The organism is Lysobacter sp. Root983 (genome assembly GCF_001429345.1).
In the GTDB taxonomy this organism is placed as follows: domain Bacteria; phylum Pseudomonadota; class Gammaproteobacteria; order Xanthomonadales; family Xanthomonadaceae; genus Lysobacter.
Genome location: NZ_LMJO01000016.1, coordinates 635,832 through 691,965, shown reverse-complemented (window position 1 = coordinate 691,965; position 56,134 = coordinate 635,832). Strand labels below are relative to the sequence as shown.

Annotated in this window: 53 protein-coding genes (2 of these 53 only partly in view); 33 read left to right on the top strand and 20 right to left on the bottom strand. The window is 66.7% G+C overall.

The features are described from left to right. Both ASE43_RS15260 and ASE43_RS15255 read right to left on the bottom strand, forming a co-directional pair. On the bottom strand, positions 1-209 hold the 5' end (the start) of the coding sequence (locus ASE43_RS15260; protein ID WP_235568763.1) for an amidohydrolase family protein. The gene continues 1,081 nt to the left of window position 1, outside the view; 209 of the gene's 1,290 nt are visible here — the first part of the coding sequence; its start codon is at positions 207-209; its stop codon lies beyond the left edge, outside the window. 29 nt (positions 210-238) lie between these two features. Next, positions 239-1,693, bottom strand: a complete 1,455-nt coding sequence (locus ASE43_RS15255; protein ID WP_057161054.1) for an amidohydrolase — start codon at positions 1,691-1,693, stop codon at positions 239-241. Between the two features lie 132 nt (positions 1,694-1,825). On the opposite strand from ASE43_RS15255, the gene ASE43_RS15250 reads away from it, so the two are divergent. From ASE43_RS15250 to ASE43_RS15240, 3 genes are all read left to right on the top strand, one after another. Beyond that, a complete protein-coding gene (locus ASE43_RS15250) occupies positions 1,826-2,602 on the top strand; it encodes an AMP nucleosidase (RefSeq protein WP_056180952.1) in 777 nt (258 codons plus the stop codon). A gap of 512 nt (positions 2,603-3,114) precedes the next feature. Continuing rightward, positions 3,115-3,681, top strand: a complete 567-nt coding sequence (locus ASE43_RS15245; RefSeq protein WP_056180948.1) for a lysozyme inhibitor LprI family protein — start codon at positions 3,115-3,117, stop codon at positions 3,679-3,681. 87 nt (positions 3,682-3,768) lie between these two features. Further along, positions 3,769-4,329, top strand: coding sequence for a DUF924 family protein (locus ASE43_RS15240; protein ID WP_057161053.1), 561 nt, complete (start codon positions 3,769-3,771; stop codon positions 4,327-4,329). A 509-nt stretch (positions 4,330-4,838) separates the two neighbouring features. On the opposite strand, the gene grxD is transcribed toward ASE43_RS15240, so the two are convergent. Then, positions 4,839-5,765: a Grx4 family monothiol glutaredoxin gene (gene grxD, locus ASE43_RS15235; RefSeq protein WP_056180943.1), complete on the bottom strand. Its 927-nt coding sequence runs from the start codon at positions 5,763-5,765 to the stop codon at positions 4,839-4,841. Positions 5,766-5,860: 95 nt separating this feature from the next. Between grxD and ASE43_RS15230 the strand changes: the two genes are divergently transcribed. Further along, entirely contained in the window at positions 5,861-6,634 is a 774-nt protein-coding gene (locus ASE43_RS15230) for a polysaccharide deacetylase family protein (protein WP_057161148.1), read from the top strand. Between the two features lie 266 nt (positions 6,635-6,900). On the opposite strand, the gene ASE43_RS15225 is transcribed toward ASE43_RS15230, so the two are convergent. From ASE43_RS15225 to ASE43_RS15215, 3 genes are all read right to left on the bottom strand, one after another. Beyond that, entirely contained in the window at positions 6,901-7,575 is a 675-nt protein-coding gene (locus tag ASE43_RS15225) for a methyltransferase domain-containing protein (protein ID WP_057161147.1), read from the bottom strand. A gap of 109 nt (positions 7,576-7,684) precedes the next feature. Next, the gene (locus ASE43_RS15220; RefSeq protein ID WP_235568760.1) at positions 7,685-8,320 is read right to left on the bottom strand and encodes an SGNH/GDSL hydrolase family protein; all 636 of its coding nucleotides are present in this window, start codon (positions 8,318-8,320) and stop codon (positions 7,685-7,687) included. A gap of 8 nt (positions 8,321-8,328) precedes the next feature. Continuing rightward, a complete protein-coding gene (locus ASE43_RS15215; protein WP_056180937.1) occupies positions 8,329-9,582 on the bottom strand; it encodes an aminotransferase class I/II-fold pyridoxal phosphate-dependent enzyme in 1,254 nt (417 codons plus the stop codon). Positions 9,583-9,777: 195 nt separating this feature from the next. Here ASE43_RS15215 and rsgA point away from each other — a divergent pair, with 195 nt between their 5' ends. Together rsgA and ASE43_RS15205 are read left to right on the top strand one after the other, a co-directional pair. Next, on the top strand, positions 9,778-10,899 hold the full coding sequence (rsgA, locus tag ASE43_RS15210) for a ribosome small subunit-dependent GTPase A (RefSeq protein WP_056180933.1): 1,122 nt from the start codon (positions 9,778-9,780) through the stop codon (positions 10,897-10,899). A gap of 164 nt (positions 10,900-11,063) precedes the next feature. Beyond that, a complete protein-coding gene (locus tag ASE43_RS15205; protein WP_057161052.1) occupies positions 11,064-12,338 on the top strand; it encodes a flavohemoglobin expression-modulating QEGLA motif protein in 1,275 nt (424 codons plus the stop codon). A gap of 433 nt (positions 12,339-12,771) precedes the next feature. Here ASE43_RS15205 and ASE43_RS15200 read toward each other — a convergent pair whose 3' ends face one another. Further along, entirely contained in the window at positions 12,772-14,118 is a 1,347-nt protein-coding gene (locus ASE43_RS15200; RefSeq protein ID WP_057161051.1) for a hypothetical protein, read from the bottom strand. Between the two features lie 210 nt (positions 14,119-14,328). Between ASE43_RS15200 and ASE43_RS15195 the strand changes: the two genes are divergently transcribed. Next, positions 14,329-16,614, top strand: coding sequence for an NADP-dependent malic enzyme (locus ASE43_RS15195; RefSeq protein ID WP_057161050.1), 2,286 nt, complete (start codon positions 14,329-14,331; stop codon positions 16,612-16,614). Between the two features lie 12 nt (positions 16,615-16,626). After that, positions 16,627-17,640, top strand: coding sequence for a glycosyltransferase (locus ASE43_RS15190; RefSeq protein ID WP_082607307.1), 1,014 nt, complete (start codon positions 16,627-16,629; stop codon positions 17,638-17,640). Positions 17,641-17,854: 214 nt separating this feature from the next. Here the strand turns inward: ASE43_RS15190 and ASE43_RS15185 are convergent, their stop codons facing one another. Continuing rightward, entirely contained in the window at positions 17,855-18,721 is an 867-nt protein-coding gene (locus ASE43_RS15185; protein ID WP_057161048.1) for a LysR family transcriptional regulator, read from the bottom strand. A 94-nt stretch (positions 18,722-18,815) separates the two neighbouring features. On the opposite strand from ASE43_RS15185, the gene ASE43_RS15180 reads away from it, so the two are divergent. From ASE43_RS15180 to ASE43_RS22685, 15 genes are all read left to right on the top strand, one after another. Next, positions 18,816-19,439: a glutathione binding-like protein gene (locus ASE43_RS15180; protein WP_057161047.1), complete on the top strand. Its 624-nt coding sequence runs from the start codon at positions 18,816-18,818 to the stop codon at positions 19,437-19,439. Between the two features lie 151 nt (positions 19,440-19,590). Then, entirely contained in the window at positions 19,591-19,920 is a 330-nt protein-coding gene (locus ASE43_RS15175; protein WP_057161046.1) for a multidrug efflux SMR transporter, read from the top strand. A 268-nt stretch (positions 19,921-20,188) separates the two neighbouring features. Continuing rightward, positions 20,189-22,894: a pyruvate dehydrogenase (acetyl-transferring), homodimeric type gene (gene aceE / locus ASE43_RS15170; protein WP_057161045.1), complete on the top strand. Its 2,706-nt coding sequence runs from the start codon at positions 20,189-20,191 to the stop codon at positions 22,892-22,894. Between the two features lie 70 nt (positions 22,895-22,964). Continuing rightward, on the top strand, positions 22,965-23,600 hold the full coding sequence (locus tag ASE43_RS15165) for a hypothetical protein (RefSeq protein ID WP_057161044.1): 636 nt from the start codon (positions 22,965-22,967) through the stop codon (positions 23,598-23,600). A 50-nt stretch (positions 23,601-23,650) separates the two neighbouring features. Then, complete coding sequence (locus ASE43_RS15160; protein WP_157499966.1) at positions 23,651-24,100, top strand: hypothetical protein; 450 nt, start codon at positions 23,651-23,653, stop codon at positions 24,098-24,100. 316 nt (positions 24,101-24,416) lie between these two features. After that, positions 24,417-25,571, top strand: a complete 1,155-nt coding sequence (locus ASE43_RS21355) for a DUF3800 domain-containing protein (protein WP_082607305.1) — start codon at positions 24,417-24,419, stop codon at positions 25,569-25,571. 71 nt (positions 25,572-25,642) lie between these two features. After that, positions 25,643-26,827 (top strand): AAA family ATPase, encoded by a 1,185-nt coding sequence (locus ASE43_RS21350; RefSeq protein ID WP_082607304.1) that lies wholly within the window; start codon positions 25,643-25,645, stop codon positions 26,825-26,827. A gap of 290 nt (positions 26,828-27,117) precedes the next feature. Continuing rightward, entirely contained in the window at positions 27,118-27,447 is a 330-nt protein-coding gene (locus ASE43_RS21910) for a hypothetical protein (RefSeq protein WP_157499964.1), read from the top strand. Between the two features lie 81 nt (positions 27,448-27,528). Beyond that, positions 27,529-27,882: a helix-turn-helix transcriptional regulator gene (locus ASE43_RS15155; RefSeq protein WP_057161042.1), complete on the top strand. Its 354-nt coding sequence runs from the start codon at positions 27,529-27,531 to the stop codon at positions 27,880-27,882. Between the two features lie 469 nt (positions 27,883-28,351). Further along, positions 28,352-29,509, top strand: a complete 1,158-nt coding sequence (locus ASE43_RS15150; RefSeq protein WP_082607303.1) for a LamG domain-containing protein — start codon at positions 28,352-28,354, stop codon at positions 29,507-29,509. 32 nt (positions 29,510-29,541) lie between these two features. Continuing rightward, the gene (locus ASE43_RS15145) at positions 29,542-30,024 is read left to right on the top strand and encodes a hypothetical protein (RefSeq protein WP_157499962.1); all 483 of its coding nucleotides are present in this window, start codon (positions 29,542-29,544) and stop codon (positions 30,022-30,024) included. Between the two features lie 243 nt (positions 30,025-30,267). After that, positions 30,268-30,675: a hypothetical protein gene (locus ASE43_RS15140; protein ID WP_157499960.1), complete on the top strand. Its 408-nt coding sequence runs from the start codon at positions 30,268-30,270 to the stop codon at positions 30,673-30,675. A 43-nt stretch (positions 30,676-30,718) separates the two neighbouring features. Then, entirely contained in the window at positions 30,719-32,089 is a 1,371-nt protein-coding gene (locus tag ASE43_RS15135) for an XVIPCD domain-containing protein (protein WP_157499958.1), read from the top strand. Positions 32,090-32,177: 88 nt separating this feature from the next. Further along, positions 32,178-32,588, top strand: coding sequence for a hypothetical protein (locus ASE43_RS15130; protein ID WP_157499253.1), 411 nt, complete (start codon positions 32,178-32,180; stop codon positions 32,586-32,588). 50 nt (positions 32,589-32,638) lie between these two features. Next, positions 32,639-34,024 (top strand): XVIPCD domain-containing protein, encoded by a 1,386-nt coding sequence (locus ASE43_RS22685; RefSeq protein WP_057161037.1) that lies wholly within the window; start codon positions 32,639-32,641, stop codon positions 34,022-34,024. Between the two features lie 3 nt (positions 34,025-34,027). Here the strand turns inward: ASE43_RS22685 and ASE43_RS15120 are convergent, their stop codons facing one another. Further along, a complete protein-coding gene (locus tag ASE43_RS15120) occupies positions 34,028-34,921 on the bottom strand; it encodes an AraC family transcriptional regulator (RefSeq protein WP_057161036.1) in 894 nt (297 codons plus the stop codon). Between the two features lie 138 nt (positions 34,922-35,059). On the opposite strand from ASE43_RS15120, the gene ASE43_RS15115 reads away from it, so the two are divergent. Next, a complete protein-coding gene (locus ASE43_RS15115) occupies positions 35,060-36,037 on the top strand; it encodes an alpha/beta hydrolase (RefSeq protein ID WP_057161035.1) in 978 nt (325 codons plus the stop codon). Between the two features lie 281 nt (positions 36,038-36,318). Here ASE43_RS15115 and ASE43_RS15110 read toward each other — a convergent pair whose 3' ends face one another. The 4 genes from ASE43_RS15110 to ASE43_RS15095 all read right to left on the bottom strand — a co-directional run bounded on the left by ASE43_RS15110 (position 36,319) and on the right by ASE43_RS15095 (position 41,251). Further along, complete coding sequence (locus ASE43_RS15110; RefSeq protein ID WP_157499956.1) at positions 36,319-36,840, bottom strand: hypothetical protein; 522 nt, start codon at positions 36,838-36,840, stop codon at positions 36,319-36,321. 13 nt (positions 36,841-36,853) lie between these two features. Further along, complete coding sequence (locus ASE43_RS15105) at positions 36,854-37,486, bottom strand: hypothetical protein (RefSeq protein ID WP_057161033.1); 633 nt, start codon at positions 37,484-37,486, stop codon at positions 36,854-36,856. A 285-nt stretch (positions 37,487-37,771) separates the two neighbouring features. After that, entirely contained in the window at positions 37,772-40,240 is a 2,469-nt protein-coding gene (locus ASE43_RS15100; RefSeq protein WP_157499954.1) for a hypothetical protein, read from the bottom strand. Between the two features lie 216 nt (positions 40,241-40,456). Beyond that, positions 40,457-41,251: an alpha/beta fold hydrolase gene (locus ASE43_RS15095; protein WP_057161031.1), complete on the bottom strand. Its 795-nt coding sequence runs from the start codon at positions 41,249-41,251 to the stop codon at positions 40,457-40,459. Between the two features lie 146 nt (positions 41,252-41,397). Here ASE43_RS15095 and ASE43_RS15090 point away from each other — a divergent pair, with 146 nt between their 5' ends. The 5 genes from ASE43_RS15090 to ASE43_RS15070 all read left to right on the top strand — a co-directional run bounded on the left by ASE43_RS15090 (position 41,398) and on the right by ASE43_RS15070 (position 45,201). Further along, entirely contained in the window at positions 41,398-42,357 is a 960-nt protein-coding gene (locus ASE43_RS15090; RefSeq protein ID WP_057161030.1) for a LysR family transcriptional regulator, read from the top strand. A 202-nt stretch (positions 42,358-42,559) separates the two neighbouring features. After that, positions 42,560-42,889, top strand: a complete 330-nt coding sequence (locus ASE43_RS15085; RefSeq protein ID WP_057161029.1) for a hypothetical protein — start codon at positions 42,560-42,562, stop codon at positions 42,887-42,889. A gap of 59 nt (positions 42,890-42,948) precedes the next feature. Further along, a complete protein-coding gene (locus ASE43_RS15080) occupies positions 42,949-43,461 on the top strand; it encodes a DUF1697 domain-containing protein (RefSeq protein WP_057161028.1) in 513 nt (170 codons plus the stop codon). Positions 43,462-43,558: 97 nt separating this feature from the next. Continuing rightward, a complete protein-coding gene (locus tag ASE43_RS15075; protein WP_057161027.1) occupies positions 43,559-44,392 on the top strand; it encodes an arylamine N-acetyltransferase in 834 nt (277 codons plus the stop codon). Between the two features lie 230 nt (positions 44,393-44,622). Further along, positions 44,623-45,201, top strand: coding sequence for a dihydrofolate reductase family protein (locus tag ASE43_RS15070; protein WP_057161026.1), 579 nt, complete (start codon positions 44,623-44,625; stop codon positions 45,199-45,201). Between the two features lie 25 nt (positions 45,202-45,226). On the opposite strand, the gene ASE43_RS15065 is transcribed toward ASE43_RS15070, so the two are convergent. From ASE43_RS15065 to ASE43_RS15050, 4 genes are all read right to left on the bottom strand, one after another. Further along, a complete protein-coding gene (locus ASE43_RS15065) occupies positions 45,227-46,111 on the bottom strand; it encodes a hypothetical protein (protein ID WP_057161025.1) in 885 nt (294 codons plus the stop codon). A 188-nt stretch (positions 46,112-46,299) separates the two neighbouring features. Further along, positions 46,300-47,289 (bottom strand): zinc ribbon domain-containing protein, encoded by a 990-nt coding sequence (locus tag ASE43_RS15060; protein WP_057161024.1) that lies wholly within the window; start codon positions 47,287-47,289, stop codon positions 46,300-46,302. Between the two features lie 204 nt (positions 47,290-47,493). Then, on the bottom strand, positions 47,494-47,952 hold the full coding sequence (locus ASE43_RS15055; protein ID WP_056180851.1) for an RcnB family protein: 459 nt from the start codon (positions 47,950-47,952) through the stop codon (positions 47,494-47,496). 210 nt (positions 47,953-48,162) lie between these two features. Beyond that, a complete protein-coding gene (locus ASE43_RS15050; RefSeq protein WP_057161023.1) occupies positions 48,163-48,924 on the bottom strand; it encodes an SDR family oxidoreductase in 762 nt (253 codons plus the stop codon). A 120-nt stretch (positions 48,925-49,044) separates the two neighbouring features. Here ASE43_RS15050 and ASE43_RS15045 point away from each other — a divergent pair, with 120 nt between their 5' ends. Next, positions 49,045-49,953: a LysR family transcriptional regulator gene (locus tag ASE43_RS15045; protein WP_057161022.1), complete on the top strand. Its 909-nt coding sequence runs from the start codon at positions 49,045-49,047 to the stop codon at positions 49,951-49,953. 130 nt (positions 49,954-50,083) lie between these two features. After that, on the top strand, positions 50,084-50,500 hold the full coding sequence (locus tag ASE43_RS15040; protein WP_056180839.1) for a VOC family protein: 417 nt from the start codon (positions 50,084-50,086) through the stop codon (positions 50,498-50,500). A gap of 63 nt (positions 50,501-50,563) precedes the next feature. On the opposite strand, the gene ASE43_RS15035 is transcribed toward ASE43_RS15040, so the two are convergent. Continuing rightward, on the bottom strand, positions 50,564-52,492 hold the full coding sequence (locus tag ASE43_RS15035; protein ID WP_057161021.1) for a beta-propeller domain-containing protein: 1,929 nt from the start codon (positions 52,490-52,492) through the stop codon (positions 50,564-50,566). A gap of 187 nt (positions 52,493-52,679) precedes the next feature. Between ASE43_RS15035 and ASE43_RS15030 the strand changes: the two genes are divergently transcribed. Then, positions 52,680-53,603, top strand: a complete 924-nt coding sequence (locus ASE43_RS15030) for an alpha/beta hydrolase (protein WP_082607302.1) — start codon at positions 52,680-52,682, stop codon at positions 53,601-53,603. A 258-nt stretch (positions 53,604-53,861) separates the two neighbouring features. On the opposite strand, the gene ASE43_RS15025 is transcribed toward ASE43_RS15030, so the two are convergent. Beyond that, on the bottom strand, positions 53,862-54,419 hold the full coding sequence (locus ASE43_RS15025; RefSeq protein ID WP_057161019.1) for a DUF3016 domain-containing protein: 558 nt from the start codon (positions 54,417-54,419) through the stop codon (positions 53,862-53,864). Between the two features lie 86 nt (positions 54,420-54,505). Further along, positions 54,506-55,402, bottom strand: coding sequence for a LysR family transcriptional regulator (locus tag ASE43_RS15020; protein ID WP_057161018.1), 897 nt, complete (start codon positions 55,400-55,402; stop codon positions 54,506-54,508). Between the two features lie 112 nt (positions 55,403-55,514). Here ASE43_RS15020 and ASE43_RS15015 point away from each other — a divergent pair, with 112 nt between their 5' ends. Continuing rightward, on the top strand, positions 55,515-56,134 hold the 5' portion of the coding sequence (locus ASE43_RS15015; RefSeq protein ID WP_082576566.1) for a type 1 glutamine amidotransferase domain-containing protein. It continues 136 nt past the right edge of the window; 620 of the gene's 756 nt are visible here — the first part of the coding sequence; its start codon is at positions 55,515-55,517; its stop codon lies off the right edge, out of view.

Sequence of the window (56,134 nt, the reverse complement as noted above, 5' to 3'; positions counted from 1 at the left end):
GCCTCGATCACCTGCGCGCCGGCCGGCGCCTTCAGGCCCTTGCCGATCGCGCGCACCTGGCCGTTGCCGATCAGCACGTCGGCGCCCTGCAGGCTGCCCTGCGCGGTGGCGGTGTGGACGGTGGCGTTACGGATCAGTACGTCTTGCGCGAACGCGGCTCCGTGCAGGGCGAAGCCGCAGGCGAGGAACAGCGTGGCGCAGCGGCGCAGCAGGCCGCGACGCGGGGCGGTAGCGCGGCTCACGGCGCACCTCCGGCGGCGCGTGCGCCCTGGCCGAGCAGGAAGTCCGAGGTCGGCTGGCGGTTGCGGTCGTTGCGGTCGTAGATGCGCGCGCCGTCCACGTAGACCTGTTCGGCCTTGGCGTAGACGCTGAAGGGGTTGCCGTTCCACACCACCACGTCGGCCATCTTGCCGGTCTCCAGGGTGCCGGTCTTGTCGAGCACGCCCAGCGACTTGGCGGCGTTCTGGGTCAGCCAGCGGATCGCGCGCTCGGGCGGGATGTCGATGCCGGCCAGCTTGGCGTGCGCCATCACCTTGGCCGCTTCCTGGTTCAAGCGCTGGATGCCTTCCTGCGAATCGGAGTGCACGATCGCGCAACTGTTCTGCGGGCGGTCGACCAGGGCGATGTTCTCCTGGATGCCGTCGAAGGCTTCCATCTTGAAGCCCCACCAGTCGGCCCAGAGCGCGCCGCACACGCCTTCGGCGGCCAGGCGGTCGGCGATCTTGTAAGCCTCCACGCCATGGTGGAAGGCGCTGACCTTGAAGCCGAACTCCTTGGCCAGGTCCAGCATGGTCGCCATCTCGTCGGCGCGGTAGCAGTGGATGTGGACCAGGATGTCGCCCTTGATCGCGCCGGCCAGGGTGTCGAGCTTGAGGTCGCGCTTGCCGCCAGCGTCCTTGTCGCTGTCGGCGGCGGCGCTGCCGTTGGACGAGCTCTGCCACCAGCTGCGCTTCTTCTTGGGCTGCTCGGCCTTGGGCGTGTTCTTGCGCACGTACTCGCTGGCGTCGATGAAGGCGGCGCGGTAGCCGGCGACGTTGCCCATGCGCGTGCCCGGCGAGGTGTTGCGGCCGCCGTAGACGCGCTTGGGGTTCTCGCCGCAGGCCATCTTCAGGCCCCAGGGCGCGCCCGGGAATTTCATTGCCTGGTAGGTCGTGGCGGGCACGTTCTTGAGGGTCACGCCGCGGCCGCCGATCAGGTTGGCCGAGCCGGGCAGCACCTGCAGGGTGGTGATGCCGCCGGCCATGGCGGCGGCGAAGCCCGGGTCCTGCGGCCAGACCGAGTGCTCGGCCCAGACGTTGGGGGTGACCGGGCTGGTCATCTCGTTGCCGTCGCTGTGGGCGCTGACGCCGGGGCTGGAGTACACGCCCAGGTGCGAGTGCACGTCGATCAGGCCGGGGGTGATCCACTTGCCGGTGGCGTCGACGCGGGTGGCGTCGGTCGGCGCATCCAGGCCGGTGCCGACGGCGACCACTTTGCCGTCCCGCATCAGCACGTCGGCGTCGTCCAGGCGCTGGCCGGTGCCGGTCAATACGGTCGCATGCTGCAGCAGGACCGGGCCGGAGGCGACCGGGCGGTAGGTGCTGGGATACGGGTCCTGGGTGAAGCGCGAGCCGGCGGCGGGCGCGGGCGGGGCCGCGTGCGCGGCGCCGACCAGCAGGGCCAGGCCGCAGCCTGCCAGCAAAGGTCGAAGCATGGTGGTTTCCCCAAAGTGACGGCAAGGTCAGCCCCGAACCGTAGCGGCCGCCTCGGGCGCCGCCAACCCTGACGATAGTCATGGGCGGTGCGACAATGGGGGTACAACAACTAGAAAAAGAGGCGGGCGACCGTGAAAGACAAAGAACAAATCGTCGAAAACTGGCTGCCGCGCTACACCGGCGTGCCCCTGGACCAGTTCGGCCAGCACGTGCTGCTGACCAACTTCGGCGGCTACCTGCACACCTTCGCCCGCCTGACCGGCGCCGAAGTGGTCGGCCTGGACCGGCCGATGCCCAGCGCCACGGCGGACGGCATCACCATGATCAACTTCGGCATGGGCAGCCCGAACGCGGCGACCATGATGGATTTGCTGTCGGCGATCATGCCGCAGGCGGTGTTGTTTCTGGGCAAGTGCGGCGGCCTCAAGCGCAAGAACGAACTCGGCGACCTGGTGCTGCCGATCGCGGCGATCCGCGGCGAAGGCACGTCCAACGACTACCTGCTGCCGGAGGTGCCGGCGCTGCCCGCGTTCGCGCTGCAGCGCGCGGTCTCGACCATGATTCGCGACCTCGGCCACGACTACTGGACCGGCACGGTCTACACGACCAACCGCCGGGTCTGGGAACACGACCAAGCCTTCAAGGAGCGCCTGCGCGCGATGCGCTGCATGGCGATCGATATGGAAACCGCGACCATCTTCGCCGCCGGCTTCGCCAACCGCATTCCCTGCGGCGCGCTGCTGCTGGTGTCGGACCAGCCGATGATTCCGGAAGGCGTGAAGACCGAGGCCTCCGACGCCAAGGTCAGCGCCGAGTATGTGGACAATCACATCAACGTTGGTATCGAGGCGTTGAAGCTGATCCGTCGCCACGGCAAGTCGGTGCGGCATCTGCGATTCGACGAGTAGTCGTTAAGCCGACATCTTCGCGACGCCGTAGGGTGCGGTGAGCTGTAGGCGAACCGCACCGTTGCGAGGTAGCGGGCGCTTGCGGGGAAAGCAAATCCCCCTCAATCCCCCTTTTTCAAAGGGGGAGGGCGGAGATGTACGAATGCGGTGGCGGCTGTAGGGGGCGGTGAGCTGTAGGCGAGCCGCGCCGTTGCGACGTAACGGGCGCTTGCGGGAAAAGCAAATCCCCCTCGGTCCCCCTTTTTCAAAGGGGGAAGTAAGTGCGTTTGGGGCAGAGGCTTGCGGCTGTGCTCCCTCCTTTGACAAAGGAGGGTTGGGGAGGATTTGCTTTGGCTCGCACGCTCCGGCCATGCCTCCACGATCCGCCCGCCCGGCCCCAGGCGTTTCAGCGGCGCCACCGCCACCCCTGAAAAATTAGCGTTCAGCAACCTGATCTGCGACCGCAAGCACGCGACATCGCACCCCCTGAGACCCCTGTCGCGCACACTGGCGTCCAGCATCGGGACACCACCATGGAACAGGTCATTTACCTACTTATCGGCGCCGTACTCACCTGGTCGTTTTATTTCGTCCAGCGTCGGGTCGAGCGCCGCAACACCGTCGACGCCATCGAGCGCGGGCAGAAGCTGCTGGCGCTCAAGCAGGGGCTCGACGGCAGCAACACCAGCCTCGACGATCTGCGTCGTTTCGAAACGCGCCTGATCGGCAAGGCCGAGACCGCCGCGCGCCTGGCCGACAACTATTTCAGCAAGGCCGAGGAAGTCGCGCGCCAAAGCGACGACGACGGCGTCAGCCAGGACGACATGAACCGCCAGGCGATCGTCGAGTTCGAGCAGGTCGATGCGCGCCTGCGCGGGCTGGTCGAGCACCTGCGTCGCCAGCTCGATGGCGACGGCCGCGCCACCTTCGAGGAGGCGCATCGCGCCTGGCTGTCGTTTCGCGAGCGCTACGCGCGCTTCATTTCGCAGTCCTACTCGACCGGGCCGATCCGGCCGCTGATCCACGCGGTCACGCTGGAGAGCATCACCACGGCCTGGATCACGGAGCTGGAAACCCAGCTGGGCGACGACAGCCTGTAGGCGCGGAACGCTGCGTTGTGGGGTTTCGTGCGCGGCGTACGCGGGGGCTGCTAACGTGCGCAGCCTGACCCTAATGTGAGATCTTCCGTGACCGAACCCACCGCTCAGGACGTCGTCGATTTCTGGCGTCAAGCCGGCTACCAGCGCTGGTTCGATCGCAGCGATCATTTCGACGCGCAGTGCCGCGCGGGCTTCCTCGAAGCGCATTTCCGCGCCGCCAGCCGCCAGCACGACGATTGGATGCAGCAGGGCGAAGTCGGCGCGCTGGCGCTGCTGATCCTGCTCGACCAGATTCCGCGCAACGTGTTCCGCGGCAGCGCGCATGCCTACGCAACCGATCCGTTGGCGCGCATGTACGCGACCCAGGCGGTGGCGCGCGGCGACGACCGGCGCATCGAGGCCAGGCTGCGCGCTTTCTTCTATCTGCCGTTCGAGCATTCCGAGGCTATGGACGATCAGCGGCGCTCGGTCGAGCTGCACCGCGGACTGCCGGTGAGCGAGGACATGCTGGATCCCAGTCAATGGGCGGTGCAGCATCTTCAGATCATCGAACGCTTCGGTCGCTTCCCGCATCGCAATCAGGCCTTGGGGCGGGAGAGCACGGCGGAAGAGCGGGCCTATCTCGATAACGGCGGGTTCAAGGGCTGAGCGTCGCTGTAGCAGCGATGCCAATCGCCAGCGCTGTCTGTGGCAGCGGCGCAAGCCGCGATTTCGTCCTAGTCGGAGCGACGCGATCGCGGCTCACGCCGCTCCCACAGAGAGCAGATCGCGTCTAGCCGCGCATAGCTTTGGGGTAGGAGCGGCGTAAGCCGCGATTGCGTCACTTCGGCTGCCTGCGCGGGTCGCGGCTTGCGCCGCTCCTACAGGTAGCAGGGCGTATCTATCGAAGGGCTGATGTAGGAGCGACGCGAGTCGCGACCGCGACTCTTCGACCGTCTGCGCAGGTCGCGGCTTACGCCGCTCCTACCCCAAGGCAGGGCCTCAAGCCTTCTGTGGGAGCGGCGTAAGCCGCGATTGCGTCGCTTCGGCCGCCTACGTTGGTCGCGGCTTGCGCTGCTCCTGCAAGGCGTCGTGCGCGTTTAGCCTGATCGGGTCGAGCCGCCCAAACGGAAACGGCCGCGGAATCCGCGGCCGTTTTCGTATTCATGCCATACCGATCAGTAACGCGGAATCGTCGCGTCCACGTCGGCCCAGGCCTCGATGCCGCCTTCGACGTTGTAGATCTCGCGGAAACCGCGCTGACGGAAATGCTCCGCCGCCTGCGCGCTGCGGCCGCCGTGGTGGCACAGGAACGCCAGCGGCGCATCCTTGGGCAGGCCTTCCAGCGCTTCCACGCCGGCATCGAAACTGTCGTAGGCCACGTTGACCGAAGCCAGCGCGCGCTCGTCGGCGGGGCGTACGTCGATCAGGCGCAGCGCGCCGTCGCGCACGCGCGCCTGGGCGTCGGCGGGCGAGATTGCGCGCACGGTCGGCGGCGCGTTCGGGTTGGTGATCACCAGGCCGCGGCCGCGTTCGTCGTCGGCCCAGTCGATGCTGACGCCGTCGGCGCGACGGGCGTTTACCCAATCGGTCTGCACGCGCACGCCGTCGGTTTCCACCGCGACCGCGTTGCTGTCGATCGGCGCCAGCTGCAGGCGCACGTTGTGGCGCGCGTCCACTTCCAGCTGCACCGCGTAGCCGTCGCCGGCGTTGGCGACCGCGTCGCGCAGCATCTGCGCGGCGGCCGGGCTGATGCTCAGCTTCGGCGGGCTGCGGTCCGGCGCGGGCAGGCCGAGCACGCCGTGCAGCTCGCCGCTGCCGGCCATCTGCTCGATGATGTCGCTGCCGCCGACCAACTGGCCGTCGATGTACAGCTGCGGGATCGTCGGCCACTCGCCGTACTGCTTGATGCCTTCGCGGATTTCCGGATCGGACAGCACGTCGACGTGGGTATAGCCCTGCGGCAGCAGCGCATTGAGCGCGCCGGAGGCCTTGGCGGAGAAGCCGCATTGCGGCGCGTTCGGGGCGCCCTTCATGAACAGCACGACACGATTGGACTGGAGCAGGGTTTCGATGCGCGTACGCAGCGCGGGGTCGAGGGACATGATGGGACGCCGGACGTGAGGTTCCGGCGACATGGGGGCGGGCGGTCCGCGCCGCAAGGCCCGGGTGGCGCTCCGCTAAGATGCCGCTCATGAGCATGACCGCCCCCCACCGAATCCCGCGCCGGCCCTGGGCCGCGGTCTGGGCGTTCGCCGCGTCGCAGCTGGCGGTGATTGGGGTGTGGTGGGTCTGGGGTTGGCAGGCGGGGTTGGCGGCGATGCTACTCAGCCACGGCCTGATGTTCTGGGCCACGCTGCGCCCGCAGTCGCGCCTGTTCAGCCCGGTGCTGTCGCGGCTGGAGACGGATCGCCGCGAAGTCTGGCTGACCATCGACGACGGCCCTTCGGCCGAGACGCCGGCGATGCTGGATCTGCTGGACGCGCACGGGGCCAAGGCGACGTTCTTCCTGGTCGGACAGCGCGCGCAGGCGCGGCCGGAGCTGGTGGCCGAGATCGCGCGGCGCGGGCACGGGATCGGCAATCACAGCCATTCGCATCCGTCTGCCTGGTTCTGGGCGCTGCCGCCGCGGCGGATGGCGGCCGAGATCGCCGAGGCGCAGGCCAGTCTGAGCGCGCTGTCGGGGCAACCGCCGCGCTGGTTCCGCGCGGTGGTCGGCATGGCCAATCCCTTCGTTGCCGCGGCCTTGCGCCGTCACGATCTGGCACGCGTGGCCTGGTCGGCGCGCGGTTTCGATGCGGTGGCCGCGGACCCGCACAGCGTGCTGGCGCGGATCGAACGCGATCTGGCGCCGGGCGCGATCGTGCTGATGCACGAGGGCGCGGGGCACGGGCGCAATGTCGAGACCATGCGTTTGTTGCTGGAGCGGCTGCGCGAATTGGACTATCGCTGCACGCTGCCCGAGCCGGTCTAAGGCCTCGCGCTAGCCTTTGTAGGAGCGGCGTGAGCCGCGACCGCGCAGGTGGCCGGAGAGACGCGGTTGCGATTTGCGTCGCTCCTGCCCAAGGCGGTGCGTTTGCCCCCACTCCAAGACCATGCGCTTGATTTCTGTGGGAGCGGCGTGAGCCGCGATTTCGATGTGGCCGAAGTTGCGCGGTCGCGGTTTACGCCGCTCCCACAGGAAGCACGGAAAGCACAGGAAGCACAGGAAGCACGGGGTGGAACATAGCCGCCGCCAAGCTACTCCGGCTTCGCCGCCACGATCCGCCAGTTGTTGAACGGTGTCTTGCCGAAAAGCGGCGTGAACTCCACCGCCAGGCCGGCCTCGCGCAAGCGCGCGCGCAGCTCGTCGCCGTTGGGGTAATAGCGCGGCATCGCGTTCATCCAGCCGACCACGCGCGAGAACACGTCGGTGATGCGGGTGACGCGGGCGCGGCCGGTGCCGTCGTCCAGGCCGGTGCGGATCACCAGCCGTGCACCCGGGGTCAGCATCGCGATCATGGCGTCGATCGCGCGCGCTTGCGCGGCGGGCGGGATGAACTGCAGCACGTCCAGCATCACCACGCTGCCGCGATGCTCAGGCACTTCGCGCGCCAGGTCGACGGTGTCGAAGTGCGCCTCGTGCAGGCCCGCGCGCGCGGCGGCGCGGGTGGCGCGGCGGATCTTGCCGGCGTCGCTGTCGACGCCGCGGTAGGGCAGCTGGATGCCGTCGGCGTACAAGGTGTGGGCGAGCAAGCCGAGCCCGCAGCCCAGGTCCAGCAAGGGCGCGTGGCTGCCGCGCAGGGCCGCGCTCACACCGGGGTAGAGCGGGTCGCTGCCGAGCTTGGCGCGGCTGTAGTAGTAGTCCCAACGGTTGCCGAGCGGATGCTCGGGCAGGAAGGCGCGCGCGATCCGCAGCGCCTGTCCATTGGCCATCGCTTGTGCCGCTTCGTTCATTGCTTCCTGCTGGCTCCGCTGGCGGTGGGTCCGCGGACGCAGTGTGGCATTGCCGTCGGCCGCGATGGTAATTGCGTGTCGCGCAGGCTCAGCGACCGCCGTTCGCCAGCAGGCGTCGCGCCACCGGCAGCGCGCGTTGCGTCCAATGCGTGTACATCGCCGCCGACGGGTGCAGGCCGTCCTCGGCCAGCATCGCCGCCTGCGCGCCGAGCTCGCGCGAGACCGGGGTGATGTCGACCCAGGCCACGCCGTGACGCTCGCAGATCGCGCGCGCGGCCTCGTTGTAGGCGTCGATCTCGGCGCCGATGGTGGCGCTGCCGCGCGCGTCGCGCTGGCCGAACGCGGTCACGCCCCAGTCCGGGATCGACATCGCCAGCACGCGCTGCGGGCGATCGCCGGCGTAACGGATCGCGCGTTGCAGCAGGGCGCGGTACTCGCCGACGTAGTCGGCCACGCTGCGCGCGCGGTACTGGTTGTTGACGCCGATCAGCAGGCTGACCAGCTCCCAGCGCCCCAGCGGCTCGGCCGCGTCCAGGGCCGTGCTCAGCTCGTCGGTGGTCCAGCCGGTGGTGGCGATGATGCGCGGCCAGGCCAGGGTCGCGCCTTCGTCGCGCAAGGCGCGCGCCAGTTGCACCGGCCAACGCCCCGCTTCCTCGACCGCTTCGCCGATGGTGTAGCTGTCGCCCAGCGCGAGGTAGGGCTGCAAGGGCAGCGGCACGGCCACGGCGCGACTCAGGCCACGGCGGCGCGGCTGGCCTCGGCCGCGCGCTCGGCGTGGCGGTCGAGCACGCGCTCGATGCGGTGGAAGACTTCGCGCAAATCCTCCGGCTGCGGCAGCAGGGTCACGCGGAAGTGATTGCGGTAGGGCACGTTGAAGCTGGAGCCCGGCACCACCAGCACGTCTTCGGTTTCCAGCAGTTCCAAGGCGAACTTGTGGTCGTCGAAGCCCTGCGCGGCCGGACCGACCACGGACGGGAACGCGTACAGCGCGCCGGCCGGCGCGACCAGCTCCAGGTGCTTGCTGGCGTCCACGGCTTCGATCACCGCGCGGCGCGCTTCGTACAGGCGGCCGCCCGGCGCGCACAACGGCGCGATGGTGTCCTCGCCGTGCAATGCGGCTTCGATCGCGAACTGGCCCGGCACGTTGGCGCACAGGCGCAGCGCGCCCAGCAGGTCCATGGCGTGGTGGAAATCGCCGCTGGCGACCGGGTCGCCGGACAGCACCGCCCAGCCCACGCGCCAGCCGCAGGCGCGGTGGACCTTGGACAGGCCGCCGAAGCTCAGGCAGGGCAGGTCGCCGGCGATCGGCGCGACCGGGGTGAACTGGGCGCCGTCGTACAGGATGGAGTCGTAGATCTCGTCGCACATCAGCAGCAGCTTGTGGCGCGCGGCGATGGCGACGATCTTCTCGATCAGCGCGCGCGGATAGGCGGCGCCGGTCGGGTTGTTGGGGTTGATCAGCACGATCGCGCGGGTGCGGCTGGAGATCAGTTGCTCGATCTCGTCCGGGTCGGGCAGGAAGCCGTTCTCGGGCTGGCAGCGGTAATAGACCGGGCGGCCGTCGTTGAGGATGGTCGCGGCCGACCACAGCGGGTAGTCGGGCGAGGGCAGCAGCACTTCGTCGCCGGGATTGAGCAGCGCGCGCAGGCTGAGGTCGATCAGCTCGCTCACGCCGTTGCCGACGAACACGCGCTCGGGCGAGGCATTGGGCGTGCCGCGCTGCTTATGGAAAGCGGCGATGGCTTCGCGCGCGACCGGCAGGCCTTGCTGATGGGTGTAAGGGTCGGTGTCGGCGATGCGTTCGGCGATCGCGCGTTGCAGGTGCTCCGGGGCGCGGAAACCGAAGGCGCCGGGGTTGCCGATGTTGAGCTTGATCTGCTTGCGGCCCTGGGCCTCGAGTTCGCGTGCGCGCCGGGCGAGCTCGCCGCGGATTTCGTAACGGACTTCGGACAGGCGTTCGCGGGTCTTCAAAGGGGGCAGGGACATTGCGGGGCGGTGTTTTGAGCGGAATACCCGCCAGACTAGCCGAATCGGCGCGCCGAAACAGCCGTCACCGCGCGCCGCCCGGGGCCGCGTTTGTGCGCGGCGTTGCGGTCCGGACACGCGATCGGGCGACCCGCGGTGCGGCGGGCCGCGCCGGCCTATGTAGAATCCGGCCATGCACAGCCCGCCCACCCCGTTTTGACTCCCGAGCTCGCCGCGCTGCTGGCGATCGGTTGGCCCCTGCCAACCGGCGAGACCTTGCCGACCGAACCCAGCTGGCGCGAGGCGCTGGCGGCCCACCCCGAGGCCCGTCCGGTGCGGGTGGTCGAACAGCACCGCAGCGGTTATGTGGTCGCCGATGGGCCGGAAACCGGTTTCCCGGTCGAATCCCTGCCCGAATGGCAGCGTCCGCGCTTCCCGCCAGAGCAGCGCCCCGGCGTCGGCGACTGGGTCCTGATCGAGGGCCCCTCCGGCGGTAACCAGAAGATCGTCGCCCTGCTGCCGCGGCGCACCGCGATCAAGCGCGGCGCGGCCGGCGAGCACTACAAGCAGCAGCTGATCGCGGCCAACGTCGACACCGTCTTCATCGTCTGCGGCCTGGACGCCGACTTCAATCCGCGCCGGATCGAACGCTACCTGCTGCTGGTCGGCGGTGGCGCCGAGCCGGTGATCGTGCTGACCAAGTCCGACCTGGCCGATGCCGCCGACCCGGATACCCTGCCCGAGGCGATGGCCACCCTGGTCGAGCTGGCCGCGCAGAACATCGCCGTGCGCCCGGTCAACGCCAAGGATCCGGACTCGGTGGCCGCGCTCAATCCCTGGCTGCTGCCGGGCCGCACCGCGGTGCTGGTGGGCTCCTCCGGCGCCGGCAAGTCCACGCTGACCAACACCCTGCTAGGCGTGGAGCGCATGAAGACCGGCGAGGTGCGTGCCAGCGACGACCGCGGCAGGCACACCACCACCCACCGCGCGCTGATCCCCTTGCCCTCGGGCGCATGCCTGATCGACACCCCCGGCATGCGCGAGCTCAAGCCCACCGGCGAGGAAAACGTCGCCGAGAACTTCGCCGACATCGAAGCCCTGACCGAGCAGTGCAAGTTCCGCGACTGCTCGCACGCGCGCGAGCCTGGTTGCGCGGTGCGCGCGGCGATCGAGGCCGGCAAGCTCGACCCGCAGCGTTTCGCCAATTATCTGAAGCTGCGCGACGAGGTCGCCGGTGCCGCCAACAAGCTGGCCACTCGGCGCGTGCAGAAGTCGCAGGAGAAAGTCCTGGGCAAGGCTTTGAACAAGCGTTTGGACGATAAGTACGGGAAGCATTAGATGGCGTGCGCCGCTCGGCTGTGGAGCAAATCCCCCCAGCCCCCCTTTTCCAAAGGGGGGTATCCGACGCGGGTTGCTCGTGACGTCGTCGACCCGCTTGTCTCCCCCCTTTGGAAAAGGGGGGCTGGGGGGGATTTGCTGTTGCCCTGGCTCCGGCCGACCGCATGAGCGCGCACCCCTTCGAACTGCCGCCCGACATCCAGCACCACGCGCTGCTGGACGCGCGCATGGTGCGGGCCGCGCGCGAGGTCAAACTGCTGACCCTGGCGAGCTGGCCGGCCGGGCTGGAGACGCAGTTCCTGGCCGATTACGCGCGCGGCACCGCGACCCTGCCGCAGATCGCCTATCCCAAACTCGACTTCAGCGAAGTCCGCCGCGAGCTCGCCGCGGTCGCCGCCGAAGCCGACCCCGACCATCCGCTGGGCCAGTACCTCAGCGAGTCCGCGCACAGCTGGGGCATCGCCGCCGAGCTGCTGGAAGCCTTGGGCAGCCCGCGCGTGACCGCGCTGTCGATCCAACTGTTCGGCAAGCCCGACGAAGCCCTGCCCGGCCACGGTCCCAGCACGCGCGAGGCCGCGCGCCATTTCATCTCCATCGCCGACGAACTCGACCACGAGCTGATGTCGCCGGCCGAGACCGTGAAGATCTCGGCCACCGCCCTGCATCTGCAATTGCAGCGCGATCTGGACGACTACTTCGACGGTCGTGTGATCGAAGTGATGCTGGACCCGGACCTGATCGCCAAGGCCGCCGCCGGCGCCACCCGCATCCGCCTGCGCAGCGGCGCGGCCTTCAGCGATTACGACCGCGACCAGTTGCTGCAGCACGAAGCCTTCGTGCACTCGCTGACCGCGCTCAACGGCCGCGAGCAGCACGTGCTGCCCAGCCTGGCGTTGTCTTCGCCACGCGGCACCGCGACCCAGGAAGGCCTGGCGACCTTCGCCGAGCAGATCACCGGCAGCATCGACATCGGCCGCATGAAGCGGCTGAGCCTGCGCATCGAAGCGGTGGCGATGGCGCTGGACGGCGCCGACTTCATCCAGGTATTCCGCTATTTCCTGGATGCAGGGCAGTCGCAGGAAGACAGCTTCGCCTCGGCGCAGCGCGTGTTCCGTGGCGTGCCCACGAACGGCGGCGCGGCCTTCACCAAGGACACCGTCTACCTGCGCGGCCTGGTCGGCGTGCACACCTTCTTCCGCTGGGCGCTGCGCAGCCGCAAGCTGCATCTGTGCCGCTGGCTGTTCGCCGGCAAGATGACCCTGGCCGACGTGCAACGCTTCGAGCCGCTGTTCCAGGCCGGCGTGATCAAACCGCCGCGCTGGATGCCGCCGTGGATCCAGCGCGCCAACGGCCTGGCCGGCATGCTCGCGTTCTCGCTTTTCGCCAACCGCATCCGTCTGGACAGCATCGCCGATACGGGTGGGGCGCTGGACGTGTAGCGGCAGCTCCGCGCTTTGTGAAAGCGCCGCCGCACGGAGATTCGTCAAGCCGACGCTCGCTTTCTGTAGCAGCGGCGGTCCGCAGGGATTTCCTCCGCTCACACGCCGCGATTTCGAGGTGGCCGGAGCGACGCGATCGCGGCTCACGCCGCTCCCACAGAAGACGTCGTGCTTACGTCGCGCCTGGCCTTGGGGTAGGAGCGGCGTAAGCCGCGACCACGTAGCTTCCGCTGCCTGCGCGGGTCGCGGCTCGCGCCGCTCCTACAGGTAGTAGGCGGATCATCCGAGTAACAGGTCCAGACGAGAAGAAAGCGCTTGCTTCCTGTGGGAGCGGCGTAAGCCGCGATTTCGTCGTAGCCGGAGCGGCGCGATCACGGCTTACGCCGCTCCCACAGAAGCGTCGCCTGACGCAGCGATCGATCGCTGCGAACGCTCAGCGCAGCCGTTTAAGCGACCCGTCGCGCTGGATCTCGTAATCCGCGGCTTCGTCCGCCGCGACCAGCTTGACCCGGTCGCCTATCTCGACGCCGGCGTAGCTGGGAATGTCGTGCGAGAGCCGCTCGTAAATCCACGCTTGCCCGATATCGGCCAGCTTCAGCCGCACGCCCGCGTCCGGCACCTGCGCCACGGCGCGCGCCAGGGCCGGCGAATACACCGACTGGATGCGCCCGACCTCGTGCATGCGCCGCATCACGTTGACGCCGTGCCACACGCTCAACAGCGCCGCGACGATCAGCACCACCCGACCCCAGCGCCGCATGTGCGGCCAAGCCGCCGCGCACACCGCCGCGGTCGCGGCCGCGTAGCCGTAACCGTACTGATTGGCCGACTCGGCCAGGATCATCACCGGCCCCAGCGCCGCGGTGCCGGCCAGCAGCCAACCCAGGCACCAGCGCGCACCGACCCGCCACAGCGCGGCCGCGGTCGCCAGCCACACCAGGATCGCCAACCAGACCCGTCCATCGCCCAAGCCGCGCGAAAGTGTGCCGGCGATCGCCATTTTGGTCGCGATCGGCGGATACAGCTGATACTCCACCCAGCGTTCGGGAATGAAGGCCAGGCTCCAACCGTAGTTGGCGGCCTCGCGCGGCGAGAACAGCAGCACGCCGATGCGCAGGGCCAGATAGATCGCCACCGGCAGGCCCGCGACCACGGCCGCGATCAGCCATTCGCGGCGCCGGCCCTGAAACAGCCAGGCCAGTCCCAGCAGGGCCGGGATCACGATGCCGGCTTCCTTGGCCAGCAGCGCCAGCGAGGTGAGCACGAACACCGCGACCCAGCTTACGAAACCGGGCCGTTCGCGTTGCGCCAGCAGGGCCACCAGCAGGGCGCAGCCGACCCAGATCAGATCGGCCAGGGTGCCGACCCAGCCGTGGGTCAGGGCCGCGAACGGGCCCAGCGCGAACACCAGCGCGCCGGCGCCGGCCGGACCGGGGGCCACGCCGAAGCGGCGCAGCAGCACTGCCAGCATCGCTGCATTGAGCCCGCCCAGGCTCACCATCAGGCCGTGGAACAGCATCGGCCGCGCGAACAGGTGCTCGGACAGCCACAGCCACAAGGAGAAGGTCAGCGGGCGGTACTGAAACGACTGCACGTCCGCCCACAGATAGCCGCGGAAGTGCCAACCCGGGTGCTGGCCGGCGAACGCGGCCCATTGCAGCTCGTCGTGGCTGTAGTAGCCCGGATTGAACACCAGCAACGACTGCGCCAGCAGCACGCCGGCCAGCACCAGGATCGGCAAGGTCCAATGCGGCCAGGACCGCGAGGGGGGCGAGTTCATGACGATTCCGGCCTGGGAGACGCGCATTGTGTGGCCTGCCCGCAGGCAAGGCCATACGCCACCGTCGGCTGCCGCACGCCCGCAGCTCGGGTAGGGGCTAACGCCAAAGTACTAATGAACGGCACCGAAGGCGCGTGCGAATACCGCGTGGCTATCCATTAGACTGCTAGTCCATTCACCTTCCGGCCCCGCCACGGCAGCCCACCCGCGATGTCCGACAACGATCTGAAAAACGCCGCGCTCGACTATCACCGCCTCAGCCCGCCCGGCAAGATCAAGGTCACCGCGACCAAGCCCATGGTCACTCAGCGCGACCTCGCCCTGGCCTACTCGCCGGGTGTGGCCTACGCCTGCGAGGCCATCGTCGAAGACCCCAACGCCGCCAGCGAGCTCACCGCGCGCGGCAACCTGGTCGCCGTGATCAGCAACGGCACCGCCGTGCTCGGCCTGGGCGACATCGGCCCGCTCGCCGGCAAGCCGGTGATGGAAGGCAAGGGCGTGCTGTTCCAGAAGTTCGCCGGCATCGACGTGTTCGACATCGAGATCGACGAACGTGATCCCGACAAGCTGGTCGACATCATCGCGTCCTTGGAGCCGACCTTCGGCGGCATCAACCTCGAAGACATCAAGGCCCCGGAGTGCTTCATCGTCGAGCGCAAGCTGCGCGAGCGCATGAAGATCCCGGTGTTCCACGACGACCAGCACGGCACCGCGATCATCGTCGGCAGCGCCGTGCTCAATGCGCTGGAGATCGTCGGCAAGGACATCGCCGAAGTGAAGCTGGCCACCAGCGGTGCCGGCGCGGCCGGCATCGCCTGCCTGGACATGCTGGTCGCGCTGGGCATGAAGCCGGAGAACATCCTGGCGGTGGACCGCGACGGCGTGCTCTACACCGGCCGCGGCAAGATGGACCCGGACAAGGAGCGCTACGCGCGCGACACCGACAAGCGCACCCTGGCCGACATCGTCGCCGGCGCCGACGTGTTCCTGGGCCTGTCCGCCGGCGGCGTGCTGAAGGCCGAGATGGTCGCCACCATGGCGCCCAAGCCCATCATCCTGGCGCTGGCCAACCCGTATCCGGAAATCCTGCCGGAAGACGCCAAGGCCGTGCGCCCGGACTGCATCATCGCCACCGGCCGTTCGGACTACCCGAACCAGGTAAACAACGCGCTGTGCTTCCCCTACATCTTCCGCGGCGCGTTGGATGTCGGCGCCACGGTCATCAACGAAGAAATGAAGCTGGCCTGCGTGCGCGCGATCGCCGCGCTGGCGCGCATGGAATCGTCCGACCTGGGCGGCGCCTACGGCGGCGAAGTGCCGACCTTCGGTTCCGAGTACCTGATCCCGCGTCCGTTCGACCCGCGCCTGCTGGTGATGCTGGCGCCGGCGGTGGCCAAGGCCGCGATGGACTCCGGCGTGGCAGCGCGTCCGATCACGGACATGGGCGCCTACGAGGAAAAGCTCAGCCAGTACATCTACCGCACCGGCCTGCTGATGAAGCCGGTCTACGACCGCGCGCGCGCCGACCGCAAGCGCGTGGTCTACGCCGAGGGCGAGGAAGAGACCGTGCTGCGCGCGGTGCAGACGGTGATCGACGAAGAACTGGCCACGCCGATCCTGATCGGCCGCCCGGACGTGATCCAGACCCGCATCGAACGCCTGGGTCTGCGCATGCGCGAAGGCGTGGATTTCGAGTTGACCAACATCAACGACGACCCGCGCTTCAACGACTATTGGCAGCAGTACCACGCCCTGACCGAGCGTCGCGGCGTCAGCCCGGCCGCGGCCAAGAACCTGCTGCGTTCGCGCCCGACCCTGATCGCGGCGCTGATGGTCGAGCGCGGCGAAGCCGACGCCATGATCTCGGGCCTGGTCGGCCGCTTCCACAAGAAGCTGGGCTATATGCGCAGCATCTTCGACTTCGACCCGGGCGTGCAGGGCACTTCGGCCATGACCGGCGTGATCAACGACCAGGGCGCGTGGTTCTTCCTCGACACCCATGTCCAGGTCGATCCCACCGCCGAGCAGATCGCCGAAGCCACGCTGCAGGCGACCTACCGCCTCAAGCTGTTCGGCATCGAGCCCAAGGTCGCGCTGCTGTCGCACTCCAACTACGGCAGCCACGACAACCCGTCGGCGGCCAAGATGCGCAAGGTCCGCCAGATCATCCGCCAGCGCATGCCCAAGCTGGAGATGGACGGCGAGATGCAGGCCGACACCGCCTGGGACGATCTGCTGCGCAAGCGCATCTTCCCCAACGCCACCTTGCACGGTCGCGCCAACCTGTTCGTGCTGCCCAACCTGGATGCCGCCAACATCACCTACAACATGGTGCGTGTGATGACCGACGGCGTGGCCATCGGCCCGATCCTGATGGGCCTGGACAAGCCGGCGCACATCCTGACCCCGGCCTCGACCCCGCGCCGCGTGGTCAACATGACCGCGATCGCCGCCGTCGACGCGCAGATCCGCGCCGCGCGGACCACCGGTCCATAGCGTCGCCGCCGCATGGGCGAGGGGGGCGCCTGCATCCCAACGCTGACCGCGTCGAGACCCGCGGTCAGCGTGCTGTTGTTGTGCTACCGCGACGCCGCCTACATCCGCGCCGCGCTGGCAGGCGCCTTCGCTCAGACCGTGCCTTGCGAGATCATCGTCTCCAACGATAGTTCGGACGACGGCACTTACGAGATAGCCCGTGAGGTCGTCGCCTCCTATCGCGGCATCCACGACGTCAGCGTGCGCCGCACCCCGCGCAACCTGGGCGTGGCCGCGCATTTCAACGACGCCATGGCGCTGGCGCGCGGCGACATCGTGGTGATGATGGCCGGCGACGACATCGCCTATCCCGAGCGGGTGGCGACCATCCTGCGCGCGTTCGAGGAAGCGCCCGAGGCTATGGTGCTGGGCAGCGACTTCGACTGCATCGACGCCGACGGCGCGCGCATCGACATCCGCTTCCGTCGCCGTCCCGAGCGTTACCAGATCGATTACTACGTGCGCATCGGCCGCCTGATCGGCCTGCTCGGCGCCACGCTCGCGTTCCGCCGCGAGGTCTACGACCGCTTCGGCCCCTTGCTGGGCCCGATCGAAGACAACGCCCTGAGCCTGCGCGGCGCGCTGCTCGGGCAGTCGCTGTGCCTGCGCCAACCGCTGCTGCAGTACCGCCGTCACCCCGGCAGCGTCAGCGGCTGCGTGTTCGCGCGCGACGAAGCGCCCGAGGTCGCGGTGCGCCGCCGCTACGAGCGCACCGTGCGCTTCTACCGCGGCACCGCCGACGATCTGGAGCACTGCATGGGCCAGATGCCGGAGCTGCGCGGCCGCGCCCTGCGCGACGCCCGCAACGTGCTGGCCATGTACCGCATCGAAGCCGACGCGCGCGAAGCAATCCTGCGAGAAAAGCGCCGCCACTGGCTGGGCCCCGTCCTGCGCGGCCTGCTGCAGCCCGGCCTGCGCCGCAAAAGCGCCGAGCGCGCGCTGAAGCTGCTGATGCCGCGGCGCTGGTTCGGTTTGCATCACGCCTGAAGCGCACTGCTTTGGGGTAGGAGCGGCGTAAGCCGCGACCGCGCCACCGCAGCTGCCCGCGTGGGCCGATTCGCGCCTTACCTATCCCAAACCCGTCCACCGCTTTCTGTGGGAGCGGCGTAAGCCGCGATCTCGTCGTAGCCGAAGGAGCGCGATCGCGGCTTACGCCGCTCCCACAGGAAGCGACGCCACTACCGTCGCCATGGCGCGCTGCCTACGCAAATTCCCGCGCCATCCAATCCACCGCGAACTCCCTTAGCAGCCGCACCTTCGCCGAGCGCCGCAAATCCGGATGCGTGGCGAACCACAGTTCCGTGCGCACATCCGGCAGGGCGTCCGACAAGCGCTTCAGCCCCTTGGCCTCGTCGGCGTAGTAACACGGCAGCAGGGCCCGGCCGAGTCCGGCCTGACATGCCGCCAGCGCCGCCGGCAGCGAATTCACCCGCATCGCGATGCGTGCGGCGGGCACCTGCTGCTGCAGCCAGCGCGCCGACGACAGATGCGCCAGCGCCTCGTCGAAACCGACCCAATCGCCGCCCGGGATCGGGCTGCGATCGCCCGCGCCGCGCGCCGCGTAGGCCGCGGTCGCGATCGTCGTCAGGCGCTTGGCCGACAAACCTTCCGGCGGCGCCGCGCTCGCGCGCAGGGCCACATCGGCATCGCGCTGCTGCAGGGTGGAAAACGCATTGGCCACGATCAGATCGCAACTCAAGGCCGGATGCGCGCGCCGGAAATCCGCGCACAGGCGTGCCGCGACCGTGGCCAGGGTGTCGGGGATGGTGATGCGGATGCGCCCCTCGGCGCGTTCGTCCTGGCCCGCGAGCTGGCGCGCCAGATGCTCGGCGTCCGACAGCATGCGCTGCGCGGCCACGATCACCAGCTCGCCGGCCTCGGTCGGCGTGTAGCCGCGCCGGCTGCGCCGGAACAGCGCCGCGCCCGCGCGCGCCTCGATCGCGGCCAGGCGCCGGAACGCGCTGGAGTGGTCCACCTCCAGCAGCCGCACCGCGCCGCTGAGGCTGCCGCTGGCGCCGATCGCGCGCACCAGTTCCAGGTCCTCCAGGGACAGCCGATCGTGTCGCATCTGCAAGCAATCCTTGTCGTGGCGCCGGTACTCGCGGCGCGGGTCTGCACGCAGGGTAACGGCTCCCGTTCCCACTTCGCATCGGACCCCCGCCATGAAGCTCTATTACACCCCCGGCACCTGCTCCTTCGCCGCCCACTTGGTCATCCGCGAGCTCGGCCTGCCGGTCGAACTGCAGCGCGTGCGCATCGGCCCCAATCCGGTCGTGGTCGGCGATGGCCGCGACTATCGTCAGCTCAGCCCGCTGGGCTATGTGCCGCTGCTGGAGCTCGACGACGGTCGGCTGCTGCGCGAGGGCGTCGCCATCCTCAGCCACCTCGGCAGCCTAGACCCGAGCGGCCGGATCGCGCCCGAGGCGCGCCGCATCGAGCTGCTGAGCTGGCTGACCTACATCGCCACCGAGCTGCACAAGACCTACAGCCCCTGGCTGTTCCACCCCGAGTACGGCGATCAGCCCGGCCAGGTCGCGCGCGAACGCCTGCTGCCGCGCCTGGCCCTGGTCGATCGCCACTTGGCCGAGCGCCCGTTCCTGCTGGGCGAGGACTTCAGCATCGCCGACGCTTACCTGTTCACCATCGCCGACTGGTCGCGCGCACTGAAGCTGTCGTTGGACGCCACGCCGCACCTGGCCGCCTATCTGGAACGCATCCGCGCCCGCCCCAGCGTGGCCGAAGCGCTGCAGGCCGAACGCGCGCCGCAGGCGCAGGCCGCCGCGTGAGCGCCCTAGTCGTTCCAGCGGCGCGAGCGCAGGGTCGCGCTCGTCGCGCGTGCGCGCGTCGGACCAGCGTTGCGAGCGGCGAGCGCGCGCGTTTCGCGCCGGGCCGATTCCACAGCGCGGTCATCCGGGCTGCCGCACCGGAGCGAATCGCATGAAACCCGCCACCGCTTGGCTGCTGCTGGTCGCTGCCGGCCTTATCGACGTCGCCTGGGCGGCGTCGATGAAGCTATCGCAGGGCTACACGCGTCCCGGCTGGACGATGGTGTCGCTGATCGCCCTGGCCGCCTTCGTCTACCTGCTGGGCCGCGCCCTGACCGCGCTGCCGGTGGGCAGCGCTTACGCCGTCTGGACCGGTATCGGCGCCGCCGGCACCGTGTTGCTGGGCGCCGCGGTGTTCGGCGAAAGCCTAAACCCCCTGCGCCTCGGCGGCGTGGCCCTGATCGTCGCCGGCATCGTGTTGCTGCATCGCGCACCGGTGTGAGCGCGCCTGGTGAGGAGCAAATCCCCCTCAATCCCCCTTTTCCAAAGGGGGAGGCCAAACCCACCGCGACTGAGTTCCCCCCTTTGAAAAAGGGGGGCTAGGGGGGATTTGCTTTCCCCGCCACCCGAATACACCCCCACCCTAATCAAAACGTACTATCCCACCCCTTTCACCACCCAAAGCAAGCCGATCCCAGCCCCCCATTTGTTAGACTCGGGACTCTAATCCGCCCCCACTTCCGAGGCGCGGCCACGGGGCCGCGAGATCGATGAACCAGCCGCTTGCCAGCTCCCTGCACGACCTGCTGCAGAACGACCCCGATCCCACCGAAACCCAGGAATGGGTCGAGTCCGTCCAGGCCGTCATCGCCCGCGACGGCGCCGAGCGCGCCCACCAGCTGCTCGAAGGCATGGTCGAAGTCACGCGCCGCGCCGGCGCGCACCTGCCGTTCCAGCCCACCACCGAATACATCAACACCATCCCGCCGCACCTGGAGGCCAAAAGCCCCGGCGACGCCGCGATGGAATGGCGAATCCGCTCGCTGATCCGCTGGAACGCCATGGCCATGGTCGTGCGCGCCAACCGCAAGCCCGGCGACCTGGGCGGCCACATCGCCAGCTTCGCCTCGGCGGCCACCCTGTACGACGTCGGCTTCAACCACTTCTGGCGCGCGCCCTCGGCCGACCACCCCGGCGACGTCATCGGCATCCAGGGCCACAGCTCGCCCGGTATCTACGCGCGCTCCTTCCTGGAAGGCCGCCTGAGCGAATCGCACCTGGACAACTTCCGCATGGAAGTCGACGGCCGCGGCATCAGCTCCTACCCGCACCCGTGGCTGATGCCGGATTACTGGCAGGTCCCGACCGTGTCGATGGGCCTGGGCCCGATCAGCGCCATCTACCAGGCGCGCAACTGGAAGTACCTGGAAGGCCGCGGCCTGATGCCCAAGTCCGACCGCAAGGTCTGGGCCTTCCTGGGCGACGGCGAAACCGACGAACCCGAATCCCTGGGCGCCATCTCCGTCGCCGGCCGCGAAGGCCTCGACAACCTGGTGTTCGTCATCAACTGCAACCTGCAGCGCCTGGACGGCCCGGTGCGCGGTAACGGCAAGATCATCCAGGAACTCGAAGGCCAGTTCCGCGGCGCCGGCTGGAACGTCATCAAGACCGTCTGGGGCAGCTACTGGGATCCGCTGCTCGCGCGCGACACCACCGGCAAGCTGCGTCAGCTAATGATGGAAACCGTCGACGGCGAATACCAGAACTGCAAGGCCTTCGGCGGCAAGTACACCCGCGACAATTTCTTCGGCAAGTACCCGGAGACGGCGGCGCTGGTCGCCAACCTGTCCGACGACGATATCTGGCGCCTCAACCGCGGCGGCCACGACCCGCACAAGGTCTACGCCGCCTACCACGAGGCCGTGAACACCAAGGGCATGCCCACCGTGATCCTGGCCAAGACGGTCAAGGGCTACGGCATGGGCGCGTCGGGCGAATCGCTCAACCCGACCCACGGCACCAAGAAGATGGACGACGAAGCCGTCCGCCTGTTCCGCGACCGCTTCAACATCCCGGTCACCGACGAACAGCTCAAAGACGGCGCCGTGCCGTTCTACCACCCCGGCGAGAAGTCGCCGGAAATCGAATACATGCTCGAGCGCCGCAAGTCGCTCGGCGGTTTCCTGCCGCAGCGCCGCCGCAAGGCCAGCACCTCGCTGGAAGTGCCCAAGCTGGAAGCCTTCGACCGCCTGCTCAAGACCACCGGCGAGCGCGAAATCAGCACCACCATGTCCTTCGTGCAGGCGCTCAACATCGCCCTGCGCGACAAGCAGGTCGGCCCGCGCCTGGTGCCCATCGTCGCCGACGAGGCGCGCACCTTCGGCATGGAAGGCCTGTTCCGCCAGCTCGGCATCTACGCCCCGCACGGCCAGAAGTACAAGCCGGTCGATCGCGACCAGCTGATGTACTACCGCGAAGACACCACCGGCCAGGTGCTGGAAGAAGGCATCACCGAAGCCGGCGCGTTCTCGTCCTGGCTGGCGGCGGCCACCAGCTACAGCACCAACGACCTGCAGATGCTGCCGCTGTACATCTACTACTCGATGTTCGGCTTCCAGCGCATCGGCGACAGCGCCTGGCAGGCCGCCGACATGCGCGCGCGCGGCTTCCTGCTGGGCGCCACCGCCGGCCGCACCACCTTGAACGGCGAAGGCCTGCAGCACGAAGACGGCCACAGCATGGTCCAGGCCGGCCTGATCCCGAACTGCCGCAGCTACGACCCCACCTTCAGCTACGAAGTCGTGACCCTGCTGCAACACGGCATGCAGCGCATGCTGACCGAGCAGCACGACGAGTACTGGTACCTCACCCTGATGAACGAGAACTACACCCATCCCGACATGCCGGAAGGCAGCGCGGACGGGATCATCAAGGGCATGTACCTGCTGACCGACGCCGGCAAGCCCAAGAAGGGCGAACTGCGCGTGCAGCTGCTGGGCAGCGGCACCATCCTGCGCGAAGCCATCGCCGCGGCCGAGCTGCTGGACAAGGACTTCGGCGTCACCGCCGACATCTGGTCCTGCCCCAGCTTCAACGAACTCGCCCGCGACGCTACGGATGTGGAGCGCTGGAACCGCCTCAACCCCGAAGCCAAGACCCCGCGCAAGCCGTACATCACGCAGTTGCTGGAAGGCCGCCAGGGCCCGGCCATCGCCGCCACCGACTACATCCGCATGTACCCGGAACAGGTCCGCGCCTTTGTGCCGATGCGCTACACCGTGCTGGGCACCGACGGCTTCGGCCGCAGCGACACCCGCGCCAACCTGCGCCGCCACTTCGAGGTCGACCGCTACTACATCGCCCACGCCGCGGTCGCGGCGCTGGCGGCGGAGGGCAAGATGACGGGCAAGGATGTGGCTCGGGCGATCAAGCAGTACAAGATCGATGTAGACAAGCCCAACCCCTTGGGGGTTTGAGGTAAAAGCAAAAGGCGGCCGCAAGGTCGCCTTTTGCTTGATGGGGCCAATGCGAATTCAGGGGATCCGGATGTTTGAGAAATTCATCGCCGCAACGTTACTTCTGCTCTGCTCCATGGGCGCCAGTGCCGCGAACGAGCCGCCTGCTCCTGGCAACCACTACGAGAATCTTGCATTAGGGCTGCGTGTAACCAAGCCGGACAGTTGGCGCTTCATAACGACCGAAGAGAACGTCCAGAGTCTCAAGCGCATGGAGTTTTCCAGCGAGGAGTTCAAACAGAAGGTCCTCGCCTATGCGACGCCCGTGGTGGCGTTGATGCAATATCCAGAAGATCACATAGGCGTCAATCCCGCCGTCAAGCTCACCATCAAGTCGCTTGAAGGCATACCCGATCCGACCGCGGAAGTCCTGTTGAAGGTCGCAGAGGCAGGTATCAGGGAAGAGTTCGCCGATGCAAAAGTATCGGCCATCACCGAAGCGCTGATAGCCGGTCGAAGTGGCCGTCGTATGTCGTACGACTACAGCGCGCGTACCACCGACGGGGGCGAGCTCTCAGTATCCTCTGTGCTGTGGGTCGTCCTCGAAGGGGACTTCTTTCTGATGATCGGCGCCGCTTACCCGCAAGGCGAGCGTGCTGCGCTAGAACAGATTGAGCAGGTGCTGAAAACTGTTGAGTGGACGACAACGCCTATCGTCAAGGAATAACCAACTAAGGTGCCGCGCTCCGCGGTGCTGAACCGGCAAAGGATGCAGACATGGCCGTCGCACGTTGCTCGATCGTTCTCTCCCTGATGCTCCTGGCCGCCAGCGCGCAAGCCGCGCCACCGGCCGATAACCGCCCGCCCGTCACCGCCGAGGACGGCGCCGACGTCATCGAAGCCGCGCGGCAGATCGACGACGTCAAATGTACCGACGACGCTGGCCTGGCCCGCATCAAGGGCGTGCTGGACCACGCCATCGCCCAGGCCAGCCCCAAGGTCAACGTGCGCGCCTACATCGAACGCGCGCGCTACGCTTCTATCGCCGGCAGCGCCTGCACCAGCCGCGCCAGCGAGGGCGCGCTCACCGCGGCCCGGCTGGATCTGAAAATGGCCCTGCTGGCCGCCCCGGATTCCACCGCGGCCCTCATCCAACTCGCGCGCGTGGACACCCAACAGGGCCGCTACGCGTCCTGTGCTGGGTGGCAAGGTTATCATTCAGGCTAAACGTTATCGCCACACAGTTGGGGTTTCGGCAGTGCGTGACTTGTACGGCACTATGCTCAACTAGGGGGCCAGCAAGGGGATATTGGTGGCAACCAGCAGTTATGGTGCAGATGCCTACAAGTTTTCGGATGGTAAGCCAATGGAGCTGATCGACGGCGGTAATCTGCTTTACTTGCTACAAGAGGTGGGTATAAGGGCTCGAATTGTCATGCCGATTGAGAGCTGATCGGTCTAAATAACTTTGGTCAGATCCATAGCGTCGGCGGCAACCTCATATATCTGCGGAACACTCCTTGGGTTCCTGATGGAGTAGCTGATGCGCTCGCTCAATGTGTTCGTAGATGAGTACGGCGATCCTAGCCTGGACGTTGACAAAGAAGGTGTGTCTGGGGTCTACATATTATGCGCGGTATGTATTTCTGCAGAGAATCTTGACGCTGCAAGGCAGCTTGCCGAGAAGGCTAGGCAGAATTTCTTCCAGTCGGGTGAGATGAAATCTAGCTCGCTCGGGACGAACGACAGTCGACGAATATCTCTGCTGAACAAGCTTTCAAAGCTCGATGCGTTCGTAATTGGATACTGCGCTCAGAAGGGTCGCGCCAAGAAGGAATCGGGTCTGCAGTTCAAAAAGACTTTTATCAAGTTCTTTGCGCGTAAAATGTACGAGCGCCTGCATCGATACAGTTCGGACCTAATTATTCTCGCCGATAAGCACGGTAGCCCGGACTTTCAGAATGAGTTCCGCTCTTACTTGAGTGAGAGATTTCCAACCGATCTATTTGGCCGGGCCAGTTTCGATTTCTTGGACAGCAGAGATGAAGTCCTATTGCAAGTTGCTGATGTCTTTGCAGGAAGTTTGGCAAGGGTCTATGACGAAAAGAAGATTTCCGATCGAGCCGATGAAATAAGAACTTCCATGCAGACGCGTGTCTCCCTGACTGTATGGCCAGAGGGACAGGAGCTACTACAGGGCGAGCAGCTGGATTCAGATGACGACTCAGATCAGATTATTAGGCGATTTTGTGTGGCAGCGGTTGAAAGATATTTGGTAAAACAGTCCTTGCACGACTCTGATCTGGAGCACTTAGCTCGCCAGGTGTTCTTGGAAACTTTGCTATCGAACCATGCCTGGGGCGCTGACGGTGGATATGTCCCAACTAAGGTGTTGAGAAGAGAGATAGGTAGGTGCTTGGGGGTAACAATGAGCGAGCATAAGTTTCGCTCATCCGTAGTTGCCAAGTTGAGAGATGCGGATGTTGTTATCGCAAGTTGTTCCAGGGGCTACAAGATTCCATCGTGCTACGCGGATATTCGGGACTACGCATTGTTCGCTAACACAATATTGCCTCCTATGATTTCTAGAGTTGAGAGGGCAGCCAGAAGTGTTCGGGAGGCGACGATGGGGCGGATTGATGTGCTCGAAGAGCCTGGACTGGCAGAGCTTAAAAATTTGGTCCGAGCGCTGTCATAACCTCCTGCGACGCGAGTGCCTGATCTAATGCAGAGTGCTCGAGACTTAACACCTCTGGTTTGAGGGGAATTATGAGTAACAAGCCAATGCAAGCGATGAGCTATCAGGCGGCGTCAAATATTAGGTGGTTACGCCAGCCAGAGGGCTTAATAGTGTTTCTCGGCGAGAATGGTGCCGGGAAAAGTCGTTTGCTATCCGAGATCGCGATTGATTCTGTGCGGAGGGGCTTAAAAACTATAGTTGTTGCGAATACTCCCTACGATAGATTCAGGAGGCGTAGTGGGTCGATGCATAGGCTGCTTGTTAGAGATGGTTCTACAGTCCCAGAAAGGGCCTTGAAGAATGCCATTTCCAATGCAATTAGTGAGGACGATGTCGCGCTGAGAAGAGTATCCCGTGTGCTCCAGCATTGCGGCTATCAACCAGATGTTGGTGTGCAGATAAAAGTCGCAAAAGGAAAGCGTAGGACTAGAGCTGAGACAAGCCTGCTGGACGATCTGGGCGAGGCTGATAGAAGAGAAGTCCTGTCGCTGTGCGAGGTTCTACTTCGCAGGGATGTTTGGGAAGAAATATTCTGGTTCGATTTTGATAGCGCTCATCCAAAGTACTCATATAGGGATATTTTGCCCAGGGTGCTTCGTTGGGAGGCACTTCTTAAGCGGATGAAAATTATCTCCGCGGTCAGGCTATACCTAATCAAAGAGGGGGATACTATTTCCCTTGCGGGCGCCAGCTCTGGTGAGCTTAGCCTTATAGCTACTATGGCCTTTCTTGCAACCACGTTTGAAGGTGGGGCATGTGTAGTCATAGATGAGCCTGAGAATAGCCTACATCCGAGATGGCAGCGTGGGTACTTGGGGGTTTTGCTCGATGTTCTAAAATACAGAGGGGCGCGTGTATTCATAGCTACGCATTCGCCGCTGATAATTTCTGAGCTTGATAATGATGGCATTGATAATGTTGACGCCCGCACGATAATTCTTTCTGGTGATTCAAATGGAAAGATTATTCCTGCTCCTAGTAGTGTCGAAGGAATTCTAGTCGAGGCGTTTAGAACTGTGACGCCTGCAAATCATTATTTAAGTGAATTGCTTACAGGCCTGCTAAATGATGTGGATGGCAATCCGGAGTGCCTCGCGTCCGTTAGAGACAAGTTGAGGCAACTTCGAGACGGGATGCCTGATTCCAAGCAAGAGGGGGTTATAGCGGCGGTGGAAAAAATGGCAAATGATATAGCTAGTGGAGAATATCAGTAATGCCGCATTACTCTGATTTCACACTAAATGATAAAGAAATTGCGATCATACATGGTGTTACAGACGACACCGGCTCGGTGGATTGGAATAACAAAGCGTTAGCTAATATTAGAGGGCGAATTAAAGGGCTGCATTTAGAGTTGCAGTCATCGATGTGTTGCTATTGCAGGCGATCGCTACACGGTGAGTTCGCTATGGTTATTGACGTTGAGCACATTCTGCCTAAGTGTACTTTTAAGGGGTTTACTTTCTTGAGTGTAAACCTTAGCGCGTCTTGTAAAAGATGCAACATGAACATAAAGAGGGCGAGATGGGATTTTGTTCACGGGGTTTCTGCTCATGAGATGGAGGCTCTTGTTGATAGTTCTGATGCTTACGAAATAATTCACCCAAATCTGGACGTCTATGCAGATCATTTGAGTAGGGTCGTCGCCGGCATGGACAACCATCTGTTGGTCAAATATTTGACTAGCAGAGCGACACCGAAAGGGAGAAAGACCTACGAGTTCTTCAGACTTGAAGAACTAGAGGTGGGTTGCCTTGACAAAGCTCAAGGTCTTGATGGCGTAAATGTCGGAGAGTGGGGGCAGAGAGTGCGGGAACTTCTAGCGGACGCGTGAACTGCGCTGAGCTTAGAAGCTAGACTTTTGATTACGTTTAACGTAATTTACGCTCCTGTGGTTTGACGCCATCCTTTGCGCATGGCCCAGACCGACGTAGATGCCCGCTCCATCTTTGCGCAGCGGCTGAAAGCAGCCAGGGAAGATGCCGGGCTCACTCAGAAGGAGCTGGGCATGGCTATTGGTTTGCCGGCCGAAACGGCCGCCGTCCGCATCAACCGCTACGAAAAGGCTGTCCACGACGCTGATTTGGCTACGGCTCAGCGCATCGCCGACGCGATGGGCATGCCGCTGGCCTACTTCTACGCCGTGACGCAGGTCATGGCCGAAGCCATCGTGGCGTTCTGGCTGCTCAACCAGACCGACCAGCGCAAGGTGCTGGCGGACCTCAAGAAGCGGGTGTTCACCGAGCCGAAGAAGCCCGCCAAGGGCTGAGTAGCCACGGTTCAGTGAAACCGGCGCCGGCGCCCGGCGGGTGCCGGCAGGGGCGCGACAGGCCGAAATTGCCGCCGCGGATATGGCTCAATACGGGCATGAGCGATCCGGATAACCTCAAATCGGACATACGCAAGCGGCTGTTCCGAGCGTCGGCGCTGCCAGGGGATGCCTCGGTTCGCTACGGCTATCGCTGGTGCCCGCGCTGTCGGGGCCGGGGCGAGGTCTGCAACGAGTACTCGGACGAGTCCGGTCGCTGGGCCGCCTTAGAGCGCTGCAATGAATGCGGTGGAGAGGGCTTGCGGGCGGCGGACTAGGGCCGGTGTGCTGCCGCGCGCACAGAGCGGCGGGCCTTGTGTTCCCGCTGAGCCCCGGCACAAGATGCGGCAGGACTAAACACATCGGCTCGGGGCAGCCGGTTCCGCAGGCACGGCCCCGTTTCGTCGCCTGCAATGCATAAGGACATCGCATGAAACCCAGGCTCGTGCTGTGCGCGTTGCTACTCGGCGCCTTGCTCCCCATCGCCTCCAGCCACTCGCAACCCACGCCCATCGTGTCCGGCTGGTCGGTGGCGGGGTGGAACTTCCAGACCATCTCCACCGTGGCCACGGACGTGACCAACAATGGCCACAACGCCACCGCGGTCGGCGCCAACACCACCTCCTGGGGCTGGGCCAATCGGGGCGCCAGCTTGGCCGGGGCCAAGTACTACACCGTGCCGTACTCGCCGGCGCTGAGTTTCGCCAGCGGTGATTTCAGCTTCGGCGCCTACGTGCGCGTGGGCGACACCATCACCACCCGCACCATTCTGGACAACCGCGGCATCAACGGCGGCTACGTGTTCGGCATTTCAAGCAGTCGGCGGGTGACGCTGCGGCTGAGCGGCTCGTCGCGCAAGGCGGCTTACGCGTCCTTGACCGAGATGGCGCTGACGCCCAACCGCTGGCACCACGTCGCCGTGGCGGTGGCGCGCAGCACCGGCACGGTGCAGTTCTATATCGACGGCAACGAGGCCGGCGCCTGGCCGCTGCAGACCGAGATCCTCAGCAATAACGACGCGCCGCTGTTGATCGGCGCCGCGGTCGACGGCACCGCGTATTTCAACGATCGCCTGGACGAGGTGCATCTGTACAGCCGCGCGCTGTCCATCGACGAGATCGCCACGGTGATGGCGCCGGGCTACCCGCTGTACGAGCCCAGTTCGTGGAACGGCGGTTCCATGACCATGAACAATTGCTACAACTACGCCAACAACAAGCGCACCAACACTTTCGCGCAGCCGGGCCGCGCGTCGGGGCAGACCGCCATCGGCATGAGCTGCGCCGTGGTCCACGCCGCCGCCGTGCGCGACGGCTTGGAGCCCATCGCCGACCCCTACGACCCCAGCTACAAAACCGCCGTGGCCTTGGTGGTCGCACCCGGCGAGGATTACCACTGGTATCGCCGTGATGCGTACGGTACCTGGAGCCACAAGCCCGGGCAGACGGCCGCGACCAACCTGGACAACTCGGGCTCGCCGATCAACGACCCGCAGTACGCCGACCGCGGCCCCTACACCGACTTCTGCGGCTACTTCCGCCTGTGGTCGGACAGTGTGCAGGCCGGCGGCCACGAGGAAATCCGATGAACCGCGTTCACTCCCTAGTATCGAGGCGTCCGATGAAAGCCTGGGCCATCTGTGTAGTGCTGCTGTCGCTGTTCGGTGGCCCCGCGGCCTGGGCGCAGAACGCCCCCGCCGCCCCCTCCGCGCTGCGCGTGACTTACCTGGTCTATTCGGGGCGGCCCAATCCCACGCTGACGATCACCGACGCCAAGACCATTCGCTCGCTGCAGACGCAGCTGTCCGGCGCCTTGGCCACTGGCGCGGGCGTGGGTTCGACGGAGCTGCAGCCCGTGCTGGGTTACAACGGCATCCGTGTCGAAGTGGTAGGCGCGGAAGCCGAGCCCGAGTACACCGTGAAGGGTCGCTTCCTGCGCTCCGAGCATCGGCTGGGCGCCGCTAAAGCAGGCACTCCCACCGTCATGGCCCGTTCCTCGACCTCCGCGTCGCAGATCGAGGCCCAGCTGTTGAAGCTGGCCGAGCAGCAAGGCGTGTTGAGTGCGCCGGCGCTGGCGGCTGCGCGCAAGACGCCGGCGAAGTAGGCGCGGCGATAGTTCGGAATCCGCAGGCGTCTTGATACCCGCAAGCTGAACCAGGAAGGCGGCCCCAGGGTCGCCTTTATTTTTTCGTGCCTTCATGCCGCGCTGAAATGATTGGACGGTCGCAACCATCGGTTGCGGGCGATGGTGTGCGATTCATTTGATCATCGGCACAACATATACGCCGTTGACGACCGGCAATTGCTCGGGCGTATCCTAGAGGTGGAGAAGCGCAAGGAGTGCCGCATGGAGTTCAAGGCAGGCAAGGTGTTTGCGATGGCGCTGGCGGGAATAGTCGGTATGGCCTGTTGTGGAGCCGTGGCCAAAGGGAAATCTAGCGCGGTTCACTACCCGGCGGCGCTGAAAGGGATTTGGCTGGGTGAGAACGAGGACTGCAAGAATCCCGACAGTCTCGACAGCGATGCGCGCTTCGAGATCACTCCAGCCAAGCTGATCGGCTACGAGCATTGGAACAAGCCGCTTCGTATTGTTCAAATCTCGAAAGTTCCGATGGCATGGAAAGTCGTGTCACGGACGTACTTCGACGGCGCATCGGTCGAGCTGGAAGAGATCTACGTGCTTAGTGGTCATCAGAACCGCTACCTGACCGTAGTGAACATCGATCAATCCAACACGTACGGCCGTTGCCAGTAATGGCTGCTTGATAGCCAGGGGCGTGTCGAAAGGAGTCGATGCTGTGACCGATGAACAACGATCCGATGTTGAGGGTGCCCCCCAGCCCCAACCGCACTATCGCGTCATACAAAAGGGAATGACGGCGAACATCCCGGTCACGGACTTCGATAGCCTCGTCACGCATCATCCCGCGGCTAGCCGTCGGGCCGAAGTCGTAAATGGTGTGGTCGTAAACGGGGAGCGGCCTCGGCCGCACGCCCTGATCGATTCCGAAATAGAACAGATTGAAGTTTGGACACTGCAGAACCCTCGCGGTTTGGCGCGCGATCAGGTGCTGTTGAAGAAGGATTTCATACTCGAAGATTCACGGCTGGCCAGTGGTGCGAGAGGCGTCCGAGATGTAGACGTGCCATCGCCCCTGGAGGGCTATGTCGGCCGGCGCAGCGACGCCGAGGGCCTTGTCGATATCTATGACCGCGAAGGCGGTGAGGTCATAGCAAGGATCCGCCACATGCGCGACATCGCCGTCAACGAGGGTGACACCATTCAGTACGGGCAGGCGCTGGGTACGCAGAGCAACCAGGCGACTGAAAGGGTTCACGTCCACATGGAAGTCGATACCCGCTACCACCAGCAGTACGAGAACTACGTCCAAGACCTGTCGGACGGCCGCCTATCGATCGATCCGACGCGGCGCGGCCAAGGCATCGAAGCGCGTGAAGTCATCGACGACGGCGTGATCCGCATCGGCGAATCGTCCGAGCTGGCGCGCATCGCCCAGCAACGGCTGAATGCCGAGGGCTACCGCGATGCGAACGGGCAGGCGCTGGTGGAGGATGGGGTTTACCGCTTTCCCATGCAGGCGGCGGTGATCAACTATCAGAATGCACAAGGCTTGCCCGTTACCGGCAATCTCGATCAGGTCACCATGCAACGGCTGGCACCATTGATCTTGCCTCCACAAGTGAATCCCACCGACCCCGAACGCGATACGCGGCCGCTTGATCCGCGGGCCGATCGCTACGGCGGCGCTTCCGGCCGGCCCGTCAGCGCCGACCCCTTGCTGCCACACGCCGAAGCCGCGACCCGCCGTCTCGATGCCAGCCTGGGCCGCGAGTACGACGGCAGCAGCGCCTGCATGGCCGCCAGCGCGGCTTGCCTGGCGCGCAGGCAGGGCCTTACCGGTATCGACCACATTGTCCTGAGCGAAGCCCACGGCAACGTCGCGCGTGGCGAGAACATCATCGTGGTGCAGGGCGAGCTACGCGACCCCGCGCACCGCCTGGCCAGCATGAAGACCTCGGATGCGGTGAGCACGCCCGCAGCAAATTCGATTGCCCAGCTCAACCGGCTCTATGAAGCGAGTCAGCCCGCGCAGCCCAGCCCTGACGCCGTCCAGACTGAGGTTCGGCCGTCGATGCGGTTGTCATGAGGACTGGAAGGTGGCTTTCACGAGAGGCCCGTGGAACGGTCCAACGACCCGGCGTATCCTGACACCACCGGAATGCAAGGGACGCTGCATGGAATCCAGAGTGAGCTACGTGATCGCGGCCGCAGCGGCGGGCCTGTTGTGCATCGCCTGCACTGCCTCGCCCGCCAAGGGCAAACCGCCCGCCGCCATCTACCCGGCGGTGCTGCAAGGCACTTGGATGGGCGACAGCCCAGAGGCCTGCAAGGGTCCCGATGCCGCCGACAGCGATTCGCGCTTCCAGATCGCCCCGCGCAAGCTCAGCGCCTACGAGGATTGGCGCGAGCCGGTCAGCGTGGTGCAGATCTCCAAGACGCCACAGGCCTGGAAGATCGTTTCGCAGTTGCATATCAACGAAGACTCGATCCGGCTGGAAGAGGTCCTGCTGCTCAGCGGCGAGGACAACGGCGAGCTGACCGTGGTCAACCATAAGCAATCCAACACCTATTACCGCTGCCGCTGAGCGCGGCACGGCCCATCGCGTTCGTCGCGACCACGAAAGGAATCGCCGCCATGGCCAACGAGAACGAGCAAGACCCGCAAGCCGCCGCCCCGGCCGACCCCAGGCCTTATCGCGTGATCCAGAAGGGCCGCAGCGCCAATATTCCGGTCACCGATTACGAAAGCCTGGTCACCCATCACCCGGGCGGTAACGCGGATGCGCGCGTGGTCAATGGCGTGGTCACCGGCGGACAGGCCGGGCGCCGGCACGGCGTGATCGATGGCGAGATCCAGGAGATCGAAGTGCGCACCGCGCGCCGCGATTACGGCCTGACCGAGAACCAGGTGCTGGAGAAGCGCGATTTCATTCTCGAAGACCCGCGCCTGGCCACGGGACCGGGCTCGCGCAGCGTCGATGTACCTTCGCCGCTGGCCGGCTACGTGGGCCGGGTCAGTCCGAGCGAAGGCCTGGTCGACATCTACGACCGCGAAGGCGGCGAGGTGATCGCACGCGTGCGCCACATGAGCAACATCGCGGTGGCCGAGGGCGACACCATCCAGTACGGCCAGGCGCTGGGCACGCAGAGCAATGTCGCCACGGTGCCGATCCACGTGCATATGGAAGTGGACACGCGCTACCACCAACAATTCGACAACTACGTCGACGACCTCGGCAGCGGTCGTTTGGCGCTGGACCCGCCGCGGCGCGGACAGGGCATCGAGGCGCGTCCGGTGGTGGACGACGGCATCATCCGCATCGGCGAGTCCGACGATCGCGTGCGCGCCGCTGCGCGCAACCTCAACGCGGCGGGCATCCGCGGCGCCGATGGGCAGCCGTTGGCCGAGGACGGCGTGTACCGGCTGTCCATGCAGGCGGCGGTGATCAACTACCAGAACGCGCAGGGCCTGCCGGCCACCGGCAATCTCGACCCGGCCACGCTGCAGCGGCTGGTGCCGCCCACTCAGAATCAGGATGCGCCCGCGCCGAACGCGCCCGCGCCCGGCACGCAACCCGCCGCGCCGCAGGGCGCGCAGCCCGCGCCGCCGCCCGGCAACCGCGGTCCTGCGTCCGGTCCATTGGGCAGCAACGATCCGCTACTGCCGCAGGCCGAGGCCGCCACCCGCCGCCTCGACGCCAGCCTGGGGCGCGAGTACGACGGCAACAGCGCCTGCATGGCCGCCAGCGCGGCGTGCCTGGCGCGCAAGCAGGGCCTGACCGAGATCAATCACATCGTGCTCAGCTCCGCCAACGCAAACGGCGTGGCCGCCGGTCAGAACATGATCGTGGTGCAGGGCGACTTGCAGAACCCCGGCCGTCAATTGGCCAGCATGCGCACCGACGATGCGGTGCGCACGCCGGTGGCCGATTCGATCGCCCAGCTCAACCGTCTCAACGAGGCCAACCCGTCCGCGCCATCGCAGGAGGCGCAGGCGCAGTCGCGTGGGCGCAGCGCGTAGGGGCTAGTGCGCGACGCGACCAGCAACGGCCGCATCGCGCATCAATTGCGAGGGGCTGGTTCCCAGTAGGCGTTGCAGGCAGCGGGCCATATGGCTGGCGTGCGAGAAGCCCGTCGCCAACGCGATATCGCCGATGCGTTGCTCACCTTGCAGCAACAACAGGCGCGCGCGTTCGACCCGGCGCTGCAGCACGTAGCGGTGCACCGGCACGCCCGTGGCCTGTTTGAACAGCGCCTTGAAATGCGAGGCGCTGTAGCCCGCCACCGCGGCCAGTTCCAGCAGCGACAAAGGTTCGTCCAGGTGGGCTTCCACGTACTCCTGTACGCGACGCAGGCGCCAGCCCGGTAGCGCGCGGCCTTTGGTGTCGGCGACCGGCGAGCGGCGCGATTGCAACGTCAGCAACCGCGTCGCCAGTGCCGAGGCCAGACTGTCGGCGAACAAGCGCCCGCCCGGGTACGCGTCGTGATCTTCGGCCTGCATCATCCAGCCGATGCGCTCGACCTGCGGATCGCGCACGTGGATCGCCGGCGCCAGCAGCGCGCCGTCGCTGCCCAGACCCATCGCTTGCGAGGTGTCGCCCAGCAGCGAGGGCGTGAGGCGCAGCAGCAGCGAGCGTGCGGGCCGCGACACCACCCAGCGCGTGCTCGCGCCCGCCGGCACCACGCAGTACTGCCCATGCAGGCGCACGCCTTGGCGTTGGTGGCCGTCCATGCGGTAGGACACCGGCACCGGCTCGCCCAGGTGCAGGCACAGCACGTGGCGCCCATCCACCGGCGAGTCGAATACGCCCTGCGGCACCGGCGAAGTCAGCACGTCCAGCAGCGGCGCGCGATCAGCAGCGGTGCCCAGTGTCGACCTCGACGGCGGCGGGGGATAGCAGGCGGGGCGGTCGCTCATGGCCCGATCCTCGGCCCGCGCGGCGGCGGCCGACAGTGCCGAAAATCATCCCTGCGTGCTCGTCGTCGTCCGTTTGTGCGCGCCCGCGCGCCGCGCGTTCGCCAGCATGGGCCGGTCTCCCCGCACAGGACTGCCTTCATGCATCGCCGCCAATTCATTACCTTCGCCGCCGCCAGCCTGGCCGCCGGCGTCGCCGGCAGTTACCTGCCGCTGGCCTCGGCCCGCCGCCGCGCTGCCCACGCCGGCGCCGAGGCGCCCCTGGACGCCGCCGCTTATCGGGCCACCCGTCGCTACGCCGCGTTGCCGTTCGGCAGGATCGCCTACATCGAACGCGGGCACGGTCGCGCCGCCTTGTTCCTGCATGGCGCTCCGCTCAACGGGTTCCAATGGCGAGGCGCCATCGATCGCCTGTCCCCGTACCGGCGCTGCATCGCGCCCGACTTCATGGGGCTGGGTTACTCGGAGGTGCCGGCCGCTCAATCGCTGGCCGCCGGCGATCAGGCCGCCATGCTGGCCGCGCTGTTGGACTCGTTGCGCGTGGATCAGGTCGACATCGTCGCCAGCGACAGCGGCGGTGCGGTGGCCCAGCTGTTTCTGCTGCGTCATCCCAAGCGCGTGCGCAGCCTGCTGCTGACCAACTGCGACGTGGAGCCCGACAGCCCGCCGCCGAAGATCCAGCCCGTGCTCGACATGGCCCGCAACGGCACCCTGGCCGACGCGACCGCCGAATGGCTGACCGACAAGCCCAAGGCCCGGGCTACGTTCGGTGCCGCCGTGTTCGCCGACCCCAGCGGTTTCGCCGACGAGACGATCGAGTACTACGTTACCCCGCTGGTCAGCACGCCGCTGCGGCGCGCGCAGTACCACGCTTTCCATCTGGCCCTGACGCCGAATCCGTTGGCGGGCATCGAAGCGCAGCTCAAGCGCAGCCAGGTTCCCGTGCGCATCGTGTGGGGCGCGGCGGACGACATCTTCGATCAGGGCGACGCGGAGTATCTGGACCGCACCTTCCCGAACTCCCAAGGCATCCGCCGCGTTCCGCGCGCGAAGCTGTTCTTTCAGGAGGAGTTTCCGGAGGTGATCGCGGAGGAGGCGCGGAGGTTGTGGGGCGTGTGACGGCTTGCGTGGACCGTATCCGCCCGCAAACCTTGATCGCTAGCCGATAGCTCTCTGTGGGAGCGGCGTAAGCCGCGATGGCGCAACTACGCAGAACTGCGCAGCCCGGCCAGAGCACTGGACTACGGTCGCGGCTCACGCCGCTCCTACCCCACAGCCCGCAAGCACGACTCATCGTTTTGGGGTAGGAGCGACGTAAGTCGCGACCGTCCAGTGTCCGAAGTTGCGCTATCGCGGCTTACGCCGCTCCCACAGGAAGCGTCGCCAACGGGATGACGCGGCTAGCGCGACGCCGAGCAGCGCTCCAGCAGCGGGGCGATCGCGTTCATGGCCTGTATGGAGCCCAGGCTCTGGAAGGAGGTCGCATCGAACAACTTGGTCTGTACCGGAGACCTGATGATAGGCAGAACTTCCTCCAGCTCGGCATCGCTGGCTGGATTTCTCTTGTCGCCCCAGCGACGGTAGATCGCGAGCAGGCGCAAGCCTTCGGGGCTAGCGTAGAAGCGCTCCATCTCGGCCTGCTCGTCTGCGCTTAAGGACTGCGCGATGACTTCCTGCATCGCGTCGGCCACCGCGGTGGCGGGAATGCGCTCGATGCACGCGACTTCGTTGGGATTGGCATCAGGCGTGCTGCGCACCATGTCCTTGAAGTCGTCCACATAGGCCGTGGCCATGGCCTTGGCGGTCGCGGAGACGGGTGGCGGGCTCGCCGCCCAGACGGGCGCGCTTAGCGCGAGCGAAAGCAATAGCAGGGACGTGCGTGGCATGGCATTCCATTTCGAGCGGGTGGGGTAGGCTGCCATTACGGCCGTGTCGTCAGTTTGAAGGTGTCGGGCGGCGCTTGCGCGCCCGCTGGGCGGTGCGGTTGATGCGTTTCACCCAGGCGTCGCCTACTCGCACCGAGATGGCGAACTTGTCCTCATGCTCCACGCATAGGAAGGCGAGCCCGGCCATGATCGCGGCAAAGAACCCGTAGATCCAGCCCGTGGCGGAACCGGGGCCAAGCTGCGCCGAGGTGTACGCGCCGCCCGCGGCGGCGAACATGGCCGAAAAATAACCCACTATCAGCACGATACTGGCGAACCGGCGCCTAGGCAGGGTGGCATGCCATCCCTGTCGCCAAGCGACCTTCTGGGTTGCGCTGTCGTAGATGAGCAGAGCCCACAGCGACGACAGGTCTGCCAGCGATTGGGCGCTGTCGGGACGGCTCAGCGCCAAACGGATCACCGGTGTGGGTAGATAGGTGCCGAACACGTGCCGGACCGCCATCTGCAGCCACAGCGCATCGCGTTCCCGGCCATCGGACCAAAGCTCGAGAAACTCCTTTCGATGTTGACCGCGACGCCCATGCAGCCCGAACACGCCGCGCACCGCGTAGAAGCCCAGAGCGACCACCACGCCGAAGATCAGGAAAGATCCACCTCCCGCCTTGATGACTTCCTCGAGCATGCGACCTCCTGTCGTGCCATGCGACATCTTTCACCGTCGCGCAGTCCCAGACAAGAGCGGGATCGCCGACAAAAAAGAGGGCGACTGCTGGGCGCCGTGGCGATGTCGGCGCGGCTCAGGTTGTTTCAGTGGTCGCCCCATCGGCTTAAGGGCGACCACCCTGCTTTCTGTAGGAGCGGCGCAAGCCGCGACCGCGAAAGCGATGCGGCTGCGCCATCGCGACTTACGTCGCTCCCACGACATCTAAAGTGGCGCCACTCCAGCAAGGGAGCGACGCAACGGCGCTCAAAACACCTTGTCCGGATCCTTGATATACGTCCCCGAAAACTCCAACCGGATATTCGCGATCGCCGTCTTCAGCTTGCCCAGGTCCAGCGTCTCGGTGTCGCCCGCTTCCACCTTCGGCGAGGACAGGATCCAATCGGTGTACAGCGTCGGCTCGGGATACGAGGTGCGGAATTCCTCGGCGATGGCGGCGCGTACGCGGATGCAGTCGAGGGCGGGATCGGTGGGGACGTTGGCCAGGTCGTAACGGAAGGTCAGGTTGACCGGCGCGCCGTGGAAGTGGAAGTCCTGGACCTGGCCGGCGACCAGCTTGCGGTCGTCGTAGGCGCCGCTGGTACGCACGGTGAATTCGATCTCGCCCTTGCTGGGGCGTTGCCCTTCGACCCATTCCACCCAGACGAAGATTTCACCGACGCGCACGCGGCTGACGCGGCCCCAGGTCGACAGCGGACCGCGGCTGGGGGTGAAGCGCAGTTCCACGCGCTGGCCGCCGAGCAAGGCCTCGCGTGCGCTGGCGGGCAAGGCGTACTTGTTGCGGGTGTAGGGCTGCGGTATTGGGCGGAAGCTGTCCAAGGCGCGCGCCTGCATCTTTTTCAGATCGGCGATGGCGACCAGATCGCCGGCCAGGTCGGCGATGCCGCGGTGGTTGTCGCGCGGCGGCAGGGGATCGCTCAGCGCCCAGTAGCGGTAAGCCGCGTCGAACTGGCCCAAGGCGACCAGCATCGAGCGCTGCACGGCGCGGTAGTTGCCCCACAGCACGATCATGGCCTGGCCGGACAACACCTCTTCCTTCTTCAGGCCCTCTATCTCGCGGGCGACGGCGTCGTACTGGCGACGCGCGATCTCCGACTGCAGCTTGGCGCGCGCGATTTCCTGCACCAGCGGCGGCAGCGCGGCCTGCGCGGTGGTCAGGGCGCGGCCGTAGATCACCAGGATCTTGAGTTCCTTCAGGTATTCCTCGGCGCCGCCGATGCCTTCCTTGATCGCCGGGGCCAGTTGGGTCTCGACTTCCACCCACAGCTGGTCCCAATAGGCGCCCGCGGACGGCGCGCCCTTGGCGTCGTCGGACAGGGATTCGCGGGTCAGCGCCGACAGGTCGTCGGCGAATTTCTTGGCGTTGTCGATCTTGTCGACCGCGGCGACGATGGCCAGGCACATGGTGACGACCTTCTCGATCGCCTTCCCGACCTTGACCAGGGTCTTCATGATCTCGGCCAGCTTGGCGGCGGTACTGGCCACGTCGGCGGCCGCCTTGGCGGCGCCGGCCGCGCCGGCGGCGTTGCCGCCGAACATCGAGGCCACGCCGGACACGAACGAGAACACCGCGCCGACGATCGCGAACGCGGCCTCGCGTTCCTTGGCGGCCTTCCAGTCGTCCATGCCGCGCTTGAACTCGGCTTCGGCGCGACGCACGTTGCCGCTTTGCGGTTCGATTGAGTCCTGCGCGCGTTTGACGTTGGCGGTGGCCAGGCGCAGGTTCTCGGCCAGCTGCTGGCTCACCAGCTTCTGGAACGAACCGGCATCGTCCTTTTCGCCCAACACCAGTTTGGCGGCCTTCTTGCGCGCGTCCAGGTCGTAGCTGCGATCGCTGAGGCGGGCGAAGGTGCCGGCGTAGGCCTGCAAGGCGGGCACGTGGTCCTTGGCGATCTCGCCGTAGAACGAGGCGCTCAGATACGGCACCTGTTCGGGATCGAAACGCACCGGGCGCAGCAGCTCCTGGGTGGAGCGACAGCCCAGCGACACGGTGTCCCAGCCGCTCTGGTTCGGCACCAGCGCCATCAGCCCCTCCATCCGCGACAGCAGCTCCAGTGCGAGCTCACCCTTGCCTTCCATGCCCAGCGCCTGCGCGGCGAACAGCATGCGGTCCAGCATCGCGCTGCAGGCCGGCAGCGGCAGCGCGGTCAGGTTGATCGCTTCTTCGGTGAACGGCAGCGGTTTGGTTTCGTCCAGGGGATAGGTGCTGACCACCACCTGCCGGGGCGTCAACGGACTGGGCAGGTCGCGCTTGCCGCGGACCTCGTGCTGGCCCCAGCTGGAGTCGTTCCACTTCATCCAGCGCTCCACGCTGATCTTCTGAGTCGCCGGGCTCAGGCTGCCCACGTAGAAGCCCAGACGGAAGGTGATCTCCCAGCCGCGTTTCTCCAGCAGCAGCTGCGCGCCGGCTTCCAGGCGCCGTGCCATCACCACGATGTGCTCGAACTCGCGACACAGGATCGGCGCGTCGGCCGCGTGCTGCGCGGTGATGGTGTCGGCGAAGATCAGAAGACGGTCTTCGTTGTCGCGCTCGCTCTTGACCGCGGCCACGCGACGCAGCGCGTCGTCCAGGCCCAGCCGCATGCCCACCACCAGCCACCAGTTGCCGGCGCGGCTGACCCGCACCAGCGGACCGGCGTGGTAGGGGTTGTCGATGATCGCGTCCCAGTCGGGTTCGTCCGCACCCACGGCGGGGTCGGTCAATAGCGTAGACATGCAGCCTCCAGTGATATCCGCAAGAAACATCCGTGTTGCGGCGGGGGAGGCCAGGCCACGAAGTTCTGAGACGTGGGCCGCAAGTGAGGCGAGTATAAGCGTCGGCGCGGCCGGCGCCAGGGCGACACCATCCGCACCGGGGACGATTCGAAGGTGTGTTGAGCGTCCGCTCGCCGCGATGGCGCCATGCACCGCGTACGAAAAAGCGCGATACGCTTAGCGCGCCAGAAACCCCAGCACCGCCGCCACGAACTCGTCGTGAAACTCCACGTTCGACAGATGCACGGCCGGGAGCGTCAGCAGCTTCGCACCCGGCACCGTCGCAGCGATCAGTTCGCCATGGCTGGCCGCGGTGACCGGGTCGTATTGGCCGGCGATCACCAGGGTGGGGTTGGGGATCACGGCGATCGGGCGGCGCAGGTCGGCGTCGCGCACGGCGGCGTAGGCGCCGGCCAGGCCTTGGCGGTCGGTGTTCAACAGCATCGTGCGGAACCGGTCGACGACGGGATCGTTCGCGTCGAGCAGGTGGCGCGGGAACCAGTTGGCCAGGAAGGTCTCGGCGGTGTCGCGCATGTCCGGTGCCTCCAGCACGGCGGCGATACGCTGGTCCCATTGCGGGGCCGGTCCCAGGTAAGACGAGGTGTTGGCCAGGATCAGCCGGTCGATGCGCTCCGGTGCGTGCACGCCCAGCCATTGGCCGACGTAGCCGCCCAGCGACAAGCCGAGGAAATGCGCGCGTTCGATTGCCAGCGCATCCATCAGTTCCAGCACGTCGCGGCCCAGGCGGTCCAGCGAGTAGGCGCCGACCGGGATGCCGGAACCGCCGTGGCCGCGCAGGTCGTAGCGCAGCACGCGGAAGCGCTGGGATAAGGCAGGCACTTCGGCGTCCCACATGTGCAAGGTGGTGCCGATGGAATTGGACAGCACCAGCACGGGCAGGGCGGGATCGCCGTCGTAGCGATAGGCGATGCGTGCGCCGTCGCCGGCGTCGAGGTATTCGGTGTGGCTCATGGTCTTGCTCTCCGGGTGGTGGCGACGGCGTAGCCGCGAACCGGACGGTTCACGAGGCGGCGGCGCTGGCCTTGGAGAGCAGGCTAGTTGCGTGGGTTTCGTCTTGATATTACAAAGTAAGCACAGTCTTTGTAAGAAAATCAGACATGGCCGAATTCACCCTGCGCGACCTGCAATGCTTCGACGCGGTGGTTCGCGCGGGCGGTTTCCAGGCCGCGGCGGCAGCGCTGCATCGCTCGCATCCGGCCGTGTTCGCGGCGGTCGCCAAGCTGGAGCGCCAGTTGGGCCTGAGCCTGCTGGACCGCAGCGGTTATCGCGTGCGCCCGACCGAGGCCGGGCTGTCTTTCCATCGGCGCGCGCAGGCGCTGCTGGGCGAGCTAGACGTCCTGCGCACGCACGCGGCGCAGTTGGCCATGGGCGAGGAGAGCGAGCTGCACGTGGTGATCGGCGACCTGTGCCCGCGTCCGCAGGCCCTGGGGCTGCTGGGGCGCTTCTTCGCGCAGTGCCCGGCCACGCGCCTGCATCTGCATTTCGAGGCGGTCACCGGCCCTTGGGAGCGCCTGTTCGATGGCGCGGCCGATCTGATCCTGCACCGCGTCGACAAGAGCGACCCGCGCCTGGAGTGGCTGGATCTGGGCAAGGTGCCGATGGTGCCGGTGGTCGGCGCCGGGATGCTGCCCGCGCCGCCCACGCGTGCGCTCACGCCCGAGCGCATGCGCGAGTACACCCAGTGCGTGATGCGCGATACCGCGCGTCATTCGCCCCCGCGCGATTACTTCGTGATCGAGGGCGCGCCGCAGTGCACGGTCGGCGATCAGTTGATGAAGAAGGAGATCATCTTGCAGAACCTGGGCTGGGGGCATATGCCGCGCTTCCTGATCGAGGAAGAGCTGCGCGACGGCCGTCTGCTGTCGATCGCCGGCCGGCATTTCCCGGGTCGGGTCGAGGAGTTGGTGGCGGCGCGGCGACGCGATCGTCCGCAGGGCCCGGTTGCGCAGCGGCTGTGGGCGTACTTGCAGGCGCAGGCGTCGGCGCTGCGCGGTGCGCTCGACGTGGCTGCGTCCAAAACCTCCGCCAAGCGGACGGTGAGGCGGCGTGGTGCCTAATCGCTGGGAGGGCGGCGTGTACACATTTTCTACGCCGATAGACATAGCTCCACCCATCCGCACTACCGTCCGGCAGAGATCGTTCCACATTTGGCGCTCGTGAATTTCAGCGGTGATCGCTAAATTTATGCGCAATACGTTGACGCTCGTTCGAAAGCCCGGAAGACTGCGCACACACTAGCGACTATCCGGAGCGTGTGCGATGGATTGGCAGACGGTGGTAATCGGTGTTCTGGTGCTGATCAATCTGATCGCCACCTTGGCTGCGATGCGCAGCGGGACGCTGTCGGGCGGGCAGCGGTTGATCCAAGTGGCTTTGATATGGCTGCTGCCCTTGATCGGCGCGGTGATCTGCCTGGCTTTCGTATCGACCGAAACGCGCGCAGTACGCGATTCGATGTCGTCGCACCAGGCGGACCTGCATGCCGCGGATGGCGGGGCGACGATAACGGGGAGCTACTCGGGCGATTGCTTTGGCGGCGGCGATGCCTGCGGCGGTGGCGACGGAGGAGGCGGTGGAGGCGGCGATTGAGGTTCGGTCGGACGCCGCGCTGGCCTTCCCGCGGGCGATCGTTCCCGTAAGCTTCGCGCATGCCTACCTACATCGCCCTGCTTCGCGCCGTGAACGTCGGCGGCACCGGAAAACTGCCCATGGCCGAGCTGCGCGAGATGTGCGCCGCGGCCGGATTTCAGGACGTGCGCACCTACATCGCCAGCGGCAATGTGGTGTTCCGCGCCGCCAAGCAAGCGGCCCAGGTCAAGCAGGCCTTGGAGGCGCGACTGGCCGAGTACGCGGGCAAGCCGGTCGGGGTGGTGGTGCGTACCGGGGCGGACCTGGCGCGGGTGCTGGCCGGCAATCCGTACGCGCACGCGGCATCCAACCGGGTGGTGGCGATCTTCCTCGACGATCCGCCACCGGCCGACGCGCTGGACGCGGTGCGGCACCGTCGCGACGAGCAAATCGCCTTGGGCGAGCGCGAGATCTATGTGCATTACGGCGACGGCATGGCCGATTCCAAGCTGGTGATCCCGGCCGCGCGCATTGGCACGGCGCGCAACATGAACACCGTCGCCAAGTTGATCGACATGGCAGGCGCGGACTGACGCTCGAATGCGGCGTGCCGATTGCGAATTCGTGCACTTGACCTCAAGCAGGGTTGAGGTCGTAGGGTGATCGCCTGACGAGAATCAGGCCCTGCCCATGTCGCAAGCATTGCAATATCTAGACCTTTACCTGCAACGCCTCGGCTACGACGCCCCGCCCGCACCCACGCTGGATACGCTGCGCGAATTGCAGCGTCGCCACACCGCCACGTTCGCGTTCGAGACGCTGGCGACGTTCCTGGGCGAGCCGGTGCCGATCGATCTGGCGTCCCTGCAGCGCAAGGTCCTGCACGAGGGCCGTGGCGGTTACTGCTACGAACTCAATCGCCTGTTCCTGGCCCTGTTGCAAGACCTGGGTTTCGTGGCACGCGGCCTGACCGCACGGGTGGTGATGGGCGGGCCGGAGGAGGCGCCGACGGCGCGCACCCATATGTTCGTGCTGGCGACGCTGGACGGCTTGGAGTACCTGGCCGACGTAGGCTTCGGCGGCATGGTGCCGACGGCGCCGCTGCGCCTGGATACGCAGGCGCCGCAGTCGACCCCGCACGAGGACTACCGCCTGGCGCGGATCGACGGCGGCTACGCGCTGCGAGCGAAGGTGGGCGAGGAGTGGCGCCCGATGTACGTCTTCGACCTGACACCCGCGCAGGAGGTCGACTACGTGGTGGGCAATTGGTACGTGTCCACGCATCCGGAGTCGCCGTTCCAAGGGCGCATGTTCGCCGCGCGCACCGGCGACGGCATCCGCAAGACCTTGAGCGACGGCAGCTACGCGGTCCATCGCCTGGGCCAACCCAGCCAGCGCCGCGAACTGGCGGACGCCGATGAGGTGATGGCGGTGCTGCGGGATGAGTTGGGAATCCGTATCGCCGACGCAGCGACCTTGCGCGCGGCGATCGTGAAGCGCCTGGCGGAGCGGGAAACATCCTGACCTGGAGTAGCGCGTCGTAGCTGAGGCGTCGCGGTCGCGACTTGCGGCGCTCCTACAGGAAGCGCTTGGCTGCACGGTGGGGAGCGGATCCCGCCGCGAGATCGCAATCCATGTACATCGAGCGCGACGCGCCTGACATGGGGCTACCGTTCGTCGGCGTTCGCGCGTGCGGTGTCGATCGCCGGCGCGCGAGTTCGACGCTCGGGTAACACCCCAACGGAGTTCGCATCATGCGCAAGATCATCGCGGCCCTGCAGATGTCGCTGGATGGACGCATCGAAGGCCCACAGGGCGAGCTGGATTGGGTGGACGCCTGGGACGACCGCTACGGCCTCACCGACCGCATCGACGCCTGTCTGCTTGGCGGCGGCATGTATCCGGGCTACGAAGGCTACTGGAGCGCGGTCCAGAACGACCCCGCCGGCGTGCTCGCCTTCAGCGGGCGCGCGCCGACACCGAACGAGGTGGAGTACGCTCGCTTCGCCGCGTCCACCGAACACATCGTGCTGTCGCGCACGCTGGGGCAGGCGACGTGGCCGCATACCCGCATCGTTCGCGATATCGCCGATATCCGCGCGCTCAAATCCCGGCCCGGCCGCGATCTTTATGCGGTCGGTGGCGCCAGCTTCGTTTCCAGCCTGATGAACGCCGACCTGGTCGATGAGCTGTGCCTGGTCGTAAGCCCGATCGTGCTGGGCCCGGGCAAGCCGCTGTTCGGTGGGGTGAGCGGCCGCCATCGTTTGCGGCTACTGGAAGCCCAGCCGATCGGCGACGACCTGCTGCGCCTGAGTTATGCGGTGACGTCGTAGCGTCGGCCATCCGATGGCGGCGTCGTCATTCCCCCACGGGCGGACAGATGGCGCAGTTGTAGTCGCTGTCCGCTCCGTCGCGATCCGGCGCCCGGGCGATGGTTCTGCGGATGTAAGCCTGGCGTTCGCGCATCAAGGCATCGCGCGGCGCGCCGTAGTCCACGGCCAGTTCGTACAGGGCGCTCGCGTTCTCCAAGGGGCCGCCGGCGAGGTTCAGGGTTGCCCAGTCGGACAGCAGGTTGGCGACCACGGCATCCGGTGCGGGCACGAACTGGGTGCGTTCGTGTAGCTGGTAGTTCAGCGCGGTTTCGAGCTCCCAGGGTTTGACCGGCTTGCCGTCGTTGCCGGCGGGCAGGGCGGTCGGAAGCGCAGGCACGGTCTTGGCTTCGAATCGGACACCGGCGATGGAGCGACGGTTGAGGTAGCCCGGCTCGCGCGCCGCGGCGATCTTGGCCTCGAGGATGCGCGCGTGCAGCCATTCGGTGCGCAGGTGCTCGTCGGCGTTGCGCTGGATGCCCAGGCGAATCCAGCGCAACGCGACGCGGTCCTGTCCCGCCAGTTCGAGCGCGGTGCCCAGGTTGGCGGCGGTTTCATGGTGGCCCGGGTATAGGCGCTCGACGGCGATGAAGTGGCGAACCGCCAAGGGATACTGCCCCTGGTAGATCAACAGCACGCCCAGGTTGGTCAGCGACTGGAAGCTGGGCTGCTTGCGCGCTTCGGCGATGGTCCGCTTCGCACGCTCCAGCGCGTGCTCGCGAACGGAACGCTCGCGCATCGACTGGGTCATGTCGTCGCCCAGGTACCACAGGGCCGCGAAGCGCCGGCCGTCGCGGTCGGTGCCGACTTCGTTGATGCAGGCGTGCGCGCTCGAAGCGAGCAGCAACAAGGCGGCTGCGAGCAGGACTTTCATCGGCGAGATTCCCCAGGGACGACGCGCAGGGTCGCGTATCGGGAGCATAAGGCGGCCAAGAGATCGTAGTTGCCACGGCTGTTTTCGTCGCTGGCCCAGACGCACGCCTGCATCGCCATGTGCCGATTCGCGAGGGGTATCGGCGAGCCAGGGCCGCCATAGCCTGCGCGGGAACTCGAATGCATCGCTTACATCGCCTTGAGCTTGTCCGTACTCGCCAATGCGTCGTCGATCATCTTGCGTTGGCGGCGGCTGATCTCCTCTTCCTGCGCGGCTTCGCGGTCGAAGTCGGCCAGCAGGCGGCGGTAGGTATCCAGGTCGCTCTGGCTGCGGAACAGCAGTTCCTTGCCGTCCAGCGAGATGCGGCCGAGGCGCGCATGTGCGAAAGCGAGCAGGGCCTGGGTCGCGGCGACCGCGCGGCGCTGGTTGGCGATCTGTTCGTCATCCAGGGTCACGCGTTGGCGCTTGGACTGCTCGTAGCCGGCGATGAACTGGGCGTTCCTTGCGACGCCGCCCGCCAGGGCGTAGACGCGGCGGTCGAGTTCGGCGGTGTCGGCCCGGGCGATGGCGTTGGAGGCCTCTACCAGAGTCAGGTAGCGACGCATGGTGGATTGGCCGCTCGCGATGCCTTGAGCGTCGACCAGGTTTTGCGGCGCCAGCACGGCGTCCAATTTCAGGGTGGCGACTTCGGCCTGCAATTGCGCCCGCGTATGCGCGTTGCGCTGCCCCATATCGCTAACGATCCGGTTCATGCCGCGCAGCAGCTCGGCGGTGTTGGTGGCGGGCGCCGGAAGAGCGGTGTCGCTGTTGGCGGCCGGCTGGGGTTGGGAACCGACGCGTGTGCGGCCGGCCTCGATGTCGTCGAGGCGCGCTTTTTCCGCCAGCAGCAGCTCGCGGCCGGTCTTGGCCAAGGCGTCGGCCTCCTGGCGTACGTCCGCGCGCCGGTCGATTTCGCTCAGCAGCGAGCTGCAGCGCCCCAACAGAGTCAGACAGCCCAATACGATCACCGCGCTGATCGCCACATTGCGCCAGGTGTGGTCGCCGGAATTGCGCGCGCGCGCGGCCGCCCGGCGTGGGTCCGGCATGAAGTTGGCGAGCATCGGCGCGCCGCAGGCCGGGCAGTTGCGCGCGCCGACGGCGGTTTCGGTCTTGCAGTTCTCACAGGCGTTGACGGTCATCGTGCCTCCCCCTAAGGCGTGATGAGCGATGCGCGCGTCGGCGCGCCTTTGCGAGCTTAGTAGCATCCGAGCGGATGCGCGTCCATATCCGGTCGAGGCCGGCGGCGGAGACTCGGGTCGACGGATGGGGGCCAAAAACGAAGAATCCCGCCGCAGCGGGATTCCTCGTGGGGCTGGCGAGCGGCGCGGGGCGCCGGTCGGGCCTCAATGATGCAGCAGCACGTCGGCGATGATGCCGGTGGCGACCGCGATCAGGATCATGCGGCCGTCGTCCATGCGCACCCAGCGGTGGCCGCGCGGCGGCGGTGCCAGGTGGTAACGCGGGTAGTCGTCGATGTAGTAGCGCGGCTGCATGTAGACCACGTCGATGCGCTGACCGCGGCGGTAATCCTTGTGCCAACCGTTGTGGCGGCCCGGCGGATGGTTGCGGCCGTCGTAGCTGTAGTAATAGCGGCTGTCGTAACGGTCGTAGCCGCGGCCACCGCGGTCGCGACGGTCGTAGCGATCGTCGTCGTCGCGGTCGTGCCTATCGTGACGGTCGTCGCGATCCTGGTGCTTGTCGTGACCGCGGCCATGGCCGTTGCCCTTGCCGCGGCCGTCGGCCATCGCCGGCGATGCGAGGACGGCCAGAGTGATCGCGGTGGCCAGCAATATGCGTTTCATGCGGATTCTCCCGGTGTTCGGATGGCGTTCGTTGCCATGCGTTGTAATCGCATTGGGGCGTCGATGCAGCTGCATCATGTGTCAAACGCGACCGGCGTCGAGAGTTGCGCGCATTCGTGTTTAAGGTTCCTTTAACCCTGTCCGGTACGTCGGCGCCTCCTGCGTCGACGTAACCGGTTACAGGGGCGGGATGGCTTAACCGCTCCCTACTTAAAGAAACATGCCGCCGGAGGCTTCGATGCGCTGCGCATTGATCCAGCGGTTGTCCGGCGACAGCAAGGAAGCGAACACGCCGCCGATGTCGTCCGGCTGACCGACCCGGCCCAGCGCGGTCTGCGCGGCGATGTAGGCGTTGATATCGGCGTTGTCGCGCACGGTGCCGCCGCCGAAGTCGGTTTCGATCGCGCCCGGCGCGATCACGTTGACGGCGATGCCGCGCGGGCCGAGTTCCTTGGCCAGGTACTTGGTCAGCACTTCGATCGCTCCCTTCATCGATGCGTAGGCGCCGTAGCCGGGCAGGGCGAAGCGGGTCAGGCCGGTGGAGACGTTGACGATGCGGCCGCCGTCGGCGATCAGCGGCAGCAGCGTCTGGGTGAGGAAGAACACGCCCTTGAAATGGATGTTCATCAGTTCGTCGAACTGCGCCTCGGTGGTTTCGGCCAGCGCGGCATACGTGCCGATTCCGGCGTTGTTGATGAGGTAGTCGAAGCGGTCGCGCTGCCAATGCGTGGCCAGGGCATCGCGGACCTGGGCGGCGAAGGCTTCGAAGCCGCGGCTGTCGCCGACGTCGAGCTGCAGGGCGATGGCGCGGCGGCCTTCGGCGCGGATCGCGGCGACGACGGCGTCGGCTTCGCCGCGGTTGCTGCGGTAGGTCAGGATCACGTCGCTGCCCTGGGCGGCGAGCTTGAGGGCGGCGTTGCGGCCGAGGCCGCGGCTGCCGCCGGTGATCAGGGCGATGGTGGAGGGGGTCATGGGGGGACTCCTGAGGGTGGGATGTGGACGCCACTCTATTGGCGCGACTTATGGCGATAAATCTGCATAATTCGATTTATCTGTTCGTCAAATACGAACAATTGCGCTGCCGGAGCCCCGATGAACCAGCTCGACGCCATGCAGGTCTTCGTCCGGGTCGCCGAGCTGGCCAGCTTCACCCGCGCCGCCGACAGCCTGGGCCTGCCCAAGGCCAGCGCCTCCACCGCGGTGCAGCAGCTGGAAAACCTGCTGGGCACGCGCCTGCTGCACCGGACCACGCGCAAGGTCCAGACCACCCAGGACGGGCAGGCTTTCTACGAACGCTGCAAGGACCTGTTGGCCGATGTGGACGAACTGCGGGGCATGTTTCAGCAGGCGCCGCAGGCGCTGCGCGGCCGCCTGCGCGTGGACATGCCCAGCGGCATGGCGCACGCGCTGGTGATCCCGCGGTTGCCGGAGTTCCTGGCCCTGCACCCGCAGTTGGAGCTGGAACTGAGCAGCGCCGACCGCCGCGTCGACCTGGTGCGCGAAGGCTTCGACTGCGTGGTCCGGATCGGTACCCTGGCCGACAGCAGCCTGATCGCGCGCCCCCTGGGCCAGTTCCGCGTGGCCAACTGCGCCAGCCCCGCCTACCTGCAGCGCTACGGCACGCCGCGACGCCTGCAGGATCTGGCCGGCCATCGCCTGGTCCACTACGCGGCCAGCCTGGGCGGACGGCCCGACGGCTGGGAGTACTGGGACGGCGCGGCCTACCGCAGCCTGCCCATGGCCGGCGTGCTCACCGTCAACAACGTCGAGGCCTACCGCACCGCCTGCCTGGTCGGCCTAGGCCTGATCCAGGCCCCGTTGATCGGGCTGGAGCCCTACCTGGCGCGCGGCGAACTGGTCGAAGTGCTGCCGGAACTGAGCGCCGAGCCCATGCCGGTGTCGCTGCTGTACGCCCACCGGCGCAATCTGCCCCAGCGCGCGCAGGTCTTCATGCAATGGATGGCCGAGCTGCTGCAGCCCTATCTGGACCCGCCGGGCTGACGCCGGGCCAGGCGAAAAATATTTCGCGGGCCGTGTCGATCACGCGCCCCTTGGTTCGTCGTCAAGTAGAGCAGGCCGGATCGATCCCGTACTGGGCCCGCCAACTACCCTCCACCCTCAAGGATTCGTCATGGCTACCAAGATCTTCGTCAACCTCCCCGTCCAGGACCTGGACCGTTCGGTCGCCTTCTACACCCAGCTGGGCTATTCGTTCAACGCCAAGTTCACCGACGAGAACGCCACCTGCATGATCGTCTCCGACGACATCTACGTGATGCTGCTGGTCAAGCCGTTCTTCCAGAGTTTCGTGAGCAAGCCGGTCGGCGACGCCAGCCAGAATGTGCTGGCCATCCTCAGCATCAATGCCGAAGACCGCGCCGGCGTCGACGCGCTGGTCGAAAAGGCGATCGCGGCCGGCGCCAAGTCGCCCGAGGCCAAGGATTACGGCTTCATGTACCAGCGCGGTTACGAAGATCCGGACGGCCACCAGTGGGAAGTGTTCTACATGGATCCGGACGCCGATCCGAGCGCTGCGCAGGCGGGCTGATTCGGTCCCTGCCTCGTTCGCGATCCTCCCCCGTGCGAGCGGGGGAGGTTCGTGCTCGCGTACTTATTTGGAAATGGCCGCGGCGCGCGCGGGGCCGAAGTCCACGCGGCGGCGTTCTTGGATGCGGTCCGCATCGACGCGGCCTTCGACCAGTTCGTAGCCGAGCAGGGCGAACACGCGCTCGCCGACGAAGATGGGGCGCGCGTTGCCGTACCAATCCACGCAGCTGACCTGGCAACCGTCGTCGACTGCCGGCGAGGTGCGCGCGTCGAGCTGGCCCATGCGGCTCAGGTGCAGGGCGCGGTTGCGCAGGTAGACGACGCTGGCCTGGCCCGGGGCGCCGTAGTCGCGTTCATCCGCCCGCAGGATCGGCAGACCGGCGATGCCTGCGTCGTCGGCGGTCGGACGATAGAAGAAGCCGTGGGTGCGTTGATCGCCCTCCGCCACGCCGGGGTAGACGAAACGTCCCGCGTGCGCGGCGTTGTCGCCCAGGCGAATCCCGCTGAAATGCAGATCGTTGCCGCTGGATCCGACCAGCAAGGCGTCGCGTCCCAGTGCTTCGATGCGGCTCACCGCGTGCGGCAGGGACAAGGCCTGCACCGGCCTCTGGCTGGCGTAGCGCAGGGCGAGAACGGTGCTCGCCGCACCGCGGTCGTCGTGCTGGTACGGCGCTGCGCCCACCAGCAACCAATCGCCGACATAGCGATTCTGCATGGCGCCGTAGCCGGCGATCAGGGCGGGGAGCGGACGGTAGTGCTCGGCTCGGGTGCTGGCGCTGGCGTCGCCGAATTCGTCCAGCTTGACGCGCAGCAGGGCCAGTTCGCCGGTTTTGGCGTCGTCGCGCCACATCGCATGGCCATCGTAGTCGCTGCCGACCAGCACGTTGAGATAGCCGTCGCGTTGCAGGAACGACATCTGGTCGATAGGGCTGCCGCTGGTGCGCAGTGCCGAGGGCGCGCCGCCATCCAGCGGCATGCGGAACACCGACGAAGACGGCACCCCGGCTTTGCCCGTTCCCGAGCTGATCCAGACATAGACCGCGTCCTGCGCGACATAGAACTCGCGCGAGCGGTCGCCGAGCACGGCGGTGGCGCGGCACTCCAGTTCGGCCCTGCCCAGGTCGCACACGCTCACCGTGTGCAGCACGACGGAGTAGTCGTCGCTGGTCGGGTCCAGCGCGTCGTAGATGCGGCTGGCGGGCAGGATGCGTTTGAAGTCGGCGACCTGGGCGCCGGGTCGCCAGTGGCGCAATGCCGGCAGATGCGACTCGGGCTCGTTCAAGTACACCGGCACGGGCGCATAGAAGATCAGCTGACGTCCGATCAGGCGGCTGGCGTAGTTGCGTTGCGAATAGTAGTCGCCGCTGCGCAGTTGGTAGGTATCGCGATGACGCAGGCCGCCGTCGTCGCCCAGCGCGAACAGGCCGATCTCGGTGCCGCCGCGTTCGTAGCTGTAGCCGATCACGATCACGTCCCGGCCCGACACCAGCATCTCGTCGTACCAGGTGCCGTTGGGGCTGGAGCCCGGCGCGTAGGCGTCGATGGTGGCGACCGGTTGCAGACCGTCGCCGCCGACGCGGATGGAGAACAGGCGGCCGCGGCGCAGCACGATCAGGTAGTCGCCGGCGTTCTTGACGATGTCGCCTTCGTCCACGCCCAGGGTCTGGATGTTGGTGATCGATTCGGGTGCGGCGGCAGCGGCGTCGGCGCTGGCCTGGGCCGGCGCATCTACCGCCGAGGACTCGGCGAAGCTCATGGGGGCGGGGGGCGGTGAGGGCGGAGGGGGAGGGGCCATCGCGTACTCCTTGGCGGCCTCCTGTCGCCGCCGCTTCATGGCCTGCTGCAAATTCGTCAGCGCACGCTGGAATGCGGCTTCGTCCTCGAACGATTGCAGTGTGCTCGACGGCTTGGACACCGGCGGCGTGGCGGGCTTGGCGCAGGCCGCCAGCAGCACGGCGCTCAGCGCGATGGACACGACGATCTTCCTGTTCATGCGGTTCCCCAGGGCGGAGGCGGCCGCTCCCGGCGAGCGGCCGACCAGGGCCGCCGCGGCGACCCCGAGACTTCCAACGCATGGGATCCGAAACGGGGTCGAACCCTCACTGCCGGCACAGTCCTACCCCGGCCCGCGCTGCGATGATCGCCGCTAGCTCTTTCCTCTCTCTTGCGAGTCCGGCGCCATGAAGACGAATTCCAGTCCCCGACGCTGCGTGCGTACGCTGATATTGACTGGCTCGCTCCTGCTGTTCGGTGCACTGGCGAACGGTCCGGTCGCCGCCGCAGGCTACGTCGCCGGCTCGGTGCCGGCCGCCGACGGCACACGCATTCACTACGTCGACAACGGCCGGACCGGCGCGGCGCCGGTGCTGGTGTTCGTGCCTGGCTGGGGCATGGATCACACGATCTGGGACGCGCAGCTGGCGGCGTTCGGCGAGGGGCATCGGGTGTTGGCGATGGACCCGCGTTCGCAGGGCGCTTCGCAGCTTAGCGGCGGCGGCAATACGCCGGAGGTGCGCGCCAGCGATATCGAGGCCCTGCTGACGGCGCGCAAACTCGATCGGGTGGTGCTGATCGGTTGGTCGCAGGGCGTGCAGGATGTCGCCGCCTATGTGCAGCGTTACGGGACCGGGCGTATCGCCGGCCTGGTGTTGGTGGATGCGGCGGTGTCGCGCGGCGCTGGCGGGGTGGCCGCGGATCCGCAGGCGGCGCAGCGCTTCCTCGAGATGATGGCGGTCTACGCCGCGCATCCGCGCGAGTACCTGCGCGGCATGATGGGCGCGATCTTCGCCCGGCCGTTGGCGCCGGCGCAGGTGGATCGGCGCGTCGAGATCGCCTTGCGTACGCCGGTGAGCACGGGCGTGGCGATGCTGGTGGCCGATATGTATGGCGTCGACCGCAGCGGTGCGCTGAAAAAGTTCGACCGGCCGACGTTGATCGTGGCGGCGGCGAGTTCGGACGAGCTTGCGGCGCAGAAGGCGGCGGCGCAGCAGGTGCCGGGGGCACGGCTGGAGGTCGTTGCCGATGCGGGGCACGGGGTATTCGTGGATCAGCCCGAGCCGTTCAATACGGCGCTGCGGGAGTTCTTGGAGACGCTACGGCGCTAGGGGGGATCGCTGTTTTGAGGTGAGTGGCATCGTGGGCGTGGTGGCGCGATCGCGGCTTACGCCGCTCCCACAGAGAGCAGAAAGCAGAGTCGGGATGGCCGGGTAGGAGCGGCGTGAGCCGCGACTCGGTATTCGGTGTGCGTCGTTGGTTTCGTCGTGGGTGCGGCTTCGCGGTCGCGGCTTGCGCCGCTCCCACAGGGGCGGATGCGGCTGATGGTGCGCCCGAGGAGGGTGTGGAGCGGCGGGCGGCGGTGCGGCTCAGACGCCGGGGCGCTTGAGTTCGCGGTCCAGCCAGCGGTTGATCAGCGTCTTTTCGTAGCGCAGCGGGTCGCTGTTGCTCAGGGCGTTGGCGTTGCTGAGGAAGCCCATGTCGCTGAGCTTGCGCTCGCCCTCGGCGATGACCTGGCCGTCGGCGCCGATGCGGCGGAAGTTGAGGGTGATGCGCGGCGGGTAGATGTCGCGGATGAAGCGGGTGTCGTTGAAGGCGACGCCGCGCCAGGGTTCGTAGTTGCCGGCGCGGCGGATGTCGAGGATGTCGACTTCCAGGCGCTCGCCCGCGGGCAGGCGCTTCTGCGCGCGCTGGCGCAGGTGCTGGGCCAGGTCTTGGACCCAGTTGCCGCGCTTGGCTTCGCTGGAATTGCCGCTGTAGCGGATCTCGGTGAACTGGGCCGGGTTTTGCCAACGCACTTCGACCGGTCCCTGTTCGGGTAGCGCGCGCGGCGCATCGGGGTCGGTGACGTTGCGGCTCTTGGCGACGGCGCCGCCGGCCAGGGTCAGGGCGAGCACGGCGGCGATCAAGGCGGGACGGAGAATCATGGGTGACTCCGTGGATAGCGCGCTGAGGCGACACCCCGATTGTCCGCCCGCGTGCTGGGCACCGCAAATGCCGACGCCGCGGCGCTTTAGCCCGCGCTCAGCGCCGCGATCAGGGCGCGCGCGGCGGCGGACAGCTGCCGGTGCGGCGCGTAGATCAGCGAGAACGCGCGGCTGCGGCCGCGGGTGTGCGTCAACACCTCGACCAGGCGCCCGGCGCGCACGCGTTCGCCGACGATGAAGTCATAACTCTGGCAGATACCCGCGCCCTGTTCGGCCAGGGACACCATGCCCAAGGGGTCGTCCGATACCCGCAGCGCTCCGCCCGGCGTCCAGTCGCGGTCGCGCCCGTCCTCGCGCAGGATCCACGGGAAAACGCGCCCGCTGCTGGGCATCACGAACGACAGGCAACTGTGCTGGGCCAGGTCGTCGATGGTCCGCGGCAGGCCCGCGCGCCGCAGATACTCGGGCGAGGCGACCAGGCAGACCGGGGCGTCCTCGAGCTTGCGCGCGACCAGGCCGCTGTCGGGCAACTCGCCCAGCCGGATCGCCAGGTCGTAGCCTTCGGCGATCAGGTCGACATTGCGATTGGCGATGCTCAACTCGATCCGCACCTGCGGGTGCTGCTGCGCGAATGCCTGCAGCCGCGCCGGCAGTCGGTAGTGGCCGTAGGTGGTCGGCACGCTCAGGCGCACGCTGCCGGAGAGCGTGCCGCCCTGGCCCTGGAGGCTGCGTTCGGCCTCGTCGATCAGGGCGAAGGCGGTGCGGGTCTGCTCGAGGTAGCTGCGCCCGGCTTCGGTCAGGCCCAGGCGCCGGGTCGTGCGCCGCAACAGTTGCACGCCCAGGCGGGCTTCCAGCCGCGCGATCGCGCGGCTGATCGCCGAGGGCGTGGTCGCCAGCGCGGTCGCGGCGGCGGTCAGCGAGCCGCGCTCGACCGCGGCGGCGAAGGCCTCGACGTCGGCCAGGTGATCGTAATGACGGCTCATTCTTGCGTTCCGCGCACGAGTAATTTGCCTGGAAGCCAGTTTATCGCCATGAAGCGCAAGAATAGAGTGCCAGCACCCGGTCGGCTCCCGACCCTTTCCCAGGATTCCCGCCATGAGCGCTTTATTCGCCGCCGCCCTGTTCGGCCTGTCCGCCGCCGCCACCGGCGCCACCCCGCCCGCGCCCAAGCCGGTGCTGATGGTGTTGACCAGCCACGGCACCAAGGGCAGCACCGGTCAGCCCACCGGCTTCTACCTGGGCGAAGTCACCCACCCCCTGGCGGTGTTCGACGCCGCCGGCATCGCGGTCGAGTTCGCTTCGATCCAGGGCGGCGAGCCGCCGGTGGACGGCGTCGAACTGGACGACGCCACCAACGCGCGCTACTGGAACGACGCCGGCTTCCGCGCCGCGATCCGCAACACCGCGCGCCTGGATACCGTCGACAGCGGCAAGTACGCGGCGGTGTTCTACGCCGGCGGCCACGGCGCGGTCTGGGATTTTCCCGACAGCCCGGCGGTGCAGCGGGTGACGCGCGAGGTGTACGAATCCGGCAACGTGGTCGCCGCGGTCTGCCACGGCCCGGCCGCGCTGGTGAACGTGAAGCTCAGCGACGGCAGCTACCTGGTGGCCGGCAAGCGCGTCAGCGCGTTCACCGACGACGAAGAGCGCGCGGTGAAGCTGGAGAGCGTGGTGCCGTTCCTGCTCGCCAGCACGCTGAGCCAGCGCGGCGCGCA

What these genes read in the sequence shown, in the direction of transcription:
- ASE43_RS15130 (WP_157499253.1), top strand. Translation starts at nt 32,178, where the DNA reads ATGGAATCCAGAGTGAGCTACGTGATCGCGGCCGCAGCGGCGGGCCTG.
- ASE43_RS15050 (WP_057161023.1), bottom strand. Translation starts at nt 48,924, where the DNA reads ATGACCCCCTCCACCATCGCCCTGATCACCGGCGGCAGCCGCGGCCTC.
- ASE43_RS15035 (WP_057161021.1), bottom strand. Translation starts at nt 52,492, where the DNA reads ATGAACAGGAAGATCGTCGTGTCCATCGCGCTGAGCGCCGTGCTGCTG.
- ASE43_RS15190 (WP_082607307.1), top strand. Translation starts at nt 16,627, where the DNA reads ATGGGCGAGGGGGGCGCCTGCATCCCAACGCTGACCGCGTCGAGACCC.
- ASE43_RS15155 (WP_057161042.1), top strand. Translation starts at nt 27,529, where the DNA reads ATGGCCCAGACCGACGTAGATGCCCGCTCCATCTTTGCGCAGCGGCTG.
- ASE43_RS15200 (WP_057161051.1), bottom strand. Translation starts at nt 14,118, where the DNA reads ATGAACTCGCCCCCCTCGCGGTCCTGGCCGCATTGGACCTTGCCGATC.
- ASE43_RS15090 (WP_057161030.1), top strand. Translation starts at nt 41,398, where the DNA reads ATGGCCGAATTCACCCTGCGCGACCTGCAATGCTTCGACGCGGTGGTT.
- ASE43_RS15045 (WP_057161022.1), top strand. Translation starts at nt 49,045, where the DNA reads ATGAACCAGCTCGACGCCATGCAGGTCTTCGTCCGGGTCGCCGAGCTG.
- ASE43_RS15145 (WP_157499962.1), top strand. Translation starts at nt 29,542, where the DNA reads ATGAAAGCCTGGGCCATCTGTGTAGTGCTGCTGTCGCTGTTCGGTGGC.
- ASE43_RS15110 (WP_157499956.1), bottom strand. Translation starts at nt 36,840, where the DNA reads ATGGCAGCCTACCCCACCCGCTCGAAATGGAATGCCATGCCACGCACG.
- ASE43_RS15205 (WP_057161052.1), top strand. Translation starts at nt 11,064, where the DNA reads ATGAGCGCGCACCCCTTCGAACTGCCGCCCGACATCCAGCACCACGCG.
- ASE43_RS15085 (WP_057161029.1), top strand. Translation starts at nt 42,560, where the DNA reads ATGGATTGGCAGACGGTGGTAATCGGTGTTCTGGTGCTGATCAATCTG.
- ASE43_RS15175 (WP_057161046.1), top strand. Translation starts at nt 19,591, where the DNA reads ATGAAACCCGCCACCGCTTGGCTGCTGCTGGTCGCTGCCGGCCTTATC.
- ASE43_RS15040 (WP_056180839.1), top strand. Translation starts at nt 50,084, where the DNA reads ATGGCTACCAAGATCTTCGTCAACCTCCCCGTCCAGGACCTGGACCGT.
- ASE43_RS21355 (WP_082607305.1), top strand. Translation starts at nt 24,417, where the DNA reads ATGCGCTCGCTCAATGTGTTCGTAGATGAGTACGGCGATCCTAGCCTG.
- ASE43_RS15095 (WP_057161031.1), bottom strand. Translation starts at nt 41,251, where the DNA reads ATGAGCCACACCGAATACCTCGACGCCGGCGACGGCGCACGCATCGCC.
- ASE43_RS15150 (WP_082607303.1), top strand. Translation starts at nt 28,352, where the DNA reads ATGAAACCCAGGCTCGTGCTGTGCGCGTTGCTACTCGGCGCCTTGCTC.
- ASE43_RS15165 (WP_057161044.1), top strand. Translation starts at nt 22,965, where the DNA reads ATGTTTGAGAAATTCATCGCCGCAACGTTACTTCTGCTCTGCTCCATG.
- ASE43_RS22685 (WP_057161037.1), top strand. Translation starts at nt 32,639, where the DNA reads ATGGCCAACGAGAACGAGCAAGACCCGCAAGCCGCCGCCCCGGCCGAC.
- ASE43_RS15120 (WP_057161036.1), bottom strand. Translation starts at nt 34,921, where the DNA reads ATGAGCGACCGCCCCGCCTGCTATCCCCCGCCGCCGTCGAGGTCGACA.
- ASE43_RS21350 (WP_082607304.1), top strand. Translation starts at nt 25,643, where the DNA reads ATGAGTAACAAGCCAATGCAAGCGATGAGCTATCAGGCGGCGTCAAAT.
- ASE43_RS15075 (WP_057161027.1), top strand. Translation starts at nt 43,559, where the DNA reads ATGTCGCAAGCATTGCAATATCTAGACCTTTACCTGCAACGCCTCGGC.
- ASE43_RS15185 (WP_057161048.1), bottom strand. Translation starts at nt 18,721, where the DNA reads ATGCGACACGATCGGCTGTCCCTGGAGGACCTGGAACTGGTGCGCGCG.
- ASE43_RS15255 (WP_057161054.1), bottom strand. Translation starts at nt 1,693, where the DNA reads ATGCTTCGACCTTTGCTGGCAGGCTGCGGCCTGGCCCTGCTGGTCGGC.
- ASE43_RS15080 (WP_057161028.1), top strand. Translation starts at nt 42,949, where the DNA reads ATGCCTACCTACATCGCCCTGCTTCGCGCCGTGAACGTCGGCGGCACC.
- ASE43_RS15055 (WP_056180851.1), bottom strand. Translation starts at nt 47,952, where the DNA reads ATGAAACGCATATTGCTGGCCACCGCGATCACTCTGGCCGTCCTCGCA.
- ASE43_RS15115 (WP_057161035.1), top strand. Translation starts at nt 35,060, where the DNA reads ATGCATCGCCGCCAATTCATTACCTTCGCCGCCGCCAGCCTGGCCGCC.
- ASE43_RS15225 (WP_057161147.1), bottom strand. Translation starts at nt 7,575, where the DNA reads ATGGCCAATGGACAGGCGCTGCGGATCGCGCGCGCCTTCCTGCCCGAG.
- ASE43_RS15215 (WP_056180937.1), bottom strand. Translation starts at nt 9,582, where the DNA reads ATGTCCCTGCCCCCTTTGAAGACCCGCGAACGCCTGTCCGAAGTCCGT.
- aceE (WP_057161045.1), top strand. Translation starts at nt 20,189, where the DNA reads ATGAACCAGCCGCTTGCCAGCTCCCTGCACGACCTGCTGCAGAACGAC.
- ASE43_RS15230 (WP_057161148.1), top strand. Translation starts at nt 5,861, where the DNA reads ATGACCGCCCCCCACCGAATCCCGCGCCGGCCCTGGGCCGCGGTCTGG.
- ASE43_RS15195 (WP_057161050.1), top strand. Translation starts at nt 14,329, where the DNA reads ATGTCCGACAACGATCTGAAAAACGCCGCGCTCGACTATCACCGCCTC.
- ASE43_RS15065 (WP_057161025.1), bottom strand. Translation starts at nt 46,111, where the DNA reads ATGAAAGTCCTGCTCGCAGCCGCCTTGTTGCTGCTCGCTTCGAGCGCG.
- ASE43_RS15180 (WP_057161047.1), top strand. Translation starts at nt 18,816, where the DNA reads ATGAAGCTCTATTACACCCCCGGCACCTGCTCCTTCGCCGCCCACTTG.
- ASE43_RS15070 (WP_057161026.1), top strand. Translation starts at nt 44,623, where the DNA reads ATGCGCAAGATCATCGCGGCCCTGCAGATGTCGCTGGATGGACGCATC.
- ASE43_RS15105 (WP_057161033.1), bottom strand. Translation starts at nt 37,486, where the DNA reads ATGCTCGAGGAAGTCATCAAGGCGGGAGGTGGATCTTTCCTGATCTTC.
- ASE43_RS15025 (WP_057161019.1), bottom strand. Translation starts at nt 54,419, where the DNA reads ATGATTCTCCGTCCCGCCTTGATCGCCGCCGTGCTCGCCCTGACCCTG.
- grxD (WP_056180943.1), bottom strand. Translation starts at nt 5,765, where the DNA reads ATGTCCCTCGACCCCGCGCTGCGTACGCGCATCGAAACCCTGCTCCAG.
- ASE43_RS15030 (WP_082607302.1), top strand. Translation starts at nt 52,680, where the DNA reads ATGAAGACGAATTCCAGTCCCCGACGCTGCGTGCGTACGCTGATATTG.
- ASE43_RS15245 (WP_056180948.1), top strand. Translation starts at nt 3,115, where the DNA reads ATGGAACAGGTCATTTACCTACTTATCGGCGCCGTACTCACCTGGTCG.
- ASE43_RS15140 (WP_157499960.1), top strand. Translation starts at nt 30,268, where the DNA reads ATGGAGTTCAAGGCAGGCAAGGTGTTTGCGATGGCGCTGGCGGGAATA.
- ASE43_RS15020 (WP_057161018.1), bottom strand. Translation starts at nt 55,402, where the DNA reads ATGAGCCGTCATTACGATCACCTGGCCGACGTCGAGGCCTTCGCCGCC.
- ASE43_RS15160 (WP_157499966.1), top strand. Translation starts at nt 23,651, where the DNA reads ATGGCCGTCGCACGTTGCTCGATCGTTCTCTCCCTGATGCTCCTGGCC.
- ASE43_RS15060 (WP_057161024.1), bottom strand. Translation starts at nt 47,289, where the DNA reads ATGACCGTCAACGCCTGTGAGAACTGCAAGACCGAAACCGCCGTCGGC.
- ASE43_RS21910 (WP_157499964.1), top strand. Translation starts at nt 27,118, where the DNA reads ATGAACATAAAGAGGGCGAGATGGGATTTTGTTCACGGGGTTTCTGCT.
- ASE43_RS15100 (WP_157499954.1), bottom strand. Translation starts at nt 40,240, where the DNA reads ATGTCTACGCTATTGACCGACCCCGCCGTGGGTGCGGACGAACCCGAC.